The organism is Stutzerimonas chloritidismutans (assembly GCF_020783375.1).
GTDB lineage: Bacteria > Pseudomonadota > Gammaproteobacteria > Pseudomonadales > Pseudomonadaceae > Stutzerimonas > Stutzerimonas kunmingensis.
The window spans coordinates 394436-452106 of the sequence record NZ_CP086067.1 but is presented as its reverse complement, the minus strand read 5'-3'; the positions used below and the strand labels follow the sequence as shown (position 1 = coordinate 452106).

At 65.1% G+C, this 57671-nt stretch carries 49 protein-coding genes (2 of these 49 running past the window's edge); 23 read left to right on the top strand and 26 right to left on the bottom strand.

What is annotated here, in order from left to right; translation table 11 throughout:
- The 4 genes in view from LLJ08_RS02060 to fni are tightly spaced (at most 19 nt apart) and all read right to left on the bottom strand, a layout consistent with a single transcriptional unit that may run on beyond the window.
- Window positions 1-684, bottom strand: partial view of a phytoene desaturase gene (locus tag LLJ08_RS02060; protein ID WP_228208083.1) — the beginning only. The gene continues 822 nt to the left of window position 1, outside the view; only the first 684 of its 1506 coding nucleotides appear in the window; the start codon lies at window positions 682-684; the stop codon falls past the left edge of the window.
- Window positions 681-1850, bottom strand: coding sequence for a lycopene beta-cyclase CrtY (crtY, locus tag LLJ08_RS02055; RefSeq protein ID WP_228208082.1), 1170 nt, complete (start codon window positions 1848-1850; stop codon window positions 681-683). Before crtY ends, LLJ08_RS02060 begins: the two co-directional genes overlap by 4 nt.
- Window positions 1840-3126, bottom strand: a complete 1287-nt coding sequence (locus tag LLJ08_RS02050; protein ID WP_228208081.1) for a glycosyltransferase — start codon at window positions 3124-3126, stop codon at window positions 1840-1842. The genes crtY and LLJ08_RS02050 overlap by 11 nt, the downstream gene beginning before the upstream one ends.
- Before the next feature lie 19 nt (window positions 3127-3145).
- Window positions 3146-4186 carry a type 2 isopentenyl-diphosphate Delta-isomerase gene (fni, locus tag LLJ08_RS02045; RefSeq protein ID WP_228208080.1) on the bottom strand — a complete coding sequence of 347 codons (1041 nt, stop codon included), beginning with the start codon at window positions 4184-4186 and terminating at the stop codon, window positions 3146-3148.
- Window positions 4187-4344: 158 nt separating this feature from the next.
- Here fni and LLJ08_RS02040 point away from each other — a divergent pair, with 158 nt between their 5' ends.
- The 5 genes from LLJ08_RS02040 (at window position 4345) to selO (ending at window position 13994) form a co-directional block, all read left to right on the top strand.
- Window positions 4345-5235: a polyprenyl synthetase family protein gene (locus LLJ08_RS02040; protein ID WP_228208079.1), complete on the top strand. Its 891-nt coding sequence runs from the start codon at window positions 4345-4347 to the stop codon at window positions 5233-5235.
- Between the two features lie 102 nt (window positions 5236-5337).
- Window positions 5338-7140, top strand: a complete 1803-nt coding sequence (locus LLJ08_RS02035) for an acyl-CoA dehydrogenase (RefSeq protein WP_228208078.1) — start codon at window positions 5338-5340, stop codon at window positions 7138-7140.
- A gap of 135 nt (window positions 7141-7275) precedes the next feature.
- On the top strand, window positions 7276-9021 hold the full coding sequence (locus LLJ08_RS02030; protein WP_179485530.1) for a potassium/proton antiporter: 1746 nt from the start codon (window positions 7276-7278) through the stop codon (window positions 9019-9021).
- A 128-nt stretch (window positions 9022-9149) separates the two neighbouring features.
- Window positions 9150-12443: a mechanosensitive channel MscK gene (mscK, locus tag LLJ08_RS02025; protein ID WP_228208077.1), complete on the top strand. Its 3294-nt coding sequence runs from the start codon at window positions 9150-9152 to the stop codon at window positions 12441-12443.
- A gap of 90 nt (window positions 12444-12533) precedes the next feature.
- The gene (gene selO, locus LLJ08_RS02020) at window positions 12534-13994 is read left to right on the top strand and encodes a protein adenylyltransferase SelO (protein ID WP_228208076.1); all 1461 of its coding nucleotides are present in this window, start codon (window positions 12534-12536) and stop codon (window positions 13992-13994) included.
- A 109-nt stretch (window positions 13995-14103) separates the two neighbouring features.
- On the opposite strand, the gene LLJ08_RS02015 is transcribed toward selO, so the two are convergent.
- From LLJ08_RS02015 to LLJ08_RS01995, 5 genes are all read right to left on the bottom strand, one after another.
- Complete coding sequence (locus LLJ08_RS02015) at window positions 14104-15294, bottom strand: hybrid sensor histidine kinase/response regulator (protein ID WP_023445222.1); 1191 nt, start codon at window positions 15292-15294, stop codon at window positions 14104-14106.
- A 2-nt stretch (window positions 15295-15296) separates the two neighbouring features.
- Entirely contained in the window at window positions 15297-15899 is a 603-nt protein-coding gene (locus tag LLJ08_RS02010) for a chemotaxis protein CheB (RefSeq protein WP_014818846.1), read from the bottom strand.
- Window positions 15896-16714: a CheR family methyltransferase gene (locus LLJ08_RS02005; protein ID WP_228208075.1), complete on the bottom strand. Its 819-nt coding sequence runs from the start codon at window positions 16712-16714 to the stop codon at window positions 15896-15898. Before LLJ08_RS02005 ends, LLJ08_RS02010 begins: the two co-directional genes overlap by 4 nt.
- A 1-nt stretch (window position 16715) precedes the next feature.
- Window positions 16716-20237, bottom strand: a complete 3522-nt coding sequence (locus LLJ08_RS02000) for a response regulator (RefSeq protein WP_228208074.1) — start codon at window positions 20235-20237, stop codon at window positions 16716-16718.
- Between the two features lie 186 nt (window positions 20238-20423).
- Window positions 20424-20582 (bottom strand): YqaE/Pmp3 family membrane protein, encoded by a 159-nt coding sequence (locus LLJ08_RS01995; RefSeq protein ID WP_003282625.1) that lies wholly within the window; start codon window positions 20580-20582, stop codon window positions 20424-20426.
- A 427-nt stretch (window positions 20583-21009) separates the two neighbouring features.
- Here LLJ08_RS01995 and LLJ08_RS01990 point away from each other — a divergent pair, with 427 nt between their 5' ends.
- The gene (locus LLJ08_RS01990) at window positions 21010-22002 is read left to right on the top strand and encodes an SDR family oxidoreductase (protein WP_228208073.1); all 993 of its coding nucleotides are present in this window, start codon (window positions 21010-21012) and stop codon (window positions 22000-22002) included.
- Here the strand turns inward: LLJ08_RS01990 and LLJ08_RS01985 are convergent.
- Window positions 21999-22196, bottom strand: coding sequence for a hypothetical protein (locus tag LLJ08_RS01985; RefSeq protein WP_014818842.1), 198 nt, complete (start codon window positions 22194-22196; stop codon window positions 21999-22001). The genes LLJ08_RS01990 and LLJ08_RS01985 overlap by 4 nt on opposite strands.
- A 249-nt stretch (window positions 22197-22445) precedes the next feature.
- On the opposite strand from LLJ08_RS01985, the gene LLJ08_RS01980 reads away from it, so the two are divergent.
- From LLJ08_RS01980 to LLJ08_RS01965, 4 genes are all read left to right on the top strand, one after another.
- Window positions 22446-23825 carry an NfeD family protein gene (locus tag LLJ08_RS01980; protein ID WP_228208072.1) on the top strand — a complete coding sequence of 460 codons (1380 nt, stop codon included), beginning with the start codon at window positions 22446-22448 and terminating at the stop codon, window positions 23823-23825.
- A complete protein-coding gene (locus LLJ08_RS01975) occupies window positions 23815-24573 on the top strand; it encodes a slipin family protein (RefSeq protein ID WP_023445229.1) in 759 nt (252 codons plus the stop codon). The genes LLJ08_RS01980 and LLJ08_RS01975 overlap by 11 nt, the downstream gene beginning before the upstream one ends.
- On the top strand, window positions 24574-25077 hold the full coding sequence (locus tag LLJ08_RS01970; RefSeq protein ID WP_228208071.1) for an LEA/WHy family protein: 504 nt from the start codon (window positions 24574-24576) through the stop codon (window positions 25075-25077). It begins immediately after the preceding gene.
- Window positions 25078-25379: 302 nt separating this feature from the next.
- Window positions 25380-26642 carry an OprD family porin gene (locus LLJ08_RS01965; RefSeq protein ID WP_228208070.1) on the top strand — a complete coding sequence of 421 codons (1263 nt, stop codon included), beginning with the start codon at window positions 25380-25382 and terminating at the stop codon, window positions 26640-26642.
- Between the two features lie 84 nt (window positions 26643-26726).
- Here the strand turns inward: LLJ08_RS01965 and LLJ08_RS01960 are convergent, their stop codons facing one another.
- The 10 genes from LLJ08_RS01960 to kdgD form a co-directional block, all read right to left on the bottom strand.
- A complete protein-coding gene (locus tag LLJ08_RS01960; protein WP_228208069.1) occupies window positions 26727-27617 on the bottom strand; it encodes an aldose 1-epimerase in 891 nt (296 codons plus the stop codon).
- Between the two features lie 108 nt (window positions 27618-27725).
- Complete coding sequence (locus LLJ08_RS01955) at window positions 27726-28652, bottom strand: 2-hydroxyacid dehydrogenase (protein ID WP_228208068.1); 927 nt, start codon at window positions 28650-28652, stop codon at window positions 27726-27728.
- A 41-nt stretch (window positions 28653-28693) separates the two neighbouring features.
- Window positions 28694-29017 carry a DUF3325 family protein gene (locus tag LLJ08_RS01950; protein ID WP_014818835.1) on the bottom strand — a complete coding sequence of 108 codons (324 nt, stop codon included), beginning with the start codon at window positions 29015-29017 and terminating at the stop codon, window positions 28694-28696.
- A 2-nt stretch (window positions 29018-29019) separates the two neighbouring features.
- The gene (locus tag LLJ08_RS01945) at window positions 29020-30546 is read right to left on the bottom strand and encodes a PepSY-associated TM helix domain-containing protein (protein ID WP_228208067.1); all 1527 of its coding nucleotides are present in this window, start codon (window positions 30544-30546) and stop codon (window positions 29020-29022) included.
- Entirely contained in the window at window positions 30543-30839 is a 297-nt protein-coding gene (locus LLJ08_RS01940; RefSeq protein ID WP_023445236.1) for a DUF3649 domain-containing protein, read from the bottom strand. Before LLJ08_RS01940 ends, LLJ08_RS01945 begins: the two co-directional genes overlap by 4 nt.
- A gap of 49 nt (window positions 30840-30888) precedes the next feature.
- Window positions 30889-33012 (bottom strand): TonB-dependent siderophore receptor, encoded by a 2124-nt coding sequence (locus LLJ08_RS01935; protein WP_228208066.1) that lies wholly within the window; start codon window positions 33010-33012, stop codon window positions 30889-30891.
- A 138-nt stretch (window positions 33013-33150) separates the two neighbouring features.
- Window positions 33151-34704, bottom strand: coding sequence for a galactarate dehydratase (gene garD, locus LLJ08_RS01930; protein ID WP_228208890.1), 1554 nt, complete (start codon window positions 34702-34704; stop codon window positions 33151-33153).
- Between the two features lie 134 nt (window positions 34705-34838).
- Window positions 34839-36179, bottom strand: coding sequence for a glucarate dehydratase (gene gudD / locus LLJ08_RS01925; protein WP_228208065.1), 1341 nt, complete (start codon window positions 36177-36179; stop codon window positions 34839-34841).
- 93 nt (window positions 36180-36272) lie between these two features.
- Window positions 36273-37715 carry an aldehyde dehydrogenase family protein gene (locus LLJ08_RS01920; protein ID WP_228208064.1) on the bottom strand — a complete coding sequence of 481 codons (1443 nt, stop codon included), beginning with the start codon at window positions 37713-37715 and terminating at the stop codon, window positions 36273-36275.
- 70 nt (window positions 37716-37785) lie between these two features.
- The gene (gene kdgD / locus LLJ08_RS01915) at window positions 37786-38697 is read right to left on the bottom strand and encodes a 5-dehydro-4-deoxyglucarate dehydratase (RefSeq protein ID WP_228208063.1); all 912 of its coding nucleotides are present in this window, start codon (window positions 38695-38697) and stop codon (window positions 37786-37788) included.
- A 452-nt stretch (window positions 38698-39149) separates the two neighbouring features.
- Between kdgD and LLJ08_RS01910 the strand changes: the two genes are divergently transcribed.
- The 4 genes from LLJ08_RS01910 (at window position 39150) to LLJ08_RS01895 (ending at window position 43628) form a co-directional block, all read left to right on the top strand.
- Window positions 39150-40529 (top strand): enolase C-terminal domain-like protein, encoded by a 1380-nt coding sequence (locus LLJ08_RS01910; protein ID WP_228208062.1) that lies wholly within the window; start codon window positions 39150-39152, stop codon window positions 40527-40529.
- Between the two features lie 28 nt (window positions 40530-40557).
- Window positions 40558-41538: a tripartite tricarboxylate transporter substrate binding protein gene (locus LLJ08_RS01905; RefSeq protein ID WP_228208061.1), complete on the top strand. Its 981-nt coding sequence runs from the start codon at window positions 40558-40560 to the stop codon at window positions 41536-41538.
- A gap of 64 nt (window positions 41539-41602) precedes the next feature.
- Window positions 41603-42097: a tripartite tricarboxylate transporter TctB family protein gene (locus LLJ08_RS01900; RefSeq protein ID WP_125860172.1), complete on the top strand. Its 495-nt coding sequence runs from the start codon at window positions 41603-41605 to the stop codon at window positions 42095-42097.
- A gap of 10 nt (window positions 42098-42107) precedes the next feature.
- Window positions 42108-43628, top strand: coding sequence for a tripartite tricarboxylate transporter permease (locus LLJ08_RS01895; protein WP_228208060.1), 1521 nt, complete (start codon window positions 42108-42110; stop codon window positions 43626-43628).
- A gap of 35 nt (window positions 43629-43663) precedes the next feature.
- Here LLJ08_RS01895 and LLJ08_RS01890 read toward each other — a convergent pair whose 3' ends face one another.
- On the bottom strand, window positions 43664-44806 hold the full coding sequence (locus tag LLJ08_RS01890; protein WP_228208059.1) for an L-talarate/galactarate dehydratase: 1143 nt from the start codon (window positions 44804-44806) through the stop codon (window positions 43664-43666).
- Window positions 44807-44911: 105 nt separating this feature from the next.
- Between LLJ08_RS01890 and LLJ08_RS01885 the strand changes: the two genes are divergently transcribed.
- A complete protein-coding gene (locus LLJ08_RS01885; protein ID WP_228208058.1) occupies window positions 44912-45853 on the top strand; it encodes a LysR family transcriptional regulator in 942 nt (313 codons plus the stop codon).
- A gap of 118 nt (window positions 45854-45971) precedes the next feature.
- On the opposite strand, the gene LLJ08_RS01880 is transcribed toward LLJ08_RS01885, so the two are convergent.
- Both LLJ08_RS01880 and LLJ08_RS01875 read right to left on the bottom strand, forming a co-directional pair.
- Window positions 45972-47198 carry a type II toxin-antitoxin system HipA family toxin gene (locus LLJ08_RS01880; protein ID WP_228208057.1) on the bottom strand — a complete coding sequence of 409 codons (1227 nt, stop codon included), beginning with the start codon at window positions 47196-47198 and terminating at the stop codon, window positions 45972-45974.
- Complete coding sequence (locus LLJ08_RS01875; protein WP_031297634.1) at window positions 47198-47521, bottom strand: helix-turn-helix domain-containing protein; 324 nt, start codon at window positions 47519-47521, stop codon at window positions 47198-47200. The genes LLJ08_RS01880 and LLJ08_RS01875 overlap by 1 nt, the downstream gene beginning before the upstream one ends.
- Before the next feature lie 489 nt (window positions 47522-48010).
- On the opposite strand from LLJ08_RS01875, the gene LLJ08_RS01870 reads away from it, so the two are divergent.
- The 8 genes from LLJ08_RS01870 to LLJ08_RS01835 all read left to right on the top strand — a co-directional run bounded on the left by LLJ08_RS01870 (window position 48011) and on the right by LLJ08_RS01835 (window position 55143).
- Window positions 48011-48727, top strand: coding sequence for an AzlC family ABC transporter permease (locus tag LLJ08_RS01870; protein WP_228208056.1), 717 nt, complete (start codon window positions 48011-48013; stop codon window positions 48725-48727).
- Complete coding sequence (locus LLJ08_RS01865; RefSeq protein WP_014818816.1) at window positions 48717-49025, top strand: AzlD family protein; 309 nt, start codon at window positions 48717-48719, stop codon at window positions 49023-49025. The genes LLJ08_RS01870 and LLJ08_RS01865 overlap by 11 nt, the downstream gene beginning before the upstream one ends.
- A gap of 383 nt (window positions 49026-49408) precedes the next feature.
- Window positions 49409-50224, top strand: a complete 816-nt coding sequence (locus LLJ08_RS01860) for an NAD-dependent epimerase/dehydratase family protein (RefSeq protein WP_228208055.1) — start codon at window positions 49409-49411, stop codon at window positions 50222-50224.
- 40 nt (window positions 50225-50264) lie between these two features.
- Complete coding sequence (locus LLJ08_RS01855) at window positions 50265-51155, top strand: SMP-30/gluconolactonase/LRE family protein (protein WP_228208054.1); 891 nt, start codon at window positions 50265-50267, stop codon at window positions 51153-51155.
- Between the two features lie 81 nt (window positions 51156-51236).
- Window positions 51237-52208 (top strand): TRAP transporter substrate-binding protein, encoded by a 972-nt coding sequence (locus LLJ08_RS01850; protein WP_228208053.1) that lies wholly within the window; start codon window positions 51237-51239, stop codon window positions 52206-52208.
- 58 nt (window positions 52209-52266) lie between these two features.
- Window positions 52267-52794: a TRAP transporter small permease gene (locus tag LLJ08_RS01845; protein WP_228208052.1), complete on the top strand. Its 528-nt coding sequence runs from the start codon at window positions 52267-52269 to the stop codon at window positions 52792-52794.
- Window positions 52794-54074: a TRAP transporter large permease gene (locus LLJ08_RS01840; protein ID WP_228208051.1), complete on the top strand. Its 1281-nt coding sequence runs from the start codon at window positions 52794-52796 to the stop codon at window positions 54072-54074. The genes LLJ08_RS01845 and LLJ08_RS01840 overlap by 1 nt, the downstream gene beginning before the upstream one ends.
- A gap of 163 nt (window positions 54075-54237) precedes the next feature.
- Complete coding sequence (locus LLJ08_RS01835) at window positions 54238-55143, top strand: EamA family transporter (protein ID WP_228208050.1); 906 nt, start codon at window positions 54238-54240, stop codon at window positions 55141-55143.
- Between the two features lie 41 nt (window positions 55144-55184).
- Here LLJ08_RS01835 and LLJ08_RS01830 read toward each other — a convergent pair whose 3' ends face one another.
- The 3 genes from LLJ08_RS01830 to LLJ08_RS01820 all read right to left on the bottom strand — a co-directional run.
- On the bottom strand, window positions 55185-55940 hold the full coding sequence (locus LLJ08_RS01830) for a FadR/GntR family transcriptional regulator (protein WP_228208049.1): 756 nt from the start codon (window positions 55938-55940) through the stop codon (window positions 55185-55187).
- A gap of 111 nt (window positions 55941-56051) precedes the next feature.
- Complete coding sequence (gene treF / locus LLJ08_RS01825; protein ID WP_228208048.1) at window positions 56052-57656, bottom strand: alpha,alpha-trehalase TreF; 1605 nt, start codon at window positions 57654-57656, stop codon at window positions 56052-56054.
- On the bottom strand, window positions 57653-57671 hold the final stretch of the coding sequence (locus tag LLJ08_RS01820; RefSeq protein ID WP_228208047.1) for an SDR family NAD(P)-dependent oxidoreductase. Its footprint extends 749 nt past the window's final position; only the last 19 of its 768 coding nucleotides appear in the window; the start codon falls outside the window, past its right edge; the stop codon is at window positions 57653-57655. The genes treF and LLJ08_RS01820 overlap by 4 nt, the downstream gene beginning before the upstream one ends.

The window sequence follows — 57671 nt, the reverse complement described above, 5'->3', positions numbered from 1 at the left end:
CTGCACCAGCGCACCGGTGCCGCCGCGCGGGAACCAGACACCGCCCTGGCGCTCCAGCGCATGAATCAGCGCGTAGATCGATGAAGTTTCGAACGGATTGCCGCCGACCAGCAGCGAGTGAAAGGACAGCGCCTGCCGCAGCCGGTCGTTCTCCACGAACTTGGCCACCATGCTGTACACGTTGCGCCAGGCCTGCAGCTTGGCCAGCTGCGGAGCGACGCCAATCATGCTGCGGAACGACAGGAAGGGCACGGTGCCGAGTTTGACGTAGCCCTCTTCATACACCGCGCGCGAATAGGCGAGAAAGCGCTGATAACCGGCGACGTCTTTCGGATTAAGGGCGTGGATCTGCCGATCCAGCTGGGCCTGGTCGTTGACGTAATCGAAGCTGTAACCGTCCTCCCAGCACAGTCGGTAGAAAGGACTGACCGGCAGCAGCTCGACGTAATCGGCCATGCGCTTGCCGGCGCCGCTGAAGAGTTCTTCCAGCGCTGGCGGATCGGTGATCACCGTCGGCCCGGCGTCGAAGGTGAAACCCTGGTCGTGATAGACGTAGGCGCGGCCACCCGGCTTGTCGCGCTTCTCCAGCAGCGTGGTCTGGATGCCGGCGCGCTGCAGGCGGATGGCCAACGCCAGCCCGCCGAAGCCGGCGCCGATCACCACCGCTCGTTTAGCTTGGTTCATCGGTAATCCTTGCGATGCAGATCATGGGCGGCAAGTGCGCGCAGCGCCTCGCCGAGCGGAACAGGAGGCTTGCCCGAGACGATGCGCAAGCGGTCGCGGGTGGTCAGCTTGGCCGCATAGAAACGCTGGATCAGCGGTTCGCGCAGGCGATAGAAACGTTGCATCACCGCCCAGCGGCGATCCGCCGGACCGGCCAAGAACAGCATGCGATTGAGCAGTCGGAAGAAGCCGCGCTGGCGCCACTGCGCCAGCGAGTAGTCGCGGATCGCCTCGAACAGGCCGGCGGCATCCCAGCGATCCAGCGCGATCAGGTGATCGGCCAGACGTACCGCATCGGGCAGCGAGTAGCCGGTGGTGGGATGGAACAACGCCGCGGACAGCCCGGTCTGCGGCACGCCGCGCGCCTCCTCCCAGAACGCCGGCAGATCACCGGAAAGCACGATGGGCAGCACGCCCTGCTCCTCGCGCAGCACCTCGCGGATCGCCCAGCCGCGGCCCTCGGCGTAGCGCTGGATATTGGCGCGTAGTGTCTCCGGCGCTACCGCGTCGCCGTCGGCGTAGTAGGTGTCTTCGATCAGCAGGCTGTCCGCACTTAGCGGCAGCACGTAGACGAAGCGATAGCCGTCGTGCTGGGCGACACTGGCATCCATGATGATCGGCTCCTGCAAGCCGTGCGGCTGCTGCAGGCGCAGTTCCTGGCCGAGAAACTTCTGAAAGCCGAGGGCCAGCTGATCGGTCCGGCGCACGCCGCGTCCATCGATCACGGCGCCGGCCTGCAGGATGTCCCCCGAGGCCAGACGCACCCTTTGTGGCTCCACGCTTGCTACGGTGGTGCGCAAACGCACGCCATCGCTCAGTTCGGGCATCAGGTACTGGTGAAAGCGCTCCGAGAAGATGCTCGCGTAACCGCTGCCCAGCCGGCGCTGCAGGTCGGGAAAGATCACTTCATAGCCGGGCCAGCGCTTGCTCACCATGGGCTCCAGCCAACGGTGCTGAGCCGGCGTCAGATCGTGCTGGTGAAACGACCAGGTGTGATTGCCGCCCAGGGTGTCGCCCTGCTCGACGAGCAGCAGGCGCAGATCAGGCCGCTGCTGACGCAGGCGCAGGGCCAAAAGGCCGTTGGCCAGCCCGCCGCCAACCAGGATCAGGTCCGCATCAAGCGCCACTCGCCACCTCCAGCCGTTGCCCATCTGTCCCGAGCGCAGCCTCGATCAGCTCGGCGGCACGAACGACGCCGCCAGCCTGCCGCACTTCTGCGCCCAGCTGTGCCGCCCGCCGGCGAAACTCGCCTTCGCTCAACAACCGCTGCAATGCGTGACCGATCCGCGCCGGGCTCGCCAGTTGCGGCTGCAGGCGCAGGCCGACGCCGGCATGTTCGATACGCGCCGCGACACCCGGCTGATCGAAGGCAATCGGCAGCGCCAGCATCGGCACACCGGCCTCAAGCGCATCGAGCACGGTATTCAGCCCGGCGTGGGTGATGACCGCCGCAGCCCTGGCCAATGCCGCCCGCTGGGGTGCGAAGTCGGTGACCCAATACGCCCCCTCATCCTGCAGCCGCGCCGCTTGCGCGGCATTCAACCCGCCGCAATGGGCGATCAACAGCTGTACGCCGAGCGGCTTGCAGGCGCTGGCGATATTGCGCAGCAAGGTATAGCGATGTCCCTGCAGGGTGCCCAGCGAGGCGAAGACAAACGGCCGCGCCGGATCGATTGGCAGGTTCAGCTCGGCTTCGTTTTCCAGCGGACGACGCAACGGCCCGACAGCATGAAAATTCGCCGGGAGCTGGCGGCGCGGAAAGTCGAAACCTGGCACCGTCTGGCTGACCTGCAGCAGCGGCGACAGGCACTCGCTCAAGGTCGAGCGCGGCGCCAGGCCTAACGCCTGACAGTAGTGCTGGATCACCTCGGCGTGGGGGCGCATCAGGCGGTCGTAGACACGACTGCTGTGCAGGTTGAGCTGCTCGCCCCAGTCGGTCGCCCGGTAGCGCCAGGGCATCACCGGCAAGGGCACCAGCGGCTCGCGATTGAACGGCAGGGCGCAGGCAATGGAAACGAACGGCAGGCCAAGATGCTCGGCTACCAGCGCGCCCGCTGGCTCCATCTGATCGGCCAGCACGGCGTCGACCTTCAGCGAACGCAGCATGCCCGGCGCCTCGCGACAGAACAATGCAGTGCTCGCCGCCATGTCGGCGATGACCCGCCGAATGCCGAACGGTCCCGGTTGCGCGGCGCGGCGGACCACCGCAGCCAGGCTGCCCGGCGGATGGGACTCGGCGCCGATGGCGGCGAATCCGGCCGAGGGCAACGTCAACAGCTCGGCGACATCGGCCTGCTGGACGAAAGTCACTCGGTGACCTCGCTGCGTCAGCGCCCAGGCGACTGCTTCGAACGCGCGCAGGTGGCTGAGAAAGGGCGGCGCGATTGCCGCGAAATGAGTCATCTGGCGGCTCTGCCCGGCATCAGGCAGTGGGCACTTGCAGCAGCCGCGCCTGCCGCAGCTCCGCGAGGCCGGCCGAACCTGTACAGAAGCAGGCGATCCGCAGCTGCTCGATCAGCACTTCGAAGTGCTTGACCACCGCCTCACTGCTCAGCATCGCGGCTTGCAGCACGCCCGCTGCCTGCCCGACCAGATCGGCGCCCAGGCAGATCGCCTTGGCCGCCTCCACGCCGTCGCGAATGCCTCCGGAGGCGATCAGCGGCGTATCCGGGCAGGCCTTGCGCACGGCCTGCAGCGCCTGCGCCGTGGGGATGCCCCACTCGGCGAAGGCCTGGGCGATCGCGCGCTGGCTGACATCAGTGGCGCGTTCGGCTTCCACCGCGGCCCAGCTGGTGCCGCCGGAGCCCGCGACATCGATGGCGGCAACGCCGGCATCGACCAGCTGCCGCGCCACTGTCGCGGATATGCCGGCACCGACTTCCTTGATCACCACCGGCACCGCCAGGCGGCTGGCCAGCGCTTCGATCGCCCGCAGCACGCCTCGCCAATCACGGTCGCCGCCCGGCTGCACCGCTTCCTGCAGCGGGTTCAGGTGCACGATCAGCGCATCGCCATCGATCATCTCGACCGCACGCCGCGCCTCGTCCACGCCGTAGCCGCGTACCAGCTGGGCGGCTCCGAAATTGGCCAGCAGGAGGATGTCCGGCGCGAGCTGGCGCAACTGGCCCGTCAGGCCCTGATCGCCCGCAGTTTCGAGCGCAACCCGTTGCGACCCCACCGCCATCGCGATACCCAGGTGCTGCGCAGCTTCCGCCAGGTGCGCGTTGATCGCGGCCGAGCGCGCGGCGCCGCCGGTCATCGAGCTGATCAGCAGCGGTGCCCGCAGCTGGCGGCCGAACAGCCGGGTGTGCAGCTCGATCTGGTCCAGGTGCAACTCGGGCAGGGCGCAGTGCTCAAAGCGAAATGCGCCGAAACCGGTACCCGTCGCACCGGCGGCGCGCGCCGGATCGAGAACGATGTCCAGATGATCGTTTTTGCGGCTGACCAACGATTGTTTGCTCATGGAAATCGGCTCCCGGGAAGACTTGTTTGGACGTGACGCCCTGAAAAAAGTGCTATGCGATGGCAACGAGTTGTACAGGTTTTTGTCATAACGTCCAATCGTTGTACAACATTGCACAACCCTGGTGCTCGAACTGGGGCGCCAGCGAGGGCACCGCCATGCAAACGCAGAATTCCACCCTCCCGCTTCCGCAATGCGACAGCCTGCTGCGCCTGCGACGACAGGTCGACGAGCGCCTGGCCAAGCGCCTGCCGCGACCCGAGTCGGAGCTGGACAAGGTCACGCTGGCGTTACGTGAAGGCACCCTCGCTCCCGGCAAACGAATCAGGCCACTGTTGTTGCTGCTGGCGCTGGGAGATCTCGGCGTCGACCCCGATATCGGCCTGGACCCGGCATGTGCGCTGGAGATGATCCACGCCGCCTCGCTGTTTCTCGACGACATGCCATGCATGGACAACGCCAGCCTGCGGCGCGGCCAGCCGACCATTCATCTGCGTTTCGGCGAGGATGTCGCCGTCCTCGCCTCAGTGGCCCTGCTCAGCCATGCCTATGGCATAACCGCCACCGCGCCCAGACTCACGCCCAGGCAGCGCAACGACGCGGTGGCCACGCTGGCGCGAGCGGTCGGTGCGCAGGGCCTGGTGCGTGGGCAATTTCGCGACCTGCATGGCGCACAGGAAGCACAGCAGCTCGATGCGGTGATTGCCACCAATAAGCTGAAAACCGGCTCACTGTTCACCGCCGCATTGGAAGTTGCGGCCCTGCTCGCGGGGGCTGAGCGGACGCGGACACGCCATCTGCAAGGCTTTGCCAACGAACTGGGCCTGGCGTTTCAGCTGCTCGACGATATCGCCGATGGCCTGACGCCCGAACAGACCGGCAAGGACTGCCAGCAGGACCGGGCCAAGGCGACCGTGGTCTCGCTGCTTGGCCAGCAGGCGGCAGAGCAGCAGCTGGCAACCCATCGAGAGGCCGCCCTCAGCCATCTTGATGCCGCCGGCCTGGGCGATGGCGAACTGGCCGCGCTCATGCGCCAGCTGTTCGGCTGAACGGAGCGACCCCGTGTTGACGCTTCATCAGTGCAATGGATGAAGCTAGGCAATGGAAAACCGTGGTCCTTAGACTCGGGCCGATAAAAATGGAGGTTGACCATGACCGAGACCCTGCTCTGCCCGCGTAACCTGGCATTCGAACTCTACGAAGTGCTGGACGCCGAGGCCCTGACCCGCCGCGAGCACTTCGCCGATCACAGCCGCGAAACCTTCGACGCCGCCATCGGCACCGCGCGCACCATCGCCGAGAAATACTTCGCACCGCACAACCGCAAGTCCGACGAGCACGAGCCGCAGTACGTCAACGGCGAAGCGGTGCTGATTCCCGAGGTCAAGCCGGCCGTGGACGCCTTTATCGAGGCGGGCTTTCACAACGCGCAGCGCAGCTTCGACGACGGCGGCATGCAGCTGCCGAACCTGCTGTCGCGGGCCTGCTTCGCGCATTTCCAGTCGGCCAACATCGCCACCAGCTCCTACCCAATGCTGAGCATGGGCGCCTCGCACCTGATCGAGGCCTTCGGCTCCGACGAGCAGAAGCAGCGCTTCCTGCAGCCGATGCTCGAGGGCCGCTTCTTCGGCACCATGGCACTCACCGAGCCGCATGCCGGCTCGTCGCTGTCGGACATCCGCACCCGCGCCGAACCGGCCGGTGACGGCAGCTATCGCCTCAAGGGCAACAAGATCTTCATTTCCGGCGGCGACCACCCGCTGTCGGAAAACATCGTGCACATGGTGCTGGCCAAGCTGCCGGACGCGCCGCCCGGGGTGAAGGGCATCAGCCTGTTCATCGTGCCGAAGTTCCTGGTCAACGACGACGGCTCGCTGGGCGAGCGCAACGACGTACTGCTGGCCGGCCTGTTCCACAAGATGGGTTGGCGCGGCACCACCAGCACGGCACTGAACTTCGGCGACAACGGCAACTGCGTCGGCTATCTGGTAGGCGAGCCGCACAAGGGCCTGGCCTACATGTTCCAGATGATGAACGAGGCGCGCATCGGCGTCGGCATGGGCGCGATCATGCTCGGCTATGCCGGCTACCTCTACTCGCTGAACTACGCCCGCGAGCGTCCGCAAGGCCGCCTGCCGGACGGCAAGGACCCGGCTTCGACACAGGTGCCGATCATCGAGCACACCGACGTCAAACGCATGCTGCTGATGCAGAAGGCCTATGTCGAAGGCGCCTTCGATCTTGGCCTGTACTCGGCACGCCTGGTGGACGACGAACACACTGCCGAGAGCGACGAGGAGCGGCGCAACGCTGGCGAGCTGCTCGACCTGCTGACGCCGATCGTCAAATCCTGGCCGTCGGAGTACTGCCTGAAGGCCAACGAGCTGGCCATCCAGATTCTCGGCGGGCATGGCTACACCCGCGAATACCCGGTGGAACAGTACTACCGCGACAACCGCCTCAATCCGATCCACGAAGGCACCCACGGCATCCAGTCGCTGGACCTGCTCGGCCGCAAGCTGATGCAAAACAAGGGCGCCGGCCTGCGCCAGCTGCTCGGGTTGATCCAGGCCAGCTGCGCACGCGCCGCCGAATACGACTCGCTGACCGCACTGCGCCAGCCGCTGGAGCAGCACATCGCCCGCCTCACCAGCGTGACCCAGGCGCTGCTCGGCGATCTGGCAGCCGGCAAGGTCAACCAGGCGCTGGCCAACTCGGCGCTATACCTGAAGGTGTTCGGCCATGCAGTGATTGGCTGGCGCTGGCTGGAGCAGGCACTGCGTGCCGAGCGCGGGCTGGCCGAAGGCAATCCGGCGGATGCGGACTTCTACCGTGGCAAGCTGCAGGCCGCGCGCTACTTTCTGACCTGGGAAGTGCCGGCTTGCGCGCACGAGCTGGCCATCCTCGACGCACGCGACGAGACCTGCCTGACGATGCAGGACGCCTGGTTCTAGAGCGTGCCGCACATGCTGTAACAGCGCCCCGCTCCTGCGGGGCGTTTTTTTGACAGGCTGTCAAATCATCAGGTTAGAATCGCTGGCATATCCCGTGCATGGGCACGCGGCAGCTTTCTCTAGCGGAGACTTCATTTGGACGTCGGCAACATCAACCACCTGTTCTTTATCGGTGCCTTGTTGGTGGCGGCGAGCATCCTGATGAGTTCCCTTTCAGCGCGTCTCGGCGTGCCGATCCTGGTGATTTTCCTCGGCGTCGGCATGCTTGCCGGGGTCGATGGCGTAGGCGGTATCGTCTTCGAGGACTATCAGCTGGCCTTCGTCATCAGCAACCTGGCGCTGGCGGTGATTCTCCTCGACGGAGGCATGCGTACCCGTACCGCAACCTTCCGCGTGGCCCTGAAACCGGCGTTCTCGCTGGCGACCTTGGGCGTGGCGATCACCTCCGGCTTTACCGGGCTGGCCGCTGCCTGGCTATTCGATTTGCCGCTGCTGCAGGGTCTGCTGATCGGCGCGATCGTCGGCTCCACCGATGCCGCCGTGGTGTTCAACCTGCTCAACGGCAAGGGCCTGAACGAGCGGGTTGGCTCGACGCTGGAAATCGAGTCGGGCAGCAACGACCCGATGGCGATGTTCCTTACCGTCGCGCTGATCGACATGCTGCTCGCCGGGCAGACCACCTTCGGCTGGGACTTCCTGCTGACTCTGCTGCAGCAGTTCGGTATAGGCACCGTGCTCGGATTGGCTGGCGGCTGGCTGCTGCTGCAGCTGATCAACCGGCTGTCGGTGGCCGACGGGCTCTACCCGCTGCTGGCAGTGGCCGGTGGCCTGATGATCTTCGCCCTGTCCGGCGCCATCGGCGGCAGCGGCATCCTCGCCATCTACGTCTGCGGTCTGCTGCTGGGCAACCGGCCGATTCGCAACCGCCACGGCATCCTGCACATGTTCGACGGCCTGGCCTGGCTCAGCCAGATCGGCATGTTTCTCGTGCTCGGCCTGCTGCTCACCCCCAGCGAACTGCTGCCCATCGCCCTGCCGGCACTGGCGCTGTCGCTGTGGATGATCCTGTTCGCCCGCCCGCTGGCGGTGTTCGTCAGCCTGTTGCCGTTCCGCAGCTTCCACCTGCGCGAGCGCCTGTTCATCTCTTGGATCGGCCTGCGTGGCGCGGTACCGGTGATCCTCGCGGTATTCCCGCTGATGGCCGGGCTGGAAAACGCCCAGCTGTTCTTCAATGTGGCGTTCTTCATCGTCCTGGTGTCGCTGCTGCTGCAGGGTTCGACGCTGGCCTGGGCGGCGAAGAAGGCCAAGGTCGAGGTACCGCCGTCGCCCATGCCGGTCTCGCGTACCGGCCTGCAGGTGCACACCACCAGCCAGTGGGAAATGTTCGTCTACCGCCTGAGCGCCAGCAAATGGTGCGTCGGCGCCGCCCTGCGCGAACTGAAGATGCCACCCGGCACGCGCATCGCCGCGCTGTTCCGCGGCAAGAACCTGCTGCATCCGTCCGGTAGCACGCGGCTGCAGGTGGACGACATCCTCTGCGTGATCGGGCATGACGAAGACCTGCCGGCGCTAGGCAAACTGTTCAGCCAGGCACCCAAGCGCGGCCAGGACCTGCGTTTCTTCGGCGACTTCATCCTCGAGGCCGACGCCCAGCTCAGCGCCATCACCGCGCTCTACGGCCTCAAGCTCGGCGATGTGGACGGCAATCAGACCATCGGCAACTTCATGGCCGAAGAGGTCGGTGGCCGGCCAGTGGTGGGCGACCAGATCGAATGGAACGGGCTGACCTGGACCGTGGCAGCAATGGAGGCCGGCGAAGTGCGCAAGGTCGGCCTGAAGTTTCCGGAAGGTGACAAGCCAGGCCCACAGCTGATGTTCTAAAGCCACCATGGCCGGCGGATGACGCGGCCTCACCGCTCATCACCCGACCGGTTGCGCGGTACTCGCGCTGGACAGGCGCAGCCCGTAGACTTTCGCACTTTCTGGTCATCCGCTGCGTCACTGCCCCCATGTCCCTTCTGCGCGCCCTGTTGCTCTCGACGTTCTGCCTGTTCGTCGCCCCCCTGCATGCTCAATCACTGGACAGCCTGACGGGCACCCCACCCGCCAGCGAAGGCGAAACGAAATCCGCACAACCCTCGCTGGACGAGCAGACCCGGCGCATGAGCGAGCAGGCCGCGACCAGCGAAACCCGCCTGGCCGAACTGAAAGCGCAGCTGGCGCAGGCGCCGAAGGAAATCACCGAGGCTCAGCGCGAGCTGGCGAAACTCAAGGCCAGCCCGGACGAAGACCCCGCCAAGCGCTATGCCAGCCAGTCGGTGGAGGCACTCGAGCAGCGCCTGAGCGCGCGGGTCGAGGAGCTGTCCGAATGGCAGAAGCAGTTCAGTGCCGCCAACAGCATGATCATCAGCGCGCAGACCCGTCCCGAGCGCGCCCAGGCGCAGATCGGCACGGCGCAGACGCGCATCCAGGAAATCAACAACCTGCTCAAGGGCGGACGCGAATCCGGCAAGCCGCTGAGCGAGGAACGCCGCGCGCTGCTGGAGGCGGAGATCGCCTCGCTCGGCGCGCAGATCGAACTGCGCCGCCAGGAACTGGCCGGCAACAGCCTGCTGCAGGACCTGGGCAAGGCCCGCCGCGACCTGCTGGCCGAGCGCATCGCCCGTGCCGAGCAGGACACCCAGGCCCTGCAAGGGCTGATCAACGAGAAGCGCCGTGCCGAATCGGAGCAGACCGTCGCCGAGTTCTCCGCGCGGGTGCAACAGGCCGGCTCGGACAAGCTGCTCGCCGCCGAAAGCGCCGAGAACCTCAAGCTGTCCGACTACCTGTTGCGGGCCACCGAGCGCCTCAACCGCCTCAACCAGCAGAACCTGCAGACCCGCCAGCAGCTCGATACCCTCAACCAAACCGACCAGGCGCTGGAAGAACAGATCGCCGTACTTGAAGGCAGCCTGCTGCTGTCGCGCATCCTCTACCAGCAGAAACAGGCGCTGCCGAGCCTGCAGCTGGACAAGGACCTCGCCGACGAAATCGCCGATATCCGTCTCTATCAGTTCGAGCTCAACCAGCGCCGTGAAGCCGCGGGCAATGCCGCCGCCTATGTCGACCAGTTGCTGGCCGAGCAGAAAGAGGAGGAAGTGACCCCCGAACTGCGCCGCACCCTGCTCGACCTGGCCACCACCCGCAGCGAGCTGCTCGACCGCCTCAACCGTGAGCTGGACGCGCTGCTCAACGCCTCGATCACCCTGCAGCTCAACCAGAAGCAGCTGCAGGACACCGCCAGCGCGCTTAGCAATACCCTCGACGAGCAGATGTTCTGGATTCCCAGCAACAAGCCGCTTGATTTGGACTGGCTGCAGGGTTCGGTTCGCCGACTCAAGGCGCAGCTCGCGGCGATGCCCTGGCTGTCCGCGGTGCAAGAGTTGGGTGCTGGACTGAAGGAACGCCCGCTGTTCTTTCTGCCGCTGCTGCTGCTGATCGCCGCGCTGCTCTGGTGGCGCAAGAAGATCGACGCCAAACTCAGTTCGCTGAGCGAGGAAATCGGCCATTTCCGCAACGACAGTCAGTTGCACACCCCGCTGGCGCTGCTGCTCAACCTGCTGCTGGCGCTGCCCGGCGCGATGTTCCTGGCCCTTTGCGGCTACCTGCTGCAGATGGACGCGCGCGGGCAGAACTACGTCCTCGGCGCCGCCCTGTACGAAATGGCCCAGGCCTGGCTGGTGTTCTACAGCGCCTACCGCATGCTCTCGCCAGGGCGCGTGGCCGAGCTGCACTTCGGCTGGTCGCGGCCGCAGGTGGCCTTCCTGCGTGACGAGATTCGCCGGCTGGGGCTGATCGTCATGGCCCTGGTTGCCGTGGTCAGCGTCGCCGAACATCAGCCGGCGCGGCTGGCCGACGACGTGCTCGGCATTCTCGTGGTGCTGACCTGCTTCGCCCTGATGAGCTGGCGTCTCAACCGCCTGCTGCTCAAGGGCCCGTCGAGCCAGAACGCCCCGCCGCTGCGCCTGATGATCGGCCTGCTGTTCAGCGTGCTGCCGATCGCGCTGATCGTCGCGGTGGGCTTTGGCTACTACTACACAGCGCTGAAGCTGACCGACCGCCTGATCGACACACTCTACCTGCTGATGATCTGGATCGTCGTCGAAGCGGCGCTGGTCCGCGGCCTCACCGTCGCGGCGCGGCGGCTGGCCTACAAGCGCGCCCTGGCCAAGCGCCAGGCGCAGGGCGACGATGGCAGCGACACGGTGGAAACCCAGGGCGAACCTGGGCTGGACATCGAACAGGTCAACCAGCAGTCACTGCGCCTGACCCGCCTGACCATGTTCGGAGTGTTCCTCGTGGCGCTGTACTGGGTCTGGTCCGACCTGATCTCGGTGGTGTCCTACCTGGACAACATCACCCTGTACGAATACACCACCGGCAGCGGCGATGCCCTGACCACCGCGGCGATCAGCCTGAACAACCTGCTCGGCGCACTGCTGATCATCGCCATCACCGTGGCCCTGGCGCGCAACCTGCCCGGCCTGCTGGAAGTCATGGTGCTGTCTAAGCTCCGTCTGGCGCAGGGCAGCGCCTACGCCACCACCACGCTGCTGTCCTATGCGCTGGCCGGCTTCGGCATCGTCACCACGCTGTCCACCCTCGGCGTCAGCTGGGACAAGCTGCAGTGGCTGGTAGCCGCGCTATCGGTGGGCCTGGGTTTCGGCCTACAGGAGATCTTCGCCAACTTCATCTCCGGCCTGATCATCCTCTTCGAACGCCCGGTACGAATCGGCGACGTGGTGACCATCGGCAACCTGTCGGGCACGGTCAGCCGGATTCGCATCCGCGCCACCACCATCACCGACTTCGACCGCAAGGACATCATCGTCCCGAACAAGACCTTCATCACCGGTCAGCTGATCAACTGGTCGCTGAGCGACACCGTGACCCGTGTGACGGTCAAGGTCGGCGTGGGCTACGGCTCGGACCTGGAGCAGGTGAAGGCGCTGCTCTACAAGGCCGCTCAAGCCAACCCGCGCGTACTCAAGGACCCGGAGCCGCAGGTGTTCTTCCTCAACTTCGGCGAGAGCACGCTGGACCACGAACTACGCATCCACGTGCGTGATCTGGGCGACCGCAACCCGGCCACCGATGAGATCAACCGCTTCATCGACCGTGAATTCACCAAGGCCGGCATCAACATCGCCTTCCGCCAGGTCGATGTGTTCCTGAAGAACTTCGCCGGCCAGCAGTTGCAGCTCAGTGCCACGCCGAAGCCCGCCGACGACGCGCCGAAGCCGGCGACCGACGATCGCGGCTGAGGAACGTCCGGGCACCGCGCACTCTCCAACGTCCAGAACGCCCGGCTGCGGCCGGGCACTCCTCGCCCGCCTGCCGCCGCCGGAGACATCTTGAAAAGCCTGACCCAGCTGACCTTCGACAACCGCTTCGCCCGCCTCGGCGATACCTTCTCCACCGAGGTCTCGCCGCAGCCACTGAATGATCCACGCCTGGTGGTCGTCAGCGAGGCGGCCATGGCGCTGCTGGATCTGGACCCGGCCGAGGCCGAGCAGCCGCTGTTTGCCGAACTGTTCTCCGGGCACAAGATCTGGTCGACCGCCGAACCACGGGCGATGGTCTATTCCGGCCACCAGTTCGGCAGCTACAACCCGCAGCTGGGCGATGGCCGTGGGCTGCTGCTTGGCGAAGTGGTCAACGAGGCCGGCGAGTACTGGGATTTGCACCTCAAGGGCGCCGGCAAGACGCCCTATTCACGCATGGGCGACGGCCGCGCGGTGCTGCGCTCGTCGATTCGCGAGTTCCTCGCCAGCGAACATCTGCATGCGTTGGGCATTCCCAGCTCGCGGGCGCTGTGTGTCACCGGTTCCGATTCGCTGGTCTACCGCGAGCGCCCGGAGCGCGGTGCCATGCTGCTGCGCCTGGCGCCCAGTCATGTGCGCTTCGGCCATTTCGAGTTCTTCTATTACACCCGCCAGCACGCCGAGCTGAAACAGCTGCTCGAACACGTCATCGAGGCGCACTTCAGCGAACTGCTGGAACACCCCGAGCCGTTCCACGCATTCTTCCGCGAGGTGCTCGAACGCACTGCCGCGCTGATCGCCCGCTGGCAGGCCTACGGCTTCTGCCATGGGGTGATGAACACCGACAACATGTCGATCCTCGGCATCACCTTCGATTTCGGCCCCTACGCCTTTCTCGACGACTTCGACGCGCGCTTCATCTGCAACCATTCCGATGACGCCGGACGCTACTCCTTCGAGAACCAGGTGCCCATCGCCCACTGGAACCTGGCGGCGCTGGCCCAGGCACTGACGCCTTTCGTCGAGGTCAAGGTGCTGCGCGAAACCATGGAGCTGTTCCTGCCGCTGTACGAAGCGGAATGGTTGGACCTGATGCGCCGGCGTCTGGGTTTCGCCCAGGCCGAAGCGGATGACGAGGCGCTGGTACGCCGCGTGCTGCAACTGATGCAGGCCAGTGCCGTCGATTACACGAACTTCTTCCGCGAACTCAGCGAGTGTCCGGCCGAACAGGCGGTCCGCCGCCTGCGCGAATACTTCGTCGATCTGCAGGGCTTCGATGCCTGGGCCGCGGACTATTGCGAGCGCACCGCACGCGAGGGCAGCGAGCCGGCCGAGCGACAGGCGCGCATGCAGGCGGTCAACCCGAAGTACATCCTGCGCAACTACCTGGCGCAGCAGGCAATCGAGGCGGCGGAAAAAGGTGATTACGCACCCGTGCGCGAATTGCACGCCGTGCTCAGCCGCCCCTTCGAGGAACAGCCAGGCATGCAGCGCTACGCCGAGCGGCCGCCGGAATGGGGCAAGCACCTGGAGATCAGCTGCTCGTCCTGAGGCGGAAAATCAGTATCGCGCCGGGGCCGGCGCTGATGGATAAGGCAGCATCTCCGCTCGGGCGGAGATGCGCTCTTGCGGCCCTACCGGCCAGCGAGCGTACCGGCAGCTACTCGCCCAGCGGCAGCAGCACGCGGAACAGCGAGCCCTGGCCTTCCTCGCTCTGCACCTGAATGCGCCCATTGTGCGCACGGACGATCTGGTCGGCGATGAACAGGCCCAGTCCCAGGCCGGCGCTACTTTCGCTGCCTTCGGCACGTTCGAACTGGCAGAAGATGCGCTCCAGACTCTGCGGGCTGATGCCGATGCCGTGGTCGCGCACCTCGATGCAGGCGCCGTCTGCACACGACACGACACTGACGTGCACCGGCTTGCCAGCCCCGTAACGCATGGCATTGGTCAGCAGGTTGGCCAGTACCTGTTCGATACGGAAGGCGTCCCAAACGCCGATAATCGGCTCGTTTCGCTCCAGCCGCAGTTCGCAGCCACAGGCTTCCATCTGCGCCGCAAAGCTCTCCACGACGTTGCCCACCAGCTGCGCGAGGTCGGTGCGGCTCGGGCGGATCGACAACTTGCCGGTACGGATGCGCGAGACATCTAGCATGTCGTCGATCAGGCGGATCAGGCTCTGAATCTGCCGCTCGTCCTTGTCCACCATGTTGCGCAGGCGCTCTTCACTGAAGGCCTCGAGATTGTTGCGACTGAGCTGCAGCTTGCGCAGCTGCACCTCGAGAATCAGGGTGTTGAGCGGCGTTTTCAGCTCGTGGGAGACGATCGACATGAAGTCATCGCGCATGCGCACGGCGCCCTCCAGCTCGGCCTGGGTGCTGCGCAGTTCGTCGAGCAGCACTTCCTGCTCACGACGGCTCCGTTCCAGAGCCTCCAGTTGGCGCGCCAGGCGCTTGCGCCCGCGATAAAGATCGACGAACACACTGACCTTGCTGCGCACCGCGTGGGCATCCAACGGCTTCTGCATGAAATCCACCGCGCCGCTCTCGTAACCCTTGAAGGCATAGTTGAGCTCACGGCCGGCGGCGCTGACGAAGACGATGGGGATCTGCTTGGTGCGCTCGGTGCCGCGCATCAGCTCGGCCAACTGGAAGCCGTCCATGCCCGGCATCTGCACGTCGAGGATTGCCAGCGCGAACTCGTGCCGCAGCAACAGCTCCAGTGCCTGCTCGGCCGATTCGGCCTGATGAACCCGTATACCGGGCGCCTGCAACAGCGCGTCCAGAGCCAGCAGGTTCTCCGGCAGGTCATCGACGATCAGTAGATTTACCTCGTCGGTACGGTCGGGCATGGTCACTCCAGTTCTCGCAACAATCGGTGAATGTCGCGTAGGGGCAAGATGTAATCCGGCGCGAAGCGCCGCAGGGCGGCGCGAGGCATGGTTGGTACGGCGGCTTCGACGGGGTCCTGAATCACGGTCAACCCGCCGCCGCGGTGGATCGCCTCGAGGCCGGCGGCGCCATCCTCGTTAGCGCCGGTCAGCAGGAAGCCCGCAACCCGCGGTCCCCAGGCATCGGCCGCCGATTCGAACAGCACATCGATCGACGGACGGGAAAAATGCACCGCATCGTCCTGGCTCAGGGACAGGCTGCGGTCGCTCTCGACCAGCAGGTGGTAGCCGGGAGCGGCAAAGTACAGCATTCCGCAGCGTAACTGGTCCTTGTCGTCAGCTTCCTTGACCAGCAGCCGGGTTCTGCGTCCGAATATCTCGGCCAGATGCGTCGGGCCATTGGCCGGCACGTGCTGGACCACCAGGATCGGCAAGCGGAAACCGCTCGGTAGGCCTTCAAGGACTATCCCCAGTGCCTCGAGTCCACCTGCCGAGGCGCCGATCACCACGGCCTCTATAGGCGGCTGGCGGCGGGTCTGCAGAATCGCCTGCGCGGAGCTGCTCATGACTTGCGGAAGATCCTTTCCGATTTGTTGAACGGCTCGTAGTAACCGGCATAGCCGGAGAACTCGACCGTCTCCTTGCTCCCCAGGCCGAGAAACCCGCGGTGGCAGAGCGATTCGTGGAACAGACCGAAGGCGCGGTCCTGCAGCGGCTTGTTGAAATAGATCAGCACGTTGCGGCAGGAGATCAAATGCGTTTCGGAAAATACGCTATCGGTGGCCAGGCTATGGTCGGCAAACGTAACCGTTTCTTTCAGCGACTTGTCCATGATCGCCGAGTCGTACGCGGCGGTGTAATAGTCGGAAAAGCTCTGCGTGCCACCCGCCTGCTGATAGTTGGCCGTGTACTGGCGCAGGTGGTCGATGGCGAAGATGCCCTGGCGCGCCTGCTCCAGCGAGCGCGGATTGATGTCGGTGGCATAGATGATCGAGCGCTCGAGCAGCCCCTCCTCCTTGAGCAGGATGGCCATCGAGTAGACCTCTTCGCCGGTGCTGCAGCCGGCGATCCAGATCTTCAGCGACGGATAGGTGCGCAGCACCGGCACCACCTGTTCCCGCAGCGCGCGGAAATAGCCGGGATCGCGGAACATCTCGCTGACCGGGATGGTGAGGTACTGCAGCAGGTCCATGAAGGCCTGCGGGTCATAGAGGATCTTGCGCTGCAGGGCCGAGATGCTCTCGCACTGCAACTGCTTCAACGCCAGCAATACCCGGCGCTTGAGCGAAGCGCCGGAGTAGTCACGGAAGTCATAGCTGTACTTGAGGTAGATCGCCTCAATCAGCAGCTTGAGTTCGATCTCGACGTTACGGTCGCCCATTTCACAGCAGCTCCACTTTCGGCAGCCAGACGCGGATCAGCGAGAACAGCCGGTCGAGGTCGATGGGTTTGGCCAGGTAATCATTGGCGCCCGAACGCAGGCAACGGTCCTGATCATCCTTCATCGCCTTGGCGGTCACCGCGATGATCGGCAGTTTGGCGAAGCGGGCATCCTTGCGGATTTCCTGCATGGCGGTGAAGCCATCCATCTCCGGCATCATGATGTCCATCAGCACCAGGTCGATGCCGGCATCGTGCTGCAGCTTGTCGATGGCCTCCAGGCCGTTGCGGGCGATCTCCACCAGCGCGCCCTTCTGCTCCAGCGCGCTGGTCAGGGCGAAGACGTTGCGCACGTCGTCGTCCACCACCAGGATCTTGCGGCCCTCGAAGGCCTTCTCGCGGCTGCGCGCGCTTTTCAGCATCTTCTGCCGCTCCGGCGGCATGTCCGACTCGACCTTGTGCAGGAACAGCGTCACCTCGTCGAGCAGCCGCTCCGGCGAGCGCGCGCCCTTGATGATGATCGAGCGCGAGTACTTGAGCAGCGCCGCCTCCTCGTCGCGGGTCAGGTTGCGCCCGGTGTAGACGATCACCGGCGGGAAGGAGCAGATGTCCTCCTTGGCCATGCGCTCGAGCAGTTCGCTGCCGTCCATGTCCGGCAGCTTGAGGTCGATGATCATGCAGTCGAACACCGTGTCACGCAGCAGTTCGAGCGCCTGGGCACCGAACTCGACGGCGGTGATCTCGATGTCGACGTCCTCGATCAGCCGCGACATGCTCTCGCGCTGCAGCGCGTCGTCCTCGACCAGCAGGATGCGCTTGACCTTCTGCGCCAGCTTGGCCTCCAGCCGGCTGAAGACGTCCTTGAGTTCTTCGCGGGTGGTCGGCTTCATCGCGTAACCCACCGCGCCCATCTGCAGGGCCGCTTCCTTGCGATCCTCCACCGATACCACGTGCACCGGGATATGCCGGGTCGCGGGGTTTTCCTTGAGCCGTTCGAGCACCGTCAGGCCGGAGTGATCCGGCAGGCGCATGTCGAGCAGGATCGCGTCCGGCTTGTATTGCACAGCGGTATCGAAGCCGTCGTCGGCGTTCTGCGACAGTAGACAGCTGTACTGCAGCTCATGCGCGAGATCGTGGAGGATGCGCGCGAACTGCGGTTCATCCTCGATCACCAGCACGCAGCGTTCCTTGAACGGGAACCTGTCGCGGTCATCGGCCAGGCGCTCCTGCGGCACCGCGGCGGCACGATTGAGCAGTGCCTGCTCGTCGTGACGCGCCGGTGCTTTGCTCGGCGCCGGCATCGGTACGCTGCTCGGCTCCGGCTGGCGGCTCGGTTGCGCCAGGTCCGGCTCGGCGACGAGCGCTTCGCTGTAGGTCTGCGGCACGACCAGGGTAAAGGTGCTACCGGCGCCCGGCTGGCTCCGCACCTCGATCTCTCCGCCGAGCAGATTGGCCAGTTCGCGGGAGATCGACAGGCCCAGACCGGTGCCACCGTAACGGCGGTTGGTGGTGCCGTCGGCCTGGCGGAATGCCTCGAAGATCGCCGCCTGCTGCTCCTGGGCGATGCCGATGCCGGTGTCGCGCACGGCGAAGGCCAGCAGGTCGTCGTCGCGCGGTTCGACGCGCAGCGTCACCGAGCCTTTCTCGGTGAACTTGAAGGCATTGGCCAGCAGGTTCTTGATGATCTGCTCCAGGCGCTGGCGATCGCTGAACAGACTGGCCGGCAGGTCATCGGCAAGCTCCACGCTGAACTGCAGGGATTTCTCCATGGCCAGCGGCAGGAACAGATTCTTCATGCCGTCGACCAGGCGGGTGAGGATGGTCAACTCGGGATGCACCTCGAGCTTGCCGGCTTCCACCTTGGAGATGTCGAGGATGTCGTTGATCAGCGTGAGCAGGTCGTTGCCCGCCGAATAGATGGAGCGGGCGAACTGCACCTGATCGTCGCTGAGGTTGCCCTCGGGGTTGTCGGCCAGCAGCTTGGCCAGGATCAGCGAGCTGTTCAGCGGCGTACGCAGCTCATGGGACATATTGGCAAGGAATTCGGACTTGTAGCGGCTGGCGCGCTGCAGCTCGTCGGCGCGCTGTTCGAGCATCAGCTGCACCTCGTTCAGGCGCTGATTCTTCTCGTCCATCTGGTCGCGCTGGCGCGCCAGTTCCTCGGTCTGCTCGGCCAGCTGCTCGTTGGTCTGCTCCAGCTCGGCCTGCTGTTCTTCCATATGCGCCTGGGACTCGCGCAGGGCGTTGGACTGCTCTTCCAGTTCCTCGTTGGCGGCGCGCAGTTCTTCCTGCTGCACCTGCAGCTCCTCGTTGAGCTGCTGGGTTTCGGCGAGCACCTTCTGCAGGCGCTGACGATAGCGCGCCGCCTCGATGGCCGAGCCGATGCTCGGGACGATGCGCCGCAGCAGCTCGCTGTCCTGCTCGCGCAGCGGCCGCAGGAAACCCAACTCGATCACGCCGTTGAGCATGCCGCTGTCTTCCACCGGCACGATAAGCACCGAGCGTGGCGCCGTGTTGCCCAGCCCGGAGGTCACCTTGAGGTAGTCCGCCGGCAGGTCTTCGAGCGTCATCACCCGCCGCTCCAGCGCGGCCTGGCCGACCAAACCGTTGCCGATGTCCAGCGTGCGCGCACTCTGCAGGTATTCGGGGTCGTAGGCATATTCGGCGACGCGTTGCAGCTTGCCTTCCTGCACGACGTAGAGCGCCCCCACCGCCACATCGATATAACGCGAGAGGAAGTTCAGCACGCCCTGGCCGAGTGCAGGCAGGGCCAGTTCGCCGATGATCGACTCACTGAGCTGCGTCTGCCCGGTGCGGTACCAGGCCTGCTGCTCAAGCGCCTCGGAATGGGACTGCTGGCGCTGCAACGACTGCGAGTAGCTTTCCGACAGCGAGGTCAGGTCACGACGACCGAGGTACACCAGCACGCCGCTGAAGACCAGGCTGAACAGCAAGAAGCCGCCGATCAGTGCGGTGGTGACCACCTCAGATACGTCGGTGCGCTCGCTGCGCAGCTGGCGTTCGCGGGCGATGAAATCGTTGAGCAGGCGGCGCTGATCCTCCTTCAGCTCAAGCCCACGCTTGCTCTGCACGTCCTCGACGACGGACTGCCCTTGAGCACGTTGTGCGATCAGATCCTCGGCAAAGACCAGCCATTGACTGTGCAGCATGGCAATGCGCTCGACGCGCTCGAGCTGCTCGGCGTCATCGGCCGAGTAGTCGCGCATCAGCTCAAGCTGCTCTTCGAACAGCGGCCGCTCGCGCTCGTAGGGCTCGAGAAAGCGCGGCTCGCCGGCGATCAGGTAGCCGCGCATCGATGACTCGATGTCGTTAAGCATCTTCTGCGATTCGTGGGCATAGGCCACACCCTGAACCGAACGCTCGACCCATTGGCCCACGCTGAGCAGGTAATAGACGATCGCACTGAAGAAGAAGGCGCTGAGAAAGCCGAAACCCAGTGGCACGGCCACATTGCGGTCGAGAATCCGCCTGAAATTGCTCTGATCGATGAAGGACTCGCTCATTGGTTTCCTTTCCGTATACCCGACGCGGGCAGCTGTGCGTAGGCGTCACCCACGGGCGATCACGCACGGTTAGCGGCGTTTTCTTGAGTGTTTCGCGCGTGATTGGTTCCGTAGCGCAGGAAGCGCGACTCTACACGGCCAGGGGAGGGAGTTCAAAAGCAGCCCGGTCGACCGGGCTGCTGACAATCAACGACGAGCGATGATCCAGACCGCGTGGATGATGCCGGGGATATAGCCGAGCAAGGTGAGCAGGATGTTGAGCCAGAACGCGCCGGCGAAGCCTACCTGGAGGAACACGCCAAGCGGTGGCAGCAGTATCGCGATAATGATGCGGATGAGGTCCATCATGGTCTCCGTCAGGTAAGTGTGGCCATATGCGGCTTACCTGAATCGACCGGAACAGCGCAGAGGGGTTCCTTCCACGCCGCCGGCGGAGCGCCGCTGCCGAAGGGCAGCGGGCTGAAGTCCGAGGGCGACCGGATAAGCCGCCGAGGGCATCGGTTAGATGCACGGAGGGGGAAGACGCAGCCCGTCTTTCACGTGGGCATCGTTGCGTCATGCCGCTTCGCCTTTTGAGCCAAGGGGCGGCGCCGAGCGTATCGCTTAGCCTGCTAACAATCCCAGACGAAAGGCGTAGACGCCATTGGCCATTGGTCGATAGCCGCGTATTTCGCTCGGGCTCATCCGAACTCCCCCCTGCCCGCACGGGTCGTCTAAGCAGACCGCGGGCCGCCGAGCGCGACCGCCAACTGCAACGATCAGAGGACTTCTCATGCCAGAACCAATCGCGGTGATCTGCGGCGCAACTGCTGGCGTCGGCCGCGCGACCGCCGAGGCCTTTGCCACGGCCGGCTACCGGGTGGCGCTGATCGCCCGGGGGGAACAGGGCCTGCGCGACACCCGCGATCAACTCGAAGCACTGGGCGCGACGGTGCTGGCGATTTCCGCCGATGTCGCCGATGCCAAGGCGCTGGATGCCGCGGCCAGCCGCATCGAGGCGGAACTGGGGCCGATCGATGTCTGGGTGAACGCAGCGATGGCGACAGTGTTCGGCCCCTTCGCGTCCCTGACCGCCGAGGAAATCCGCCGCGTCACCGAGGTGACCTACCTCGGTAGCGTGCACGGCACGCTGGCTGCGCTGCGCCACATGCGCCCACGCAACAGCGGCACCATCGTCCAGGTCGGCTCGGCACTGGCCTACCGCGCCATCCCCTTGCAGTCGGCCTATTGCGGCGCCAAGTTCGCCATTCGCGGCTTTATCGATTCGCTGCGTTGCGAGCTGATCCACGACAACAGCGCCATTCGCCTGAGCATGGTTCAGCTGCCGGCGCACAACACCCCGCAGTTCGATTGGGCACGCAACAAGATCGGCTGGCGCGCTCAGCCGGTGCCGCCGATCCACACACCAGAAGTCGCGGCGCGGGCCATCCTCCGTGCGGCGCGTGACGCACCCCGGGAGCTGTGGGTCGGCACGGCCAGCCTGAAGGCGATCATCGGCACACTGTTCATGCCCGGCCTGCTCGATCGCATGCTCGCGCGGCAGGCCTGGGACGGACAACTGGTGCCCGAACGCGTGCCGGAAAACCGCCCGGACAACCTGTTCGAGCCAGTCGAAGGCCTGCATTCGGCCGACGGCCGCTTCGGCGATCAGGCGCAGTCACATGCGCTGACCATCAGCGCGGCGAATGTAGGCAAGCTGGCCCTGGGCGCCGGCGCCCTGCTGGCACTGGGTGCGGGTTGGGCATTGGGCCGAGGCCGACGCTAGCGCTCAGGCGGCCGCGGCGAACGCTTGCGACGGATGTTGAGCCAGGACAGCACGGCCAGCGCCAGCATCGCACCGGTCATGTTGTAGTTGCCGATGGCGGCATAGCCGACAGCCGCCAGCGAGCAGGCGGCGAAGCCGATCCAGCGCACGGCGCCCATCATCTTCTCCACGGTTTTGCTGCGCGGTGCGGGCATCAGCGCAGCCCATCCTGGCGGCTTCTCGATACGGGCGCGGGGCGCTTGTCGGGGCAAGGAATCATCGGCATATCTCCTCGTTCTGCAGGCGACGGACAATCATCCCTCTGCACCTGTGAGGTGTTAACACCGAGCAGAGTTCAGCGATTGCGCCGCACCGCGACACACTCGCGCAGCAATCGGCGCGCGAGCAGCCGTCGTCTACGCTGAAATGACCGGCAGTATCCTGCACTGCCCGAGGAGAGCGCCATGCTCCGCTCCATGCGACTGCTACGCTGGTCGCTGGCCTTGCTGCTGTTGCTGGCTGGCACCGCACTGGCTGCGGCGCCGGTCACGCTGCTGCGGGTCGACGGCGCCATCGGCCCGGCCAGCGCCGACTACCTGCTACGCGGCCTCGAACATGCCCGTGACGAGGGGGCACAGCTGGTAGTGCTGGAATTGGACACCCCCGGCGGGCTGGATACGTCGATGCGCGCGATCATCAAGGCGATCCTCGCCAGCCCGATCCCAGTCGCCACCTACGTCACCCCCAGTGGCGCCCGGGCGGCCAGCGCCGGCACCTACATGCTCTACGCCAGCCATGTCGCGGCGATGGCGCCGGGCACCAACCTTGGCGCGGCGACGCCGGTGCAGATCGGTGGCATGCCCGGTGCGCCGCCCGAGCAGCCGCAAGGCGAGCAGGACGAGCCATCCAAGCCACCCGGCGACGCCATGAGCCGCAAACAGGTCAATGACGCCGCGGCCTACATTCGCGGCCTCGCCCAGTTGCGCGGACGCAATGCCGAGTGGGCCGAGCAGGCCGTGCGCGAGGCGGTCAGCCTGTCGGCGAGCGAAGCGCTGGAACAGAAGGTGATCGACTACCTGGCGCGCGATGTTGCCGACCTGCTGCGCCAGCTCGACGGCAAAACCCTCGCCACCGTCGAGGGTGACGCCACGCTGAGCACCGCCGACGCCCCGCTCATCGAGCACGCACCCGACTGGCGGGTGCGCCTGCTGGCGGTGATCACCAACCCCAGCGTGGCGCTGATACTGATGATGATCGGCATCTACGGGCTGATCCTCGAATTCTCCAACCCCGGCATCGGCGCTGGCGGCGTGCTCGGCGGTATCTGCCTGATTCTTGCGCTGTATTCGCTGCAGCTGTTACCAGTGAACTACGCCGGCGTGGCGCTGATCCTGCTCGGCATCGCCTTCATGGTCGCCGAAGCGTTTCTGCCGAGCTTCGGCGTACTCGGCATCGGCGGCGTCGCCGCGTTCGTCGCTGGCGCGGTGATCCTGATCGATACCGAAGTGCCCGGTTTCGGCATTCCGCTGAGTTTGATCGTGCCGTTGGGCATGGCCAGCGCGCTGTTGGTGTTCGGCATCGTCGCCATGGCGCTGAAGGCGCGGCGGCAGCGCCTGGTCAGCGGCGACAGCGTACTGATCGGCAGCGTGGTACTGGTCGACGCAGTGCCGCCACAGAACCCGCACAGCGGCTGGGTGCATCTGCACGGCGAGAACTGGCAGGTGCACAGCGCCTCACCGCTGCAGGCCGGCCAGCAGGTACGGGTAATCGCCCGGCACGGGCTGCAACTCGAGGTCGCCGCACAGCCATCCACCCATCGAGAGGAGCTGAACCATGGGCTATGAAATGAGTTTTCTGGTGTTGCTGGTGCTGCTGTTCGGCCTGCTGGCTTCGACCTTTCGCATCCTGCGCGAATACGAGCGCGGCGTGGTGTTCATGCTCGGACGTTTCTGGAAGGTCAAGGGGCCGGGCTTGATCCTGGTGATTCCCGGCATCCAGCAGATGGTACGGGTCGATCTGCGCACGCTGGTGCTCGACGTGCCGACCCAGGACGTGATCTCCCGCGACAACGTCTCGGTGAAGGTCAACGCGGTGGTGTATTACCGCGTGCTGGACGCGCAGAAGGCGATCATCCAGGTCGAGGACTACCACTCGGCGACCAGCCAGCTGGCGCAAACCACCCTGCGTGCGGTGCTCGGCAAGCACGAACTGGACGACATGCTGGCCGAGCGCGAGCGGCTCAACAGCGACATCCAGCAGGTGCTCGATGCGCAGACCGATGCCTGGGGGATCAAGGTGGCCAACGTCGAGATCAAGCACGTCGACCTCGATGAATCAATGATCCGCGCCATCGCCCGGCAGGCCGAGGCGGAACGCGAGCGGCGGGCGAAGGTCATTCATGCGGAGGGCGAACTGCAGGCGTCGGAGAAACTCATGCAGGCCGCCGAAATGCTTGGCCGGCAATCGGGCGCCATGCAGCTGCGCTACATGCAGACACTGAGCAACATCGCCGGTGACAAGAGCTCTACCATCGTCTTCCCGCTGCCCATCGAGCTGCTGCAGGGGATCAAGAACCTCGACAGGAAACCCTGAGTGCACATATTCCCCACGTTTCACCGACCACTGCGGCTGCTGTTGATCGCCCTGCTTGCCTCGGCGCTGGGCGCCTGCACGGCATTTTCACCGCGCGACCGGCTCAACGTTCAGGTCGCCGGCATCCAGCCGCTGCAAGGCGAAGGGCTGGAGGTGCGCTTCATGGTCAAGCTGCGCCTGCAGAACCCCAACGATGGCGCCATCGACTACAACGGCGTCGCGCTGGACCTGGAGGTTAACGGTCGCCGGCTGGCCAGTGGCGTCAGCGACCAGCGCGGCACGGTGCCGCGTTTCGGCGAGAGCGTGCTCAGCGTGCCGGTGACCATTTCCGCCTTCTCGGCCGCGCGCCAGGCACTGGGACTGGCGGAACACATCGGGCTCGACGAAGTGCCCTACGTGTTGCGTGGCAAGCTTGCCGGCGGCCTGTTCGGCACCCAGCGCTTCGTCGAGAAGGGCACATTCGACTTGTCGCCGGTAACAGGTTCTCCCTACCAGCGCCCCTGAGTCATACGATCACCACCAAAAACCACAAGGATCCCCTAGGCGCTGTACGAGCGGCGCCTGTGCTTCCTCGACGCGCTAAAAATCTCCTCCTATCGCCTCTAATTCTGCTTATAGCCTGAAATAGCGGCGTGTGCATGCGGGACCCCTTCGACTTTCAGCGACATTGACAACGACGTGCTCATCGTCATAATCCCTGCAGTCATATGACAACTGACGTCATTAGACTTGCCGATCAGGCATAGACCACCGCCCCCACGGTGGCCACACCGGGGCGGCCCATCAAGCAAGGGAGCACAACAATAATGACCCCACGCACACCCTCGCCCGTCGCACTGTTCGCGGGCGGCTGCATGACCCTCGCATCGCTCGGCTTCACTGCCGGCGCCCAAGCCGAAGGCTTCGTCGAAGATGCGAACTTTTCGTTGAACCTGCGCAACTTCTACATCAACCGCAATTTCGTCGACTCCGACTACCCACAGAGCAAGGGCGAAGAATGGACGCAGAGCTTCATCCTCAATTTCCAATCCGGCTACACGCCCGGCCCGGTGGGCTTCGGCGTCGACGCGCTGGGCCTGCTGGCGGTCAAGCTGGATGGCGGTGGCGGTACCTATGGCACTGGCCTGCTGCCGGTGCATGGCGCACCCGGCGATCGGCATCCGCCGGATGACTTCGCGCGCCTGGCAGTCGCGGCGAAGGCCAAGTTCTCCGAAACCGAGGTGCGCGTCGGTGAATGGATGGTGGTACTGCCGATCCTGCGTTCGGACGACGGTCGCTCGCTGCCGCAGACCTTCCAGGGCGGCATGATCACCTCCAAGGAAATCAAGGGTCTGTCGCTCTACGGCGGGCAGATGCGGCAGAACAGCCCGCGCGACGACGGCAGCATGGACGACATGTTCTACGGCGGCGCGAGTTCCGACCGCTTCAACTTCGTCGGTGGCGAATACGAGTTGGGCGCGAAGACCAAGGTCGGCGCCTGGCATGCGCGCCTGGAAGATATCTACCAGCAGAACTACTTCCAGCTGCTGCACACCCAGCCGCTCGGCGAAGGCGTGGCGCTGACCGCCAACCTCGGCTACTTCACCGGCAAGGAAGAAGGCAGTGCGCTGGCCGGCGATCTGGACAACAAGACCTACTCCGGCCTGTTCGGCCTGCAGGTCGGTGGCAACACCTTCTATGTCGGTCTGCAGAAGGTCAGCGGCGACAACGGTTGGATGCGCGTCAACGGCACCAGCGGTGGCACCCTCGCCAACGACTCGTTCAACTCCGCGTACGACAACGCCAACGAGCGTTCCTGGCAGCTGCGCCATGACTACAACTTCGCCGGCATGGGCGTTCCGGGCCTGACCATCATGAACCGCTACATCAGCGGCGATCAGATCGAAGCCGGTGGCGTGGACGATGGCAAGGAATGGGGTCGCGAGTCCGAGCTGGCCTACACGGTGCAGAGCGGTCCGCTCAAGAGCCTCAACATCAAGTGGCGCAACTCCAGCATCCGTCGCGACTACAGCGCGACCGAATTCGACGAAAACCGCCTGATCTTCAACTACCCGTTGTCTTTGCTGTAAGCGGTAGCGCAGTACGCAACCCTCCTCGCTCCGGTTGCGATAAATCTTTGGCCCGTCGAATGACGGGCCTTTTTTCGTCCGCCTTCAGCAACGCGTGACACGCAGGCAGCAGCGGCGCTCCAGTCGCTCGCCCGGCTGCAGATACAAAACGCCATGCCTGGCCGGGTCCGGCGCATTCAGCGCGTTGTTGCGATGGGACACCGGCTCCACGGCGAAGAAGCCCTGCGCGGCCGGCGGCGTATAGACCACCAGATGCGTCATCGACGGGTCCGCCTCGAGCTCGAGCCGGACGCCTGCCGTCGGCCACTGCAAGGTTGCCGTGGCATCCCAACCGGTGAAGCAGTGATCCAGCTCGGGCTCACCCAGCTCCCGCATCTGACGGAAGTCCCAGCGTGACGGTACATCCACCGCCTCGCTAGGCAACTGCTGATCGTCACTCAGCCAGACCTGCTCGGCAGCGAAACGCAGCGTCACGCCTGCATGGCGCGGGAAGTAAGGGTGCCAGCCGAGCCCGGCCGGCATCACCCGCTCGCTGCGGTTGATCAGCGCCAGCCGCAGCCAGGCGCCCTGCTCGTCGAGCCCGAGCTCATGCTCCAGCTCGAAGGAGAACGGCCAGTCCTGCCGGCCATCGCCTTCGGCCCGATGCAGCAGTGTCAGCAGCAGTCGGTCGGCCTCCTGCGCAGCCAGTGTCCACGGGCGCTTCCAGCCCACGCCGTGAATCGGCAAGGCATGTTCCGCGGAATTCAGCCGCAAGCGGTGCGACTCGCCGTCCGCCTGGAACATGCCGCCGCCAACCCGGTTGGAGTACGGCGCCAGCACGAAACAACTGGTACGACGCACCTGCTCGCTGCCATCCCAGGGACGTAGCAGGTCGAAATCATCCAGGGCGAAGCGGGTAATTGCGCCGCCCAGCGCCGGGCAGACCGAGAGCCGGAAACCGGCGTGGGCGAGGTGCACTTCATCGAGGGAAGCCATGCGCGCTCCTGATGGTGGTCGCTCGGCGATGGAGCGACGTTGCTTGCGAATGCGGCTGCGATCTCTCGCGTAGACCAACTGCCGCCACCCAGCGGCGCAGTGCCGTAGTCAGACCGGCGTCAGCAGCCGTCCCTCGCGAAGAAAGCTGTCGAGGTTGTCCAGCAGCAGATCCTCCATGGCGCCGCGGGTTTCATGGGTGGCACTGCCGATGTGCGGCAACAGCACGACATTGGGCAGCTCGCAGAGGGCCACCGGCACCCTCGGTTCGTCGGCGAAGACGTCCAGTCCGGCACCGCCGAGCCGGCCCTCCTGCAGTGCCGCGACCAGTGCCGGCTCGTCCACCACCGAACCGCGCGCGACGTTGATCAGGATGCCTTTGCCACCCAGCGCGTCGAGCACTGCGCGGTCGATGAGGTTCTGCGTCTGCGGCCCGCCGGGACAGCTGAGCACGAGAAAGTCCGCCCAGCGCGCGAGTTCCAGCAGGTTCGCTTCGTACTGGTACGGGCTGCCGGCCACTGGCCGACGATTGTGATAACGCACCGCCATGTCGAAGCCCGCCGAGCGCTTGGCCACCGCCTCGCCGATGCGGCCCAGCCCGACGATGCCCAGGCGCTTGCCGCTGACCCGACGGCCGAGTGGGAGGTTAGCCTCGGCCCAGCGCCCCTCGCGGACGAAGCGGTCGCCCAGGGCAAGCTGTCGCGCGCTGTCGATGATCAGGCCGAAGGCCAGATCTGCCACGCATTCGTTGAGCACATCCGGCGTGTTGCTCACCGGAATTCCCCGCGCCCTGGCGGCTTCTACGGCGATGGCGTCATGGCCGACGCCAAAACTGCAGATCGCCTTCAACCGGGGCAGCCGTTCGATCAACGAGGCCGGGCAGCCGAAGCGCGCAGAGGTAAGCATGATCTCGATGCGCCCGGCATGCTCGGCGAGCAGCGTTTCGGCGTCGCTCTGCCAGTAGGCCAGCACCTCATGCCCGCTCAGGCGTTGCTGGACTCGCTCGGACAAGGGGCCCATCTGGAGAATGCAGCTCATCGATTTTCCTCTGCGTTGGCGGGCCGCGGCCCATGGGTTGTTTACAGCACGGTCTGCACCACCCCGCATGCCGCCAGCAGCGGTACCGCTGGCAGTACCCAGCGCGAACGCCAGGCCAGCAGCAGCACCAGCAGCAAGCCGGAGAGCATGACCAGGCACAGCCAGATGACCGTGCCAATCTCGCCGCCCTGGCTGTTGACGCCGAGCCACAGCGCGAAGCCAAAGCAGCCAACGGCCAGCGAACGGATGATGGCCGGGCCCGGCAGGCGCGTATCGGCGCGCAGCAGCGCACCACGGTGGCGGTTCATGGTCAGGCAGAGCAGCGTCATGCCCAGGTAGGCCAGTGCGAATGCCAATAGCAGCATGATCAGGCCTCCTGCACACGGGTTGAGCGACCGCGCACCGCAGCGGCAGCCGGCGTTGCGTTCAGGCGCCAGGCGCAGGCCGCACAGACCAGTCCCGCGACGATCATGAACAGATCAACCGATGCCAGGGCCCAGTCGCCACGTCCGAGGCTGGCGATCAGGTGGCCATCGGTGGTCAGCGCGTTGATGATCGGCAAGCCGAGCGCGAGCACGGCGCCGAGCAGCAGCTGCTCGCGCAGCAGGCGGCGGCTCTGATGGCGGCGCAGAACGGCCCAGAGCACCGCTAGCAACCAGGCACCGACGAACACCCAGCCTTCGGCCACGGCGCGTTCGGCGAATGTTGCCGGAATCAGACGATTGCCCCACAGCAGCGCCAGACTGGCCAGCGGCAGGCCGGCGAACACCGAGGCGTTCAGCGCACGCACCCAGATCACGCTGCGGTCGCCGCGCTGTTCGCGCTTGGCCAGCCAGACCTGCAGCCCGCCGACCAGCATGGCGCAACCGGCAAGCCCCATCAGCAAATAGAGCAGGCGCACCAGCGTGCCGCCGAACTGCGCCATGTGCAGCCCCGCCAGCCAGAGGTAGGCGCGGTAGCCGGTGGATGCGTCCTGGCGATTGAGCAGCTCGCCAGTGCCGGCGTCATAGCTGAGGGTGTCCTGCGGCGAGCCGATCCGCGAACGGTCCTGACGACGGACGTCGACCACCGCCGAGGCATCATCGGGATGATGCACGCTGACCCAGCCCGCCTCGCCACCGCCCCACTGCTGGCGCGATTCGGCGATCAGCGCATCGAGGGACACCGGAGCCGGCGGCGGCTGGCCCACCTCTTCGCGCTCGAAGCTGCCCATCACCTCGCCGAAGTACTGCATGACGTTGCCGGAATAGCTCACCTGCGCGGCGGCCGGCATGTAGGACGCGACGAAGATCGCCACGCCGGTGTAGGCCAGCACCAGATGGAACGGAAAACCGACCACGCCGAACAGGTTGTGCGCATCGAGCCAGGCACGCTGGCCGTTGGCCTTGGGCCGCAGGGTGAAGAAATCCTTGAAGATGCGCCGGTGGATGATCACCCCCGACACCAGCGCGACGAGCATGAACATGCCGGCCAGGCCGACGATGTACATGCCGATGTCACCGGCGTGCAGGTTGTAGTGCAACTTGAAGAAGAACTCGCCACCCAGCGTTTCCGGCATTGGCTCGGCCTGCGCGCTGCGCGGGTCGAAGGCGATGTTGTGGATCGTCTTGGTGGCGTCTACTTCCCAACCGAGTCGCCAGTAAGGCTCGCGCTCGGTCGGGCCGTGCATCCAGAAGGCATGCAACTCCTCGCTGACGTTCTGCTGCAACCAGCCACGCACATCGTCCGCACCGAGGCTGGATACCACGCCGTCATGCAGCGCCGGGCGCATCCAGCGGGTGAGTTCCTTGTCGAAGCAGGCGACGGTGCCGGCAAAGATGATCACGAACAGCAGCCAGCTCGGCAGCAGGCCGCCCCAGGTGTGCAAACCGGCCATGCTTTGGCGCAGTTTCATGGACGAACCCTCCAGTCGCCGGAAAAGAACGCGGCCAGACACAGCACCGCGGTCACACCGACGATCAACAGCCATACCCGCGTGGCACTGCGGGCGGCGAACACGTAGATCACCACCGCCGTCCACACGGCAAAGCTGGCGAGGCTGGAAAACACCACGCGATCAGGCCGTGCCAGCGGCAGGTAGACCGCCAGAAAGGCGGTCACCGCGTAGGCGACCGCATAGCCGCCGACCAGCGCCGCAAGCACGCGCGACGCGATGTTCCAGCGGTTGATGGATGCGTTGCGACTCACCTCGAATCCTCCCTTGCAGGCCGGCAAGCGGCGCGTGGCTCAGCGACGCTCAAAAGCTGTAGCTCGCGGTTGCCACCACGGTGCGGCGGTTGCCGGTGAAGCAGTCGCCACGCGACAGGCAGGTGGTGTAGTAGGTCTCGTCTTCCAGGTTGGTGGCGTTAAGGGTGAACGCCCAGTCCTGATAGGCGTAGCCGAGCATGGCGTCGAACAGCGTCGTCGACGGCGTCTTCAGGCTGTCGGTGCCATCCCAGCTGGCGCCGACGTAGCGCACACCGGCACCGGCGCTGAAGCCGGAAATGCCGGCGATGCTGAAGCGATGCTGCGACCACAGCGAGGCCATGTGCTCGGGCACGCTGGCGATGCGCTTGCCCTGCTGGGCAGATGGGCCCTTGACCACTTCGCTGTCGAGGTAGGTGTAGGTGCTGATCAGATCCCAGTTGGAGTTCATCTCCACCAGCCCTTCCAGCTCCAGTCCCTTGACCCGCGCTTCGCCGGCCTGGATGGTACTGAGCGGATTCGCCGGGTTCGGCATCTGGCGATTCTTCTCGCGCAGATCGAACACCGCGGCAGTGAGCAGCGTGTTGCTGCCTGCGGGTTGGTACTTCACACCGAGCTCCCACTGCTCGCCCTCGAGCGGCTTGTAGGACTGCTGAGTGAAGTTGTCCAGGCCGATGATTGGCGAGAATGACTCGCTGTAGCTGATGTAGGGCGCCACGCCATTGTCGAACAGATAGGTCAGGCCCACCCGGCCGGTCACAGCGTCATCCTTCTGCCGGGTGCCCTCCTCGACGCGCGTGTCGGCCCAGTCCTTGCGCAGCCCCAGAGTGGCCAGCCACTTGTCGACACGGATCTGGTCCTGAAGATACAGGCCCTGCTGGGCAACGCGCTGCTGCGGGACATCGGAAAGCGTGATGCCGGATGGATCGAACGTGCCGTAGACCGGATCGTAGAGATCCAGCGGGGTGGCGTTACCGCGAGCGGTCTTGCTATCGGTGACGGCGTGCCGGTAGTCGACGCCGATCAGCGCGGTGTGCTGCAGCGGGCCGGTATCGAAGCGCGACTCGGCCTGGTGATCGGCGCTCCAGATGGTCACCTCCGGCTTGGAAATGGACCAGACACGATTGACCGTGCGGTCGTCGGCACCGAGCACCGGCGGCCAGCCATACATGGTCTGGTAGCTGACCTTGCTCTTCTGCCAGCGCAGGTTCTGTCGCAGCGTCCAGGTGTCGTCGACACGCCAGGCCATCTGCGAGGTCAGTGCTTTCTGCTCGGTGTCATATTCGTCGAAGCCGGGTTCGCTGACGAAGCGCTCGCTGCCGATCTCGCCGTAGGGCGCGCCGAGTACCGTGCCGCGGTGCGGAAGGAAGGAACTGGTGGTGCCGCTATCATCCTTCTGCACGTTGGCCATCAGCGTCCATTCGAACCGCTCGTTCGGGCGCCAGGTCAATGACGGCATGAACACCAGACGGTTGTCCTTGGTGTGATCGACCTGGGTCTGGCTGTCACGCTGGATCGCCACCACGCGATAGAGCAACGTGCCGTCTTCATCCAGCGGGCCGGTGCTGTCGAAGGCGATCTGCTTGCGGTCGAAGCTGCCGTACTGCAGCTGCAGCTCGCTCTTCTGTTCCGCCTGCGGACGCTTGCTGACGAAGTTGAGCAAGCCGCCGACCGAACTCTGCCCATAGAGCATGGACGACGGTCCTTTGATTACCTCGACGCGCTCCAGGGTGAACGGATCGGTGCGTGAGTTCGTATAGAAACCAACGCTCTGCTGCAGGCCATCCAAGAAGAGTGTTGGCGCGACACCGCGGATCAGCGCGAAGTCGCCGCGACTGTCCAAACCATAGGCCTCGCCACGCATGCCGGCGACATAACGCAGTGAGTCCTGGATGGTCAGCGAGCCCTGGTCGCGAATGCGGTCGGCAGTGATCACGCTGATCGACTGCGGGGTTTCGATGATCGGCGTGTCGGTCTTGGTGGCGCCGACGCTGCGCTTGGCGACGTACCCTTCGACCGGGCCATTGCCCTGCTCGACTGCACGTGGCGCGGTGATCTGTTGTGCCTCCAGCTCGACCGCTTCCTCAGCGTCGACAGCAAAGCAGGCGACCAGCACCGGCAGGCCCAACACCAGCGGGCGCAACGAAAACGGGGGCGAAGCGACAACGCGACTCATGAGTGCTACCTTGTTGTTTGATGAGAACGCGCATGATATTGATAAATGTTCCCATTTAGAAGATAGCAGTTACCAATCTCCTGCGATTGCAGGGCAATAGCACTCGCTGCGAGTTCGACGCAGCGGGAACGCTCCGGCTCAGGTGATGGGCGCCGGGTTGAACAGCACGATGTCATTGTGCAAGCGATGGCGCTCGGCCCAGGTCTGCTTGCGGCCGCTGGCGACGTCCAGGTAATAGTGGAACAGTTCCCAGCCGAGTTCCTCGATGCTCGCGCGACCGCTGGCGATGCGCCCGGCGTCGATATCGATCAGGTCCGGCCAGCGCTCGGCCAGCTCAGTACGCGTCGCCACTTTGACCACCGGCGCCATCGCCAGGCCGTAGGGCGTGCCGCGACCGGTGGTGAACACGTGCAGGTTCATTCCGGCAGCCAGCTGCAGCGTGCCGCAGACGAAATCGGATGCGGGGGTGGCGCAGAAGATCAGGCCCTTTCGCGCGACCCGCTCACCCGGCCCGACCACGCCGTTGATGGCGCCGCTACCTGACTTGACGATCGAACCAAGGGATTTCTCGACGATATTCGACAGCCCGCCCTTCTTGTTGCCCGGCGTGGTGTTGGCGCTGCGGTCGGCGGCGCCGCGCTCCAGGTAGCGGTCGTACCAGTCCATCTCGGCGATCAGCGCATCGGCCACTTCCGGCGTTTCGGCGCGGGCGGTGAGCATATACACCGCATCGCGCACCTCGGTGTTCTCGCTGAACATAACCGTGGCACCGGCGCGCACCAGCAGGTCCGCCGCATAGCCCAGCGCCGGGTTGGCGGTGATGCCGGAGAAGGCGTCGCTGCCGCCGCACTGCATGCCGAGGATCAGCTCGCTGGCCGGCACCGTTTCGCGTCGGCGCTGATTTAGCTTTTTCAGCCGCGTTTCGGCCAGCGCCATGATCTGCTCGATCATCTCGCCGAAACCGCTGTTGGACTCCTGCAGGCGGTACAGCCAGGGGTCGCGCAGGTCCACCGAGGGATCGCCCTCGTGCATCACCTGCTCGGCCTGCAGCTTCTCGCAGCCGAGGCTGATGACCAGCGCCTCACCGCCCAGATTGGGGTTGCGCGCCAGGTTGCGCACGGTGCGGATGGGGATGTAGGCGTCGCGGGCGTTGATCGCCACGCCGCAGCCGTAGCTGTGAGTCAGGGCGACCACATCGTCGACGTTCGGGTACTTGGGCAGCAGCTCGTCGCGGATGCGCTTGACCGCGAGTTCCAGCACGCCGGTGACGCACTGCACCGTGGTGCTGATACCGAGAATGTTGCGCGTGCCGACGGTGCCGTCGGCGTTGCGGTAACCCTCGAAGGTATAGCCCTCGAGCGGCGCGAGCCCGGCCGGCACGGCGGTGGCACGCGGCAGGCTGTCCAGCGGCGGCGCGCTGGGCATCTTCAACTGCGTTTCCTTTACCCAGCTACCGCAACGGATGGGTTCGAGCGCGTAACCGATGATCTGCCCATAACGCCGCACCGGCTCGCCTATGCCGATGTCGACGAGCGCGACCTTGTGGCTCTGCGGCACGGCCTCGACGGTGACCAGGCCATCCTCGAAGCGCGCGCCGACCGGCACGCCGCCGTCATTGACCACCACGGCGACGTTGTCCGCCTCGTGCAGGCGGATGCAGCGCGGGGAATCCTGGTGGGGAATCAGTTGCACGGTTTCGCTCATGTCTGCTCCGGTTAGGGTCCGGTTGTTGTTCTGTTCGGCGATCACCGAGGATGCCATGCACATGGCCACCTCGTAGGGGGGGACGGCCGAAGCCGTCCACCCGAGCCGCCTGGCAAGCGCGCTCAGCGCACCATGCAGGGCTTCTTGTTGTTGAAGGTCCAGTCGGGGATCAGGTACTGCATGGCGATGGCGTCGTCGCGGGCGCCCAGGCCTTTTTCCTTGTACATCGCATGTGCCTTGCCCAGCGCATCCCAATCCAGCTCGACGCCCAGGCCCGGCTTCTGCGGCACCGCGACCTTGCCGCCAACGATCTTCAGCGGCTCGCGGGTCAGGTGCTGGCCGTCCTGCCAGATCCAATGGGTGTCGATGGCAGTGACGCGGCCCGGCGCGGCGGCGGCGACGTGGGTGAACATCGCCAGCGAGATATCGAAGTGGTTGTTCGAGTGCGAACCCCAGGTCAGGCCAAAGTCGGCGCACATCTGCGCCACGCGCACGGAGCCAGCCATGGTCCAGAAATGCGGGTCGGCCAGCGGAATGTCCACCGAGTTCAGCTGCACCGTGTGGCTCATCTGCCGCCAGTCGGTAGCGATCATATTGGTCGCGGTGGGCAGGCCGGTGGCGCGGCGGAACTCGGCCATCACTTCGCGACCGGAATAGCCGTTCTCGGCACCACAGGGGTCTTCGGCGTACGCCAGCACGCCGTGCAGGTCGCGACACAGGCCGATGGCCTCATCCAGCGACCAGGCGCCGTTGGGGTCCAGAGTCACGCGGGCGTCGGGGAAGCGCTGGGCCAGGGCGCGGATCGCCTCGACTTCCTCTTCGCCGCGCAGCACCCCGCCCTTGAGCTTGAAGTCCTTGAAGCCGTAGCGCTCGTAGGCCGCCTCGGCCTGGCGGACGATGCGCTCCGGCGTCATGGCCTCCTCGTTGCGCACGCGAAACCAGGCGTCGTCGGAGTTGGATTCGTCGCGGTAGCCGAGGTCGGTCCTGTTGCGATCGCCGACGAAGAACAGGTAGCCAAGCATTTCCACTTCGTCACGCTGCTGGCCTTCGCCGAGCAGGGCCGCGACCGGCACCTCGAGGTGCTGGCCGAGCAGGTCGAGCAGCGCCGACTCCAGCGCGGTGACGGCGTGAATGGCGATGCGCAGGTCGAAGGTCTGCAGGCCGCGGCCGCCGGAATCGCGGTCGGCGAAAGCGCGGCGCGCACGGTTGAGCAGGGCGTTGTATTGGCCGATGGGCTCGCCGACCATCATGCCGCGGGCGTCTTCCAGCGTCTGGCGGATGGCTTCGCCGCCCGGCACTTCGCCGACGCCGACATGCCCGGCGCTGTCCTTGAGGATGAGGATGTTGCGGGTGAACCAGGGCCCGTGAGCGCCGCTCAGGTTCATCAGCATGCTGTCCTGCCCGGCGACGGGCACGACGGTGAGTTCGGTAATGCGGGGTGTGCCCGTTGCGGCAATGGTCATGGGTGTCCCTCTGTTGTTCTTGTCGGGGATGCGGCGCCCGCGCGGGGCGCCGTTACGCAGTTTCGCAGCGTGGCCTTTCGACCGGCTTTCACCTCAGCCGATGTAGGTGGTCTTCACCGTGGTGTAGAACTCCTGGGCGTAGCGGCCCTGTTCGCGCGGGCCGTAGGACGAACCTTTGCGGCCGCCAAACGGCACGTGGTAGTCCACCCCGGCGGTGGGCAGGTTGATCATCACCATGCCGGCCTGGGCGTGACGCTTGAAGTGATTGGCGTACTTCAGCGAGGTGGTGCAGATGCCGGCGGACAGGCCGAACTCGGTGTCGTTGGCCATCGCCAGCGCTTCGTCGTAGTCCTTGACCTTCACCACGTTGGCCACCGGGCCGAATATCTCTTCACGGCTGATGCGCATGTTCGGGTCGCTGTCGACGAACAGCGTCGGCGCCAGGAAGTAGCCCTCGGTGCCACACTTCACCCGCTCGCCGCCGCAGGCCAGGCGTGCACCTTCCTGTTTGCCGATCTCGATGTAACGCAGGTCCTGCTCCAGCTGGGCCTGGGACACCACCGGGCCGACATCCACACCCTGCTCGAGCGCCGAACCAACCTTGATCTTCTTGATGCGCTCGACCATCGCCTCGACGAAGCGGTCGTAGATGCCTTCGGTGACGATGATGCGGCTCGACGCCGTGCAGCGCTGGCCGGTCGAATAAAACGCGCTCTGGGTGCACAGCTCGACGGCAACGTTAAGGTCGGCATCGTCCAGTACGATCTGCGGGTTCTTGCCGCCCATCTCCAGCTGCACCTTGGCGCCACGCGCCACGCAGGCCTGGGCGATGCCGCGACCGACGCCGACCGAACCGGTGAAACTCACCGCGTCGACATCCCTAGCATTGACGATGGCCTCGCCGACTTCACGGCCGCGGCCCATCACCAGGTTGAACACGCCGGCCGGGAAGCCCGCGCGGGAGATAATCTCGGCGATGGCCCAGGCGCAGCCGGGCACCAGGTCGGCCGGTTTGATCACCACGCAGTTGCCGAAGGCCAGCGCCGGAGCGATCTTCCAGGCAGGGATGGCAATCGGGAAGTTCCAGGGGGTGATCAGGCCGATCACGCCGAGCGGTTCGCGGGTGACCTCGACGCCGACACCGGGGCGCACCGACTGCAGTGTTTCGCCGGCCTGGCGCAGGCATTCGCCGGCGAAGTACTTGAAGATGTTGCCGGCGCGGGCGACTTCGCCGATGGCTTCGGGAAGAGTCTTGCCTTCTTCCCGCGCCAGCAGCGTGCCGAGCTCTTCGCGGCGGGCGAGGATTTCCAGGCCGACCTTTTCCAGCGCATCGGCACGCGCCTGGATGCCGAAGGTGGCCCACGCCGGGAAGGCGCGACGGGCGGCGGCGATGGCCTGCTCGACCTGCGCGGCATCGGCCTGGGCGTATTCGCCGATCACGTCAGAGAGGTCGGACGGGTTGATGTTGGCCTGGTAGCGATCCGAGCCGACCCACTGGCCGTCGATGAAGTTGTCGTAGCGTTGTACGTCAGCCATGCAAAGTGTCCTCTGATGATGCCCGGCGCGGCCGTTCGGCAGGGCGGCGCCGGGGCGATTCCGGAAAGGCTTACTGGGCGCCCTGCTTCTCGATCAGTACTGCCAGGCGCTCATATTCGTCGGGCTTCAGCTCGGTCAGCGGCGCGCGCACCGGGCCGGCGTCGTAGCCGGAAATGCGTGCGCCGGCCTTGACGATGCTGACCGCATAGCCCTTGCAGCGATTGCGAATGTCCAGGTACGGCAGGAAGAAATCGTCGATCAGCTTGCCGACAGTTTCGTGATCTTCGCGGGCGATAGCCTTGTAGAAGTCCATGGCGGTCTTCGGGATGAAGTTGAACACCGCCGAGGAATACACCGGCACGCCTAGCGCCTTGTAGGCCGCGGCATAGACTTCCGCGGTCGGCAGGCCGCCGAGGTAGCTGAAGCGCTCGCCGAGGCGGCGGCGGATCGACACCATCAGCTCGATATCGCCGAGGCCATCCTTGTAGCCGATGAGGTTCGGACAGCGCTCAGCCAACTGCTCCAGATGCGTCGCGGTCAGGCGGCAGACGTTGCGGTTGTAGACCACCACACCGATGTTCACCGATTTGCAGACCTGCTCGACATGCAGGGCGACGCCTTCCTGGCTCGCCTCGGTGAGGTAGTGCGGCAGCAGCAGCAGGCCCTTGGCCCCCAGGCGCTCGGCCTCCTGTGCCATCTGGATGGCGAGGCGGGTCGGGCCACCGACGCCGGCGAGAATCGGCACCGTGCCGGCGCAGGTATCCACGGCAGTCTTGATGATCTGGCTGTACTCGCGCGGCTCCAGCGAGAAGAACTCGCCGGTACCGCCGGCAGCGAACAGCGCCGACGCACCGTAGGGGCCGAGCCATTCCAGACGCTTGATATAGCCGGCGCGATGGAAGTCGCCCTGCGCGTCGAAGTCGGTGACCGGGAATGACAGCAGGCCGGAAGAGAGGATGGCCTTCAATTCTTGTGGGTTCATTATTCGAGCATCCTGAATGCATGTTGAGGAGGTACAAGGGCATCAGCCTTGAGATACGTTATCGTACAACTAAAAATACTCCAACCGTTTTTTCTGCGCATTTTCTTCAGCATTGAAAGCTGACTGAAAGCTTTCTGCTTTTCACTCGCCCGGCCAGGTTAATCACCATGAGGGCGGCAGCTTAAAAGGCATAAGCAGCTGCAGACGACCCAGCTAAATGCACTGATGATTTCGTTTGACAGGCGACGTAGCGAACTGTAAAAAATCCTCCATAGTCGTACGACGACCTATGACCACAATAACAATAGCGAGGCCCCGGACATGTTCCGCAATTGCCCGTCCCCTTCGCAGCCGCTGGCTGCCGATAACGCCATCCGCCGCGCTGCCTCAGCAGATGCGCGCACAGCGCCCGGCCCGGCCGCTCGCCTCGCCTGCAGCGGAGGCCGCGCACAATGAGTCAGCCGTTCAGTGCAACGCCCCGCGTACAGAGCATGCAGGTCATACCCGTGGCCGGCTACGACAGCATGCTACTCAATCTCTGCGGCGCCCACGCCCCCTACTTCACCCGCAACCTGGTCCTGCTCACCGACAATGCCGGCAACACCGGTATCGGCGAAGTACCCGGTGGCGAGGGTATCCGTCAGGCATTGGAGCGTAGCTGCCCGCTGGTCATCGGCCAGCCGATCGGCGCCTACAACCGGGTGCTCAACCACCTGCGCGCGATGCTCGCCGGCAATGGCCGCGACACCCGCCACGAGGTGACCTCCGAAGCCGAGGCCGCCGTGCTGCGCCAGCCGCACGAGATCAACCTGCGCCTGGACAACGTGATCACCGCGGTCGAGGCCGCGCTGCTCGACCTGCTCGGCCAGCACCTGCAAGTGCCGGTGGCCGAGCTGCTGGGCAGCGGTCAGCAACGTGACGCGGTGCCGATGCTGGCCTACCTGTTCTATATAGGCGATCGCCAGCGCACCGACCTGCCCTATCTGGCCAGCACCGGTGAGGATTGGTACCACCTGCGCCATCAGCAGGCGCTGACCCCTGATGCGATTGCCCGTCTGGCCGAGGCCGCCGCAGCGCGCTACGGCTTCGCCGACTTCAAGCTCAAGGGCGGCGTGATGCGGGGCGCGGAGGAGATGCAGGCGATCGCCGCGATCAAGGCACGCTTCCCCGATGCCCGCGTCACCCTCGACCCCAACGGCGCCTGGTCACTGGACGAGGCCATCGGCCTGTGCAAAGGCCAGGGTCACCTGCTGGCCTACGCCGAGGACCCCTGCGGCCCGGAAAACGGCTACTCCGGCCGCGAGATCATGGCCGAGTTCAAGCGCGCCACCGGCATTCCCACCGCCACCAACATGGTCGCCACCGACTGGCGGCAGATGGGCCACTCGCTGCGCCTGGAGTCGGTCGACATCCCGCTGGCCGACCCGCATTTCTGGACCATGCAGGGCTCGGTGCGCCTAGCACAGATGTGCGAGCAATTCGGCCTGACCTGGGGCTCGCACTCGAACAACCACTTCGATGTTTCGCTGGCCATGTTCACCCACGCCGCAGCTGCCGCGCCGGGGCGCATCACCGCCATCGACACCCACTGGATCTGGCAGGAGGGCCAGGAGCGCCTGACCCGCGAACCACTGCAGATCGTCGGCGGCCAGGTCCGCGTGCCCGACCGCCCGGGCCTGGGCATCGAGCCGGACATGGATCGGATCATGGCCGCCCACGAGTTGTACAAAAAGGTCGCCAGCGGCGCCCGCGACGACGCCATGGCAATGCGCTACCTGGTGCCTGGCTGGACCTACGACCCGAAGAAACCCAGCCTCGGCCGCAATACCTGAACCCGCTGCCCAAACCCGGAGAACTCCAATGAAAACAATATTCCGCGCCTCCCTCCTTTCCGCCCTCGTCGGCATCGCCGGTTTCGCTGCTGCAACCACCACGATGGCCGCCGAGGTGAAATGGCCGACCCGCCCCGTGCAGGTGGTCGTGATCGCCAACCCCGGTGGCGACACCGACTTCAATGCCCGCACCATGGCCAAGTACTTCAACCAGATCACCGGCAAGAGCATGGTGGTGACCAACATCGCCGGCGGCGGCGGCACCCTTGCAGCCGAGCAGGTCAAAGGCGCGGCGGCGGATGGCAACACCATCCTCTTCACCCACCCGGGCCAGCTGATCGTCAACGAGGTTGCCGGCCTCACCGAGGACAGCTACGAGACCTTCGACGTGTCCTGCATCGCCGGCGTCGACAAGAGCACGGTGTTCGTCGCCTCCAAGCAGTCCGGCGTGACCAGCATGCAGGACCTGATCGCCAAGTCGAAGGCCGAGCCGGGCAGCATCACCTACGGCACCGAGATGGGCAGCTTCTCCCACGTGCAGGGGCTGATGCTGGAGAAGCTGACCGACACCAAGCTGAAGATGGTCGACGGCGGCACGGTTTCCGACCGCGTGGTGGGCATGCTCGGCGGACGCCTGGACCTCGGCGCGATCACCTACGGCTCGGTGCAGGACTACGTCAGCGGTGGGCAGATGGTCGCCCTCGGCCAGCCCAACGAGGAGCGCAACCCACTGCTCGGCGAGGTGCCGACACTCAAGGAGCAGGGCCTCGACATCACCATGGACAAGCCCTACGTGGTCGCTTTCCCGAAGGGCACCGACCCGGCGATCGTGAAGAAGATGGCCGACGTGATGAGGCAGATCACCGAGATCCCCGAGTACGCCGAGGAACTGAAGAAGTTCAAGCAGCCGGTCGCCTACTACGGCACCGAGGAGGCCAAGGCGATTCTGGCCAAGACCCGCGAGGACTTCATGCAGTTCAAGGACGAACTGCGTCAGGCCAAGAACTGATCCCTGACGTGTCGCCAGCCGGCCACGCCGGCTGGCTGTCTCTCCTCGCGCACGGAGGTTTGCCATGACCACTGCAAACAAGAAAGAACTGACCATCGGCGTGGCCATGCTCGGCGCCAGCATCGCCTATCTGGTGATGGCCTACCGCGTACCCGGCCACGACGGCATCGATGCCGCCACCGTCCCCACCCTGCTGGCCATCCTGCTCTGCCTGCTCGGGGCGCTGCAGACGCTCAGCGCCATCGGCAACCGCACGCGGCCCGCGGCCGAGAGCGACGCCGACGCACCGGAGCAAACCAGCGCCAGCGTCGTCGAGCCCCTGACCGTACTGAAGACCCTGGGTCTGATTTTGATCTACGTGGTGCTGCTCGGCCCGGTGGGCTTTCCGATCATGACCGCGCTGTACCTCTACCTGCAGTTCATCGTCCTGACGCCCGTTGACCACAAGGTCCGCCACCTGCCCTACGCGGCCATCGCGGTGGTCACGTCGGCCGTCATCTACCTGCTGTTCCGCGAGGCCTTCGATCTGTTGCTGCCCGCTGGCCTGCTGAATTTCTGAGGAATCGACCATGCTCGAATTACTGCAGCAAGGCTTCGGTGCCGTCTTCTCGCTCAACATCATGCTGCTGATGCTCGGCGGCGTCGCGGTCGGCATCGTCTTTGGCGCCGTGCCCGGCCTGTCGGCGACCATGGCCGTGGCGCTGTGCTTGCCACTGACCTTTACCATGGGCCCGCAAGCCGGCCTGTCGCTACTTGTCGCGCTGTTCATCGGCGCCACGTCCGGCGGACTGATCTCGGCGATCCTGCTGAAGATTCCCGGCACACCGTCGTCCATCGCCACGGTGTTCGACGGCGGCCCGCTGATGGAGCAGGGCCTGGGCGTGAAGGCGCTCGGCGTCGGCATCGTGTTCTCCTTTCTCGGCACCATCTTCAGCATCATCGCGCTGATGTTCATCGCTCCGCAGCTGGCCAAGGTCGCGCTGAGCTTCGGCCCGCACGAATACTTCGCCATCGCCGTGTTCTCGCTGACGCTGATCGCCACCCTGTCGGCCGGCTCGATGGTCAAGGGGCTGTTCGCCGGCACGCTGGGCATCGCCGTATCCACCGTCGGCATCGCGCCGGTCGAGGCGGTGCGCCGCTTCACCTTCGGCGTCAGCGAGCTGAACGGCGGCTTTTCCATGCTGACGGTGATGATCGGCATGTTCGCCGTGGCCGAGGTCATCAAGCTCGCCGAAACCGGCCGGCATGCCGTGCGCAGCAAGGCCGGCTCGGTGAGCATGAAGGACATCAAGGGCTTCGGCTTCTCGCTCAAGGAGTTCCGCCAGGAGCTGCCCAATGCCAGTCGTTCGGGCCTGATCGGCCTGGCAGTGGGCATCCTGCCGGGCATCGGCGCCGGCACCTCCAACCTGCTCTCCTACATCGTCGCCAAGAAGCGCGCCAAGCAACCGGAAACCTATGGCAAGGGCAACATCGGCGGCGTGGTCGCCAGCGAGACGGCGAACAACGCCGGCATCGGCGGCGCCATGATGCCGCTGATGACCCTGGGCATTCCCGGCGACACCACCACCGCGATCCTGCTCGGCGGCTTTCTGATTCACGGCATCCAGCCAGGCCCGCTGCTGTTCATCAGCCAGGGGCCGCTGGTCTACACCATCTTCGCCGCGCTGTTGGTGGCCTCGGTGATGATGCTGTTCATGGAGTTCTACGGCCTGCGCCTGTTCATCAAGCTGCTCGACGTGCCCAAGCACATCCTGCTGCCGATCATCCTGGTGCTCTGCGTGGTCGGTGCGTTCGGTCTCTCAAGCCGGCTGTTCGATGTCTGGTCGATCCTGCTGTTCGGCCTGCTCGGCTACGGCTTCGTCAAGGCGGGCATGCCGGTCGCGCCATTCATCATCGGCTTCATCCTCGGGCCAATGGCGGAGACCAACCTCCGCCGCGGCCTGATGCTCTCCGACGGCAACTTCGCCTCCTTCTTCACCAACCCCATCGCCGCGACCTTCCTCGGTCTGGCCCTGGCCTTCGTGCTCTGGCAGCTGTACAGCGCAATGCGGCCCAGGATCGGTGTTCTCGGCCAGGTGCTGCGCACCTGAACCTGCGCCCCTCTGCGCCAGCAGAGGGGCTGCCGTCACGGCTTGGTGCCGAACGTCTCGCGCGCCAGTGTCCAACCCACCACCTGCTCGCTGAGGCTCAGCCCCAGCCCGGGCCGGGTCGGTACCTGCATGCAGCCATCGCGGATCTCGAGTCGCTCTTGGAACAGCGGCTCGAGCCATTCGAAATGCTCGACCCACGTGGCATGTTCGTAGGCCGCAGCGAGGTGGATATGCAATTCCATGACGAAGTGCGGCGCCATGACGATTCCGCGCCGCCGCGCCGCCTCGGCCACCTGCAGAAACGGCGTGATGCCACCGATGCGCGGCGCATCATGCATGATCACGTCCACCGCCCCGCGCTCGACAAAGGCACAGGCTTCGGCCGCGCTGCCGAGCATCTCGCCAGTGCCGACCGGGGTGATGAGCTGAGCGGCCAGGGCGGCGTGACCTTCCAGATCGTGGGCGTCCAGCGGCTCCTCGATCCAGGTCAAGTCGAACTCCTCCAGCGCCTGTCCCATGCGCGCCGCGGTGGTGCGGTCCCATTGCTGGTTGACGTCCACCATCAACGCCACCTCGTCACCGAAGTGCCTGCGCAGCGCCGCGACCCGCCGCAGATCGGCGCGCCGGTCTGGCTGGCCGATCTTCAGCTTGATCCCGCCGATACCGCGGGCGCGGGAGGCCTCGGCCTTTTCGATGACCTCCTCGATGGGCACCTGCAGGTAGCCGCCGGAGGTGTTGTAGCAAGGCACCGCATCGCAATGGGCGCCAAGCAGCTTGGCCAGCGGCAGTCCGGCACGGCGTGCCTTGAGGTCCCAGAGCGCGGTGTCGAAGGCGGCAATGCTCTGCACTGCCAGGCCGCTGCGCCCGATCGAGGCGCTGGCCCAGCTCAATCGGCTCCACAGCCGGGCGATGTCGTTGGGATCCTCGCCCAGCAGTAACGGCGCCAGTTCCCGCACATGGGCATATTGCGCCGGGCCGCCGGTGCGCAGGCTGTAGCTGAAGCCCAGCCCCTTATGACCCTGCTGCGTCTGCAGTTCGACGAACAGCAGGCTGACCGACGCCAGGGGCAGCTGTCGCCCGGTAAGCACCTTGGCATCGCTGACGGGCCTCTGCAGTGGCAACTCCACAGCACGCAGGCCGATCCAGCTGATGCGGTCCGCTTCATAGAGGTCGCTCATTCGTGTTTCGCCGCCTCGCCAGTCTGGGGATGCGCTGGATAATCCGCCGGCTGATTGATACGGTCCAATTCATTAACGCACTCGATTGATACCAGGAACGGATCAATGTTCGAACTCGCCCAGCTGCGCTGCTTCACCATCCTGGCCAGCGAACTAAATTTCCGTCGCGCCGCCGAGCGCCTGAACATGACGCAGCCGCCGCTGAGCCGGCAGATCCAGTTGCTGGAACATCAGCTCGGCGTCGCGCTGTTCACCCGCAGCACGCGCTCGGTGGCGCTCACCGCCGCCGGCCGTGCCTTCTTCGTCGAGGCCCAGGCGTTGCTCGACCAGGCCCACCGCGCGGCGCAAGGCGCGCGGCTGGCTGCACTGGGCGAGAGCGGCTCGCTGACCATCAGCTTCGTTGCCAGCGCGGTCTACGACTTCCTGCCGCGCGCGATCACACAGATACGCCGGGAACGGCCGGGCGTGGCCATCAACCTGCTGGAAACCACCACTTTCGAGCAGTTGCAGGCACTGCGCGCGCGCCGGGTCGACCTGGCGGTGGTGCGCGAGCCGTTGCAGCAGCCGGGACTGGTCAGTGAATGCCTGCTGCGCGAGCCCTTCGTGCTGGCCACGCCGGCCGACCATCCGCTGGCGCAGCATCCGGCGCCGACCCTGGAAATGCTCCACGGCGAGCCGTTCATCCTCTATGCCCATGGCGCCTGGCAGCCGTTCAACGAGCTGCACACCGGGCTGTTCCGTGCCAACGGTATCCAGCCCGACTACGTGCAGTCGCTGGGCTCGACGCTGACCATTCTCTCGCTGGTGAACGCTGGCCTCGGCCTGGCGCTGGTGCCACGCGGGGCCAGCGCGATCCGCTTCCAACAGGTGCGCTTTCGCGAGCTGCCGCTGCCGGCGGGCATCTGCGCCGAGCTGCACCTGGCCTGGCGCGACGACAACGACAACCCCGCGCTGGAGGCGGCGCGCAATGCCGTGCGCCAGGCGGCCGGCGATATCGCCTGGGACCTGCTGCCAATCCAGCGCCAACACCATGGGACGGGCTGCTGACAGCCACAAGTTGACGTTCAAATGGTTGACCAGAGCCGGGGCTATTCAGGCCTGTGACGAATGCGCTGCTCGACTAAAGCAAGGACCAGGAGTGCAGGAGAGGCCTTCGCAGCCCGCCCTAAGCCAGAAGTCTCTCGCTGCTTGTTGCGTCCACCGCCGCATCCAGCTCAGCCCCAGCCAAATGCTTTGCATAGTGCTCCATCAGCTCCGACTCCCAAGAAGCGACCTCGTCCAATATGCCGGCCGCCTCATCTTTCGTCAGTGCAAAATGCTCATGCTGGCTAAGCAGGTTAGCTCGACTTAGGAGAGTACCGTTGATACCAACTTCCATCGCCAGCCCCTGCGCAGGCCCCTCTCCCAGTACGGGAAGAACGTCATACATAGGCGAGAGGCGCCAAGCCCCTTCCTGCCAGATCACGGCGTGGTTGCGAGGATGATCGTCACTGTTGCCGACCAGAGCGTTGTAGGCCATTCGCCTGTAGAGCGCCTGCCTATCAGAATCTGGCGCGCCTCGGCGGTACAGCTCATCGGCGAGCGCCGCGTAGATCCATCCGTTGCTGCGCTGCACCTGCCATTCGGCATCGAGAAGAGTTAAGCCACTCATCATCGGAATGCGGCGAAACCTTGCATCATTCTCTGACCATTTTCGGTCAAATCGCTCCACTAGCAGCGTGTTGCCTCTTTCACTTTGATGGAGTGCAGTCCGGGCGACACTCATCCCCTTGGTAGCCGCGAAAGTCATGCAGGCATACTCGAATTTCGGAAGGTCGTAGTGATCAAACTTGTCGCGTGGCTTGGCAAGAATCAGCTTGTGATCAAAGCGGTACGTGCGCTTGGGCCTGGCACCACCAACAGCTGAGCGCTGATCCCGTATTCTTAATGCCTCCAGCTGCTCAGCGCTCAGCTGGCTGTCATAGATCGCAGCGCAAATATCTATGAAATGATCGAGCCCTTTGGCTTCAAGCATTTTCACAGGCCTTTCGCCTATACCCGGCCTCGGGGTGCGATCTTCGCCAGCCATGATGTTTCCGGCGCGATCTTCGTTAGGAGATAACAGCAGGAGCTGGATCGGAGTGAGCTCTCCCTTTCGGGTGCGGCGCAACAGGCGTTCTCCCCAACCATCTGGCATCGCATCATCAATGAAGCCGGGAACGCCGCCATTCTTATGTACCTGAATGGGTCGAGTGGAGAGCGGATACCGTATCGGATCAGGCACCCAACGCTTCGCTTCCACGATCTCCGGCGCATAGACGAAGGTTCCCGTACCACCCGCAAGGGTCAGCCTGCCCAGCGTCACAGTCTCACCCGTTTCCGGACACTCCATGTAGATGTAAGCGCGCGACATCAGAAGTCCTCCGCGTTGCTGCGCGGCAGCCTGACGCGCTTGGTCGCATTGGTTTCCAAAGCGTCGAGATCAAGCGCTGGGTCATCGATCAGCGCCTGGAAAACCCGGTCAGAAATCCCAACGGTGAACAACGCGAGCATGAAGTCGCGCAGCGAAACACCTTCAGCCTTGCCCCCCTCAATGTGACGAACAGCTCGGAGAGAAATCCCAGCCCGCTCTGCAAGGTCAGCCTGGCGCAGCCCCATGCGCAGACGCGCCTCCTTCACCAGAAGGCCTATACGGTAAAGCAGAGAGGTACTTTGAACAGGGAAAAAGCCTTTCATAAGGTTACACCAGGCGACATCCTATAAAGGATAAGATACTACTAATCGCACACTAAGCAACCTTGAAGTAACATTAAGAGGTCATTTCATAGAACCTTACATACGATAAGCTGTCATGAATAGATATCTTATTACGGCGAACAAAGCCGGCACAGCAAATCATTCTCGGATTCCGGGCGGTAGATCTGTCAGTTCGGCACCATTCCAGCCAGATAAGCCTTCTGCCGCGACCGGCAGCTTCTAGCCGTCGGCAGCCCATCACACTGCAAAATCAGAATCGGACATAGCCACCCATCGCATCGGTGATGACTGGCGAGGCGCAGCGTCGATAGGCCGAAGCCTTCATTGCCGCGCGATCGACTGCTCGCGCGAATCTGTACCGCCCGATCCGACGCCAACTGCGCTGTTCCGTCGCGGCAACACCCCCTAATCTGGCTGGCTGGACGTTGAATGACATCGATCCAGCGCTGCCATCTGGAGGATTCGTGCATGACTGACGCAGAAAGCGAACTGCATCATTTCGACCGGCGCATGGTCTGGGCCGGTTTTCGCCAGCTCGCGCCGATTTCCATCTTCGTCACCCTGTTCGGCGCCGCCTTCGGCCTCGCCGCGGTGCAGACCGGGCTGGACGATTCGGTGATCCTGACGATGAGCGCGCTGGTGTTCGCCGGCGCCTCGCAGTTCGCCGCGCTGGAGCTGTGGGGCACGCAGGTGCCGCTGCTCACCCTGATGATCACGGTGTTTGCCATCAACGCCCGCCACCTGCTGATGGGCGCCACGCTCTATCCCTGGTTGCGCCAGTTGCCGCCGGGCCGGCGCTACGGGGTGATGCTGATCGCCTCGGACGCCAACTGGGCGATGGCCATGCAGGCCTTTAACCGCAACCGCCCGGGCTTCGGCCTGCTGCTCGGTGGCGGCCTGGCGCTCTGGTCGTTCTGGGTGGTCGGCAGTTGGCTGGGCATCCATTTCGGCAGTGCGGTCAGCGACCCGAAGCGCCTGGGGCTGGACATGGTGATGGGCTGCTTTCTGCTGGCCATGGTGGTGGGCGGCGAAAAGAACCTGCGCATGCTGGTGATCTGGAGCGTTGCCGCCGGCGCCTCGCTGCTCGCCTTCCGTTACCTGCCGGAGAACAGCCACGTGGTGGTGGGTGCCCTCGCCGGTGGCGCGACCGGGCTGCTGTGGAAGGAGAAAGCGCGTGAATCTTGATGCGACAGGCGCCGGCGCGCTGACCGTGGTGCTGGTCATGGCACTGGTGACCCTGGCGACGCGCTGGGGCGGCGTCTTCGTCATGGCCTTCGTGCCCATCAGCGACCGCGTCCGGCAGTTCATCACCGCCATGTCCGGCTCGGTGCTGGTGGCGATCGTCGCACCGATGGCCTTGCAGGGTGATGCTGGCGCGCGATTGGCGCTGCTAGCCACGGCAGTGACCATGCTGGTGCTGAAGAAGCCGCTGCCGGCGATTGCTGCCGGTATCCTCGCCGCGGCGCTGGTCAGGCAATTCTGAGCCGCAGCGGCCGATCACGGCCGCTCAGGACACCGAGTTCGGCAGCCTCCATAGCAGTCATTACGGTGTGCACCAGCAGCGCGTCGGCATTGTGCTGACCGCGCACCGACCTCGTAGCCCACTCTGTTTTCGAACAGTCATCATACAACTATCGAAAATATTGCTGGCAGCGCCCCGCTTTTATCAATCTCGGGTGCCGCTCCTCTGGAGCCCTCTGTCGCAGCGCTTTAGCTTGGACAACACAACAGAAGTGACGCTGAGAAGCAACATATGTCATCAAATACGACTTTAAGCGTGTTGACATTCATGCGACTAGATGCTGATATTTGGCACATGTCATATGACAACAGATGACTTCAAGAACAATAATGACAGGCACCCCGATGACTACCACCCCCAATCCCACGCTTGGCCGTCTTCTGCTCACCGGAGCGGCAGGCGGCCTTGGCAAGGTCTTACGCGAAAAGCTGCAGCCCTACGCCCGCATCATCCGACTGTCCGATATCGCGCCGATGGCTCCGGCAGCCGGTGAACACGAGGAGGTCGTGCCCTGCGACCTCGCCGACAAGGCCGCCGTGCATGCCCTGTGCGAAGGCGTAGATGCCATCGCCCATTTCGGCGGCGTCTCCGTCGAGCGGCCGTTCGAGGAGATCCTCGACGCCAATATCCGCGGCACCTTTCACATCTATGAAGCAGCCCGCCTACACGGCATCAAGCGTGTGGTCTTCGCCAGCTCCAACCACGTGATCGGCTTCTACCCGCAGACGGAAACCCTGGATGCCCACGCACCCCGCCGCCCGGACGGCTATTACGGCCTGTCCAAGTCCTACGGCGAGGACATGGCGAATTTCTATTACGACCGCTACGGCATCGAGACCGTCAGCATCCGCATCGGCTCCTCGTTTCCCGAGCCGGCCAACCACCGAATGATGAGCACCTGGCTGAGTTTTCGTGACCTCACCGAGCTGATGCGCTGCGCGCTGTTCACGCCAGCGGTCGGCCATACCGTGGTCTACGGCATGTCCGCCAACCGCGACGTCTGGTGGGACAACCATCTCGCGGCGCACCTGGGCTTCCAAGCGCAGGACAGCTCCGAAGCGTTCCGCGACAAGGTCGAGCAGCAACCGCCGTACAGCACTGACGACCCGGCCGGGATCTACCAGGGCGGCGCCTTCGTTGCGGCCGGCCCCTTCGACTGATCGACCCCTTCGCCCGCGTACAACAACAAAGAGAAACGCAATGGCCAGTGAAGCTGAACTCATCGCCGACCTGCGCTGCGCCACCGGCGAAAGCCCGGTCTGGGTCGCCGCCGAACAGGCGCTGTACTGGGTCGACATCCCGAATCGCGAACTGCTGCGCTGGAACGCTGCCGACGGCCAGGTTTCCCGCTGGCAGGGCGAGCAGATGCTGGCCTGCATCGCGCGCCACGGCGACGGCTGGGTGGCCGGCATGGAGAGCGGCTTCTTCACCCTGCAGACGCGCCCGGACGGCCGACTCGACAGCCGCGCGCTGGCGAGCATCGATCACCAGCTGCCCGCGATGCGCATGAACGACGGCCGCTGCGATCGCCAGGGGCGTTTCTGGGCCGGCAGCATGGCGCTGGACATGGCCGCCGGGCACCCGGTCGGCGCGCTCTACCGGCTGGATCGCGATGCCAACGATGCGCCGCTGCGGCCGCAGCTCGACGGTTTTATCGTGCCCAACGGCCTGGCCTTCAGCCCGGACGGGCGAACCATGTACCTGTCCGATTCGCACCCCAGCGTGCAGAAGATCTGGGCCTTCGATTACGACACGGACAGCGGCACGCCGACCGGCCGACGCCTGTTCGTCGACATGCTCGACCACCCCGGCCGACCCGACGGTGCCGCGGTGGATGCCGACGGCTGCTACTGGATCTGCGGCAACGACGCCGGACTGATCCACCGTTTCACCCCGGATGGCCGCCTGGACCGCTCGCTCGCGGTACCGGTGAAGAAACCGACCATGTGCGCGTTCGGCGGCTCGCGCCTGGACACCCTGTTCGTCACCTCGATCCGCCCCGGCGGCGATCTCAGCGACCAGCCGCTGGCTGGGGGCGTCTTCGCCCTGAACCCAGGCGTCACCGGACTGGAGGAACCCGCTTTCAACTGACTCATCAGGGAAGGGACGCTGGCGTGCCCAACCTCGCTTCTCGCAACGCTGCATACCAACAAAAACAAGATGGAGAGTGTCATGAACCTCAAACGCAAGTTGCTCGTCACCGCCCTACCCTTCGCCTTCTGCGTCAGCGGGCTGGCGCATGCCATGACGCTGAAGATTGCCGAGATCCACCCGGCCGGCTACCCCACGGTGGTCGCCCAGGAGAACATGGGCAAGAAGATCGCCGAAGCCACCGACGGCGAGCTGGATTACCGCATGTTCGCCGGCGGCGTTCTCGGCTCGGAAAAGGAAGTGGTCGAGCAGGTGCAGCTCGGCGCGGTGCAGATGACCCGCGTCAGCCTCGGCACCCTCGGACCGGTGGTCCCGGACGTCAACGTGTTCAACATGCCGTTCGTGTTCCGCGACCATGAACACATGCGCAAGGTCATCGATGGCGAGATCGGCCAGGAGATCCTCGACAAGATCACCAACTCCGAATTCAACATGGTCGGCCTGGCCTGGATGGATGGCGGCGTGCGCAACCTCTACACCAAGGAGCCGGTGCGCAGCCTGGAAGACCTCAAGGGCATGAAGATCCGCGTGATCGGCAACCCAATGTTCATCGAAACCTTCAACGCCCTGGGCGCCAGCGGTATCGCCATGGACACCGGCGAGATCTTCAGTGCGCTGCAGAGCGGCGTGATCGACGGTGCCGAGAACAACCCGCCGACCATGCTCGAGCACAACCACTTCCGCAACGCCAAGTACTACAGCCTGACCGGCCACCTGATCCTGCCCGAGCCGATCGTGATCTCCAAGACCACCTGGAACAAGCTCAGTGCCGAGCAGCAGGACCTGGTGAAGAAGTTCGCCAAGGAAGCGCAGTTCGAAGAGCGCAAGCTGTGGGACGAGAAGTCCGCCGCCAGCGAAGCCAAGCTCAAGGAAGCCGGGGTCGAGTTCATCGAAGTCGACAAGAAGCCCTTCTTCGACGCGACCGCGCCGATCCGCGAGAAGTACGGCGCGCCCTACGCCGAGCTGATCAAGCGTATCGAAGCCGTTCAGTAATCCTCGTGCAAGCGCATCGCGACGGCCCGCACCGCCGCGATGCAACCGGTGGAATCTCATGAAAAACCTGGTTCTGGGCGTCAATGACGTCATCTATCGCGCCTGCGTCATCGTCGCCGCCCTGGCGATCGTGATCATGGCGACGATCATCCCCTGGGGCGTGTTCAGCCGTTACGCACTGGGCCAGGGCCTCGGCTGGCCCGAGCCCATCGCCATCCTGCTGATGGTGCTGTTCACCTTCGTCGGCGCCGCCGCCAGCTACCGCGCCGGCGCGCACATGGCCGTACAGGTGCTCAGCGATCGCCTGCCGCCGCTGGCCCAGCCCTTCATCATCCTGTTCGTGCGTCTGGCCATGGCGGCCATCAGCCTGTTCATGCTGATCTGGGGCTACAAGCTGTGCATTGCCACCTGGAACCAGTACCTGAGCACCCTGCCCTGGATGCGCGTCGGTTTCAGCTATGCGCCGATTCCACTGGGCGGCTTCATCACCCTGCTGTTCGTCATCGAGCAACTGCTGTACGGCGACCAGAGCAAGCGCCGTGTCGTCGACTACGAAGCCCGCGAAGAGTCCAAGGAGTCCGTGTAATGGATGCCGTCGTCCTGTTGGGCAGCTTCATCGTCCTTATTCTGCTACGCGTTCCGGTAGCCTACTCCCTCGGCCTGGCCACTCTGGTCGGTGCCTGGTGGATCGATATTCCCCTGCACGCCGTGATGATCCAGATCGCCGGCGGCGTGAACAAATTCTCCCTGCTGGCCATTCCGTTCTTCGTCCTGGCCGGCGCGATCATGGCCGAAGGCGGCATGGCCCGCCGCCTGGTCGCCTTCGCCGGGGTGCTGGTCGGCTTCGTCCGCGGCGGCCTGTCGCTGGTCAACATCACCGCCTCGACCTTTTTCGGCGCCATCTCCGGTTCATCCCTGGCGGACACCGCCTCGGTCGGCTCGGTGTTAATTCCCGAGATGGAAAAGAAGGGCTACCCGCGGGAGTTCTCCACCGCGGTGACCATCTCCGGTTCGGTGCAGGCACTGCTGACCCCACCCAGTCACAACTCGGTGATCTACTCGCTGGCCGCCGGCGGCACCGTGTCGATCTCCGCGCTGTTCGTCGCCGGCATCGGCCCGGGCCTGCTACTCAGCACCGCCATGGCCGCGCTCTGCCTGCTGTTCGCCCGCAAGCGCAACTACCCCAAGGGCGAAGTGGTGCCGCTGCGTCAGGCGCTGAATATCTGCGTCGAGGCGCTCTGGGGCCTGATGACCATGGTGATCATCCTCGGCGGCATACTCTCCGGCGTGTTCACCGCCACCGAGTCCGCCGCGGTGGCGGTGGTCTGGGCCTTCTTCGTCACCATGTTCATCTACCGCGACTACAAGTGGCGCGAGCTGCCGAAGATGCTGCACCGCACAGTGCGCACGCTTTCCATCGTGATGATCCTGATCGCCTTCGCCGCCAGCTTCGGCTACATCATGACGTTGATGCAGATCCCATCGAAGATCACCACTGCGTTCCTGACCCTGTCGGACAACCGCTACGTGATCCTCATGTGCGTCAACCTGATGCTGCTGGTGCTGGGCACGCTGATGGACATGGCGCCGCTGATCCTGATCCTCACGCCGATCCTGCTGCCGGTGGTGACGTCGTTCGGCGTCGACCCGGTGCACTTCGGCATGATCATGCTGGTCAATCTGGGGATCGGCCTGATTACCCCGCCGGTCGGTGCGGTACTCTTCGTCGGTGCCGCCATCGGCAAGGTCACCATCGAGAACACCGTGAAAGCGCTGCTGCCGTTCTACGCCGCGCTGTTCGCCGTGCTGATGGCGGTGACCTATATCCCGATGATTTCGCTGTGGCTGCCGAGCGTAGTGCTCTGACCGCACAGAGACGGGGAACGAGGACGCCGCCCACCCGGGCGGCGTTTTACTTTGCCGACCGACGAATTCGCGGACCAGGCATGCACTGGCCGCCGCTTACCGGGATCCCCCGGTAACCGAACGCAACGTATTCCGTACAGGGTCTCAGAGGACTGGTTTATCCATGCAAACCGCCACGCCGTTTCCACGCCACATCGCTGTACTGGTCCTGGCCACCCTGGCCTGTTCGTTCGCGGCCAACCACATCGCCGCGCGGATCGCCTTCGATCACGGCACCGGCCTGCTGCTGGCCATGCTCTGTCGCGCCGGGGTGACGCTGCTGGCGCTGGGCGCGCTGGTGTTCTGGCGTCGCGAATCGCTGCGCCTGAGCCCGACCACCTGGCGCTGGCAGATCCTCCTGGGTCTGCTGATCGCGGTGCAGAGCTTTTGCATCTATTCGGCGGTGGCGCGCATTCCGGTGGCGCTGGCGCTGCTGGTAGTGAACCTGTCGCCGATCCTCCTGGCGCTGCTCACCTGGGCGCTGGGCGGGCCGCGGCCGACCCGCGTGGCGCTGGCGATCATGGGCCTGATCCTGTTCGGCCTGGTGCTGGTGCTGGATGTACCCGCGCGCCTGATGAGTAACGAGGCGACGGATGAACAATGGACCGCCGGGATCCTTTTCAGCCTGACCGCCGCCGCGGTGTTCGCGGTGGCGCTGTGGGTCACCGAGCACAAGCTGTCGAGCATGGCCGGCTCGCTGCGCAGCATGCTGACGCTGATCGTGGTATTTACCGCCTCCGCCCTGCTCGGCGCCAGCGACCTGATTCCCGGTGGTCTGGGCCTGCCCAATGCAACCGCCGGCTGGATCGCCCTCGCCTGCCTGGTGCTGCTTTACGGCGCGGCGTTCTCGACGCTGTTCATCTGCATGCCGCGGCTGAACATCGCGCGCAATGCGCCGGTGATGAACATGGAGCCGGTGGCCGGCATGGTGCTGGGCTGGCTGATCCTCGGGCAGGTACTCGGGGCCATGCAGGTGGTCGGCGGTCTGATCGTGGTCGGCGGTATCGTCCTGCTGGCCTACCGCCGCTAGGGCTGTCGACGTACCCGGCGCCAGCTGCGCCGGGGCGGCGATCAGTTCTGCAGCACTTCCGCTTCGGCGCTTTCGTGGGCCTGGCGCAGCCGCTCGCGGCTGTTGGTCAGGTGCAGCCGCATGGCCGCCCGCGCGGATTCCGGGTCCTGGCGCTCGATGGCCTCGTAGATCTGCTCGTGCTCGCGGCCCAGGCGCGCCTGGTAATGCTGCTGGTCGTCATGGGCCAGCCGCGCGGAATTGACCCGGCTGCGCGGGATCAGCGTGGTGCCCAGGTGGCTCATGATGTCGGTGAAGTAGCGGTTGCCGGTGGCTTCGGCGATCTGCAGATGGAACTGGAAATCCGATGACACCGCATCGCTGGAGTGCGCCGCGCTCTGGTTGAGCTTATCGAGAAAGGCGCGCATCGCGGCCAGTTGCTCAGGCGAGCGACGCTGCGCAGCCAGCCCGGCCGATTCCACTTCCAGGCTGATGCGCAATTCCAGAATCGCCAGCAGGTCGCGCAGGGTGCCGATGGTCGCCGGGTCGATGCGCAGCCCGGTGGTGCTCGGCGTATCCAGCACGAAGGTGCCGATGCCGTGCCGCGTTTCCACCAGGCCCGAGGCCTGCAGACGCGAGATCGCCTCGCGCACCACCGTGCGACTCACACCCTGCGTCTGCATGATGGCGGACTCGGTCGGCAGCTTGTCGCCGCGCTTCAACATGCCGTCGCGGATCTGCTGCGACAGTTCGGCGACCAGCTCCTGAGCGAGGCTGCGGTGTTTGCGACGGGCGCGTGGCTGGGCGCTCTGGTTATCCATGGACGGCGATCTCTGAGAAGCGGAAGCAACCGTCATCATAGCCCAGCAGTTGTACGATAACTATTGATCCATTGCATTTGTAGATTACGCGTAACCATCGCGCCAGATGTCCTAGGGCGGCGGGCGACAGTGCCCGGCCCGGCAGCGGTTGGCCTGATGGCTGGGGTCCTGCTGCATGAGCTTGCGCGTGACGCCGTTGGTCCAGCCGAAGCCGTCCTGCAGGGGATATTCGCCGCCACCGGCGTGCTCGGTACAGGGCCGCAGCACGTATTTCTCCACCAGCTTGTTCTCGCGCTCGAACAGGTGGCTGACGATGGTCAGCCAGCGCTCCTCGATGTCCAGCGCCAGCGCGTCATGGCCGTAGTGCTGCAGGCCGCGAATGGCGATCCACTGCAGCGGCGCCCAGCCGTTGGGCCGATCCCATTGCTCGCCGCTGCCGCTGATCTCGGTGGTGGCCAGCCCACCTGGGGCCAGCAGGCGGGCGCGCACGGTTGCCGCGACCGCTGCCGCCTGCTCGGCACTGGCCATGCGCACGAACAGCGGTGCCAGGGTCGCGGCGGTAAGGTTGTCGCGCTGCCGGCCGCGCCGCCAGTCATAGTCGAAGTAGGCGCCGGCGCGCGGATTCCACAGGTAGTGGTCGATCGCCGCCAGGCGATTCTCAGCGCGCCGGGCGAAGGTTTCGGCGCAGGCCTGCTGGCCCTTCACCGCCGACAACTCGGCGATCTGCCGCTCGAGCTTGTAGAGCAGCGCGTTGAGGTCGATGGGCAGGATGCTGGTGGTGCGGATGGTCGCCAGCCGGTGGGCATCGTCGAGCCAGCGCGAACTGAAGTCCCAACCCGACTCGGCACCGGCGCGCAGGTCACGGTAGACCTCGTGCCGCGGCCGGCAACTGGCGCGGGCGGTCTCGACATCTTCGCGATAGGACTCCTCGCGCGGCGTATCGCGCTCGTCCCAGTAACGGTTGAGCACCACGCCGTCGGCCAGGCAGACGCAGCGCCGGTGCCGCTCACCGGGGCGCAGTGCATCGGCACCCTCCATCCAGAAGGCATATTCCTTGTGCAGCTGCGGCAGGTAATCGCTGGCGCGGTGCACGCCGGTTTCCTCGAACAGCTCGGTCATCAGGGCGAACACCGGCGGCTGCGAGCGGCCCAGATAATAGGTGCGGTTGCCATTGGGCACGTGGCCGTAGGTGTCGATTAAGTAGGCGAAGTTGTCCGCCATCGAGCGCAGCAGCTCGCAGTGGCCGCTCTCGTCCAGGCCGAGCATGGTGAAGTAGGAATCCCAGTAATACAGCTCGGTGAAGCGCCCACCCGGCACCACATACGGGTGCGGCAGCGGCAGCAGCGAGGAATGCTCCGGATGGTCCTGCGGCTGCCGGGTGAGCACCGGCCAGAGCCGGTCGATGTGTTCGGCCAGGCTGTCGTCGGGGTTGGCGACGAATTCCCTGACCGGCATCTCGTAAAGGCTGAAGTGCTCGTGGACGAAGGCGCCGAGATCGAAGCCGGGCTCATTGCAGTGGGCGCGGTAAGCCTCGAGGATGACTTCGGGATGGCGCCGCGGCGCGCAGTCGACGAAGGTCTTGCTGTCGGGAAAGATGCGCTGCATCTGCACCGCGACGAACAGTTCCTGATAGCGATCGGCGGGGCTTAGGGTATCGGCCAGCGAGATGGCGCTGACGTCATGGCTGAACGGCTGGTACGACTGGCTACTGGTCATTGTTCGCTGTAATTC

Coding starts and splice junctions, on each gene's coding strand:
- LLJ08_RS01835 (WP_228208050.1), top strand. CDS start 54,238: ATGCAAACCGCCACGCCGTTTCCACGCCACATCGCTGTACTGGTCCTG.
- LLJ08_RS01830 (WP_228208049.1), bottom strand. CDS start 55,940: ATGGATAACCAGAGCGCCCAGCCACGCGCCCGTCGCAAACACCGCAGC.
- LLJ08_RS01945 (WP_228208067.1), bottom strand. CDS start 30,546: ATGAAACTGCGCCAAAGCATGGCCGGTTTGCACACCTGGGGCGGCCTG.
- LLJ08_RS01840 (WP_228208051.1), top strand. CDS start 52,794: ATGGATGCCGTCGTCCTGTTGGGCAGCTTCATCGTCCTTATTCTGCTA.
- LLJ08_RS01990 (WP_228208073.1), top strand. CDS start 21,010: ATGCCAGAACCAATCGCGGTGATCTGCGGCGCAACTGCTGGCGTCGGC.
- LLJ08_RS01850 (WP_228208053.1), top strand. CDS start 51,237: ATGAACCTCAAACGCAAGTTGCTCGTCACCGCCCTACCCTTCGCCTTC.
- LLJ08_RS01955 (WP_228208068.1), bottom strand. CDS start 28,652: ATGAGCTGCATTCTCCAGATGGGCCCCTTGTCCGAGCGAGTCCAGCAA.
- LLJ08_RS01920 (WP_228208064.1), bottom strand. CDS start 37,715: ATGGCTGACGTACAACGCTACGACAACTTCATCGACGGCCAGTGGGTC.
- LLJ08_RS02035 (WP_228208078.1), top strand. CDS start 5,338: ATGACCGAGACCCTGCTCTGCCCGCGTAACCTGGCATTCGAACTCTAC.
- LLJ08_RS01905 (WP_228208061.1), top strand. CDS start 40,558: ATGAAAACAATATTCCGCGCCTCCCTCCTTTCCGCCCTCGTCGGCATC.
- LLJ08_RS02015 (WP_023445222.1), bottom strand. CDS start 15,294: ATGCCCGACCGTACCGACGAGGTAAATCTACTGATCGTCGATGACCTG.
- LLJ08_RS01855 (WP_228208054.1), top strand. CDS start 50,265: ATGGCCAGTGAAGCTGAACTCATCGCCGACCTGCGCTGCGCCACCGGC.
- LLJ08_RS01910 (WP_228208062.1), top strand. CDS start 39,150: ATGAGTCAGCCGTTCAGTGCAACGCCCCGCGTACAGAGCATGCAGGTC.
- mscK (WP_228208077.1), top strand. CDS start 9,150: ATGTCCCTTCTGCGCGCCCTGTTGCTCTCGACGTTCTGCCTGTTCGTC.
- LLJ08_RS01965 (WP_228208070.1), top strand. CDS start 25,380: ATGACCCCACGCACACCCTCGCCCGTCGCACTGTTCGCGGGCGGCTGC.
- LLJ08_RS01995 (WP_003282625.1), bottom strand. CDS start 20,582: ATGGACCTCATCCGCATCATTATCGCGATACTGCTGCCACCGCTTGGC.
- LLJ08_RS02050 (WP_228208081.1), bottom strand. CDS start 3,126: ATGACTCATTTCGCGGCAATCGCGCCGCCCTTTCTCAGCCACCTGCGC.
- LLJ08_RS02040 (WP_228208079.1), top strand. CDS start 4,345: ATGCAAACGCAGAATTCCACCCTCCCGCTTCCGCAATGCGACAGCCTG.
- LLJ08_RS01880 (WP_228208057.1), bottom strand. CDS start 47,198: ATGTCGCGCGCTTACATCTACATGGAGTGTCCGGAAACGGGTGAGACT.
- LLJ08_RS02000 (WP_228208074.1), bottom strand. CDS start 20,237: ATGAGCGAGTCCTTCATCGATCAGAGCAATTTCAGGCGGATTCTCGAC.
- LLJ08_RS02010 (WP_014818846.1), bottom strand. CDS start 15,899: ATGAGCAGCTCCGCGCAGGCGATTCTGCAGACCCGCCGCCAGCCGCCT.
- fni (WP_228208080.1), bottom strand. CDS start 4,186: ATGAGCAAACAATCGTTGGTCAGCCGCAAAAACGATCATCTGGACATC.
- LLJ08_RS01985 (WP_014818842.1), bottom strand. CDS start 22,196: ATGCCCGCACCGCGCAGCAAAACCGTGGAGAAGATGATGGGCGCCGTG.
- LLJ08_RS01885 (WP_228208058.1), top strand. CDS start 44,912: ATGTTCGAACTCGCCCAGCTGCGCTGCTTCACCATCCTGGCCAGCGAA.
- LLJ08_RS01875 (WP_031297634.1), bottom strand. CDS start 47,521: ATGAAAGGCTTTTTCCCTGTTCAAAGTACCTCTCTGCTTTACCGTATA.
- LLJ08_RS01950 (WP_014818835.1), bottom strand. CDS start 29,017: ATGCTGCTATTGGCATTCGCACTGGCCTACCTGGGCATGACGCTGCTC.
- LLJ08_RS01980 (WP_228208072.1), top strand. CDS start 22,446: ATGCTCCGCTCCATGCGACTGCTACGCTGGTCGCTGGCCTTGCTGCTG.
- LLJ08_RS01900 (WP_125860172.1), top strand. CDS start 41,603: ATGACCACTGCAAACAAGAAAGAACTGACCATCGGCGTGGCCATGCTC.
- gudD (WP_228208065.1), bottom strand. CDS start 36,179: ATGACCATTGCCGCAACGGGCACACCCCGCATTACCGAACTCACCGTC.
- LLJ08_RS01935 (WP_228208066.1), bottom strand. CDS start 33,012: ATGAGTCGCGTTGTCGCTTCGCCCCCGTTTTCGTTGCGCCCGCTGGTG.
- LLJ08_RS01975 (WP_023445229.1), top strand. CDS start 23,815: ATGGGCTATGAAATGAGTTTTCTGGTGTTGCTGGTGCTGCTGTTCGGC.
- treF (WP_228208048.1), bottom strand. CDS start 57,656: ATGACCAGTAGCCAGTCGTACCAGCCGTTCAGCCATGACGTCAGCGCC.
- LLJ08_RS02005 (WP_228208075.1), bottom strand. CDS start 16,714: ATGGGCGACCGTAACGTCGAGATCGAACTCAAGCTGCTGATTGAGGCG.
- LLJ08_RS01870 (WP_228208056.1), top strand. CDS start 48,011: ATGACTGACGCAGAAAGCGAACTGCATCATTTCGACCGGCGCATGGTC.
- LLJ08_RS01860 (WP_228208055.1), top strand. CDS start 49,409: ATGACTACCACCCCCAATCCCACGCTTGGCCGTCTTCTGCTCACCGGA.
- kdgD (WP_228208063.1), bottom strand. CDS start 38,697: ATGAACCCACAAGAATTGAAGGCCATCCTCTCTTCCGGCCTGCTGTCA.
- LLJ08_RS01960 (WP_228208069.1), bottom strand. CDS start 27,617: ATGGCTTCCCTCGATGAAGTGCACCTCGCCCACGCCGGTTTCCGGCTC.
- LLJ08_RS01890 (WP_228208059.1), bottom strand. CDS start 44,806: ATGAGCGACCTCTATGAAGCGGACCGCATCAGCTGGATCGGCCTGCGT.
- LLJ08_RS01845 (WP_228208052.1), top strand. CDS start 52,267: ATGAAAAACCTGGTTCTGGGCGTCAATGACGTCATCTATCGCGCCTGC.
- LLJ08_RS01895 (WP_228208060.1), top strand. CDS start 42,108: ATGCTCGAATTACTGCAGCAAGGCTTCGGTGCCGTCTTCTCGCTCAAC.